This window comes from Thermoclostridium stercorarium subsp. stercorarium DSM 8532 (assembly GCF_000331995.1).
Classification (GTDB): domain Bacteria; phylum Bacillota; class Clostridia; order DSM-8532; family DSM-8532; genus Thermoclostridium; species Thermoclostridium stercorarium.
Genome location: NC_020134.1, coordinates 57,672 through 115,342, shown reverse-complemented (window position 1 = coordinate 115,342; position 57,671 = coordinate 57,672). Strand labels below are relative to the sequence as shown.

General features: G+C 44.0%; 49 protein-coding genes, 2 tRNA genes and 1 riboswitch (2 of these 52 cut by a window edge). Of the genes, 10 read left to right on the top strand and 41 right to left on the bottom strand.

Translation table 11 applies throughout. The annotated features are described in order from the left end of the window. From CST_RS00510 to CST_RS00495, 4 genes are all read right to left on the bottom strand, one after another. Positions 1–254: the 5' portion of a pro-sigmaK processing inhibitor BofA family protein gene (locus CST_RS00510; protein WP_015357837.1), read on the bottom strand. Its footprint begins 10 nt before the window's first position; the window shows 254 of its 264 coding nt (coding positions 1–254); it begins with the start codon at positions 252–254; its stop codon lies off the left edge, out of view. 59 nt (positions 255–313) lie between these two features. Beyond that, positions 314–616 (bottom strand): DUF2508 family protein, encoded by a 303-nt coding sequence (locus tag CST_RS00505; RefSeq protein ID WP_015357836.1) that lies wholly within the window; start codon positions 614–616, stop codon positions 314–316. Between the two features lie 68 nt (positions 617–684). Then, entirely contained in the window at positions 685–1,542 is an 858-nt protein-coding gene (gene prmC / locus CST_RS00500; protein ID WP_015357835.1) for a peptide chain release factor N(5)-glutamine methyltransferase, read from the bottom strand. A gap of 23 nt (positions 1,543–1,565) precedes the next feature. Continuing rightward, positions 1,566–2,501: a DUF1385 domain-containing protein gene (locus tag CST_RS00495; protein ID WP_015357834.1), complete on the bottom strand. Its 936-nt coding sequence runs from the start codon at positions 2,499–2,501 to the stop codon at positions 1,566–1,568. A gap of 518 nt (positions 2,502–3,019) precedes the next feature. Here CST_RS00495 and CST_RS00490 point away from each other — a divergent pair. Next, the gene (locus CST_RS00490; protein WP_015357832.1) at positions 3,020–5,887 is read left to right on the top strand and encodes a fibronectin type III domain-containing protein; all 2,868 of its coding nucleotides are present in this window, start codon (positions 3,020–3,022) and stop codon (positions 5,885–5,887) included. A gap of 70 nt (positions 5,888–5,957) precedes the next feature. Beyond that, a complete protein-coding gene (gene glgB / locus CST_RS00485; protein ID WP_015357831.1) occupies positions 5,958–8,183 on the top strand; it encodes a 1,4-alpha-glucan branching protein GlgB in 2,226 nt (741 codons plus the stop codon). A 130-nt stretch (positions 8,184–8,313) separates the two neighbouring features. Here glgB and CST_RS00480 read toward each other — a convergent pair. From CST_RS00480 to CST_RS00465, 4 genes are all read right to left on the bottom strand, one after another. Next, positions 8,314–8,389, bottom strand: a tRNA-Pro gene (locus tag CST_RS00480). Positions 8,390–8,846: 457 nt separating this feature from the next. Next, positions 8,847–9,284, bottom strand: coding sequence for an RbsD/FucU family protein (locus CST_RS00475; RefSeq protein WP_015357829.1), 438 nt, complete (start codon positions 9,282–9,284; stop codon positions 8,847–8,849). Between the two features lie 18 nt (positions 9,285–9,302). Then, entirely contained in the window at positions 9,303–10,319 is a 1,017-nt protein-coding gene (locus tag CST_RS00470; protein ID WP_015357828.1) for an aldo/keto reductase, read from the bottom strand. Between the two features lie 19 nt (positions 10,320–10,338). Further along, on the bottom strand, positions 10,339–11,400 hold the full coding sequence (locus tag CST_RS00465; protein ID WP_015357827.1) for a zinc-dependent alcohol dehydrogenase family protein: 1,062 nt from the start codon (positions 11,398–11,400) through the stop codon (positions 10,339–10,341). Between the two features lie 211 nt (positions 11,401–11,611). On the opposite strand from CST_RS00465, the gene CST_RS00460 reads away from it, so the two are divergent. Beyond that, entirely contained in the window at positions 11,612–12,478 is an 867-nt protein-coding gene (locus CST_RS00460) for a helix-turn-helix transcriptional regulator (protein ID WP_015357826.1), read from the top strand. A 10-nt stretch (positions 12,479–12,488) separates the two neighbouring features. Here CST_RS00460 and CST_RS00455 read toward each other — a convergent pair whose 3' ends face one another. From CST_RS00455 to spoIID, 15 genes are all read right to left on the bottom strand, one after another. Then, entirely contained in the window at positions 12,489–13,961 is a 1,473-nt protein-coding gene (locus CST_RS00455) for an alpha-L-fucosidase (protein ID WP_015357825.1), read from the bottom strand. A gap of 46 nt (positions 13,962–14,007) precedes the next feature. Next, positions 14,008–16,293, bottom strand: coding sequence for a glycoside hydrolase family 95 protein (locus CST_RS00450; protein ID WP_015357824.1), 2,286 nt, complete (start codon positions 16,291–16,293; stop codon positions 14,008–14,010). Between the two features lie 175 nt (positions 16,294–16,468). Further along, a complete protein-coding gene (locus CST_RS00445; RefSeq protein WP_242823565.1) occupies positions 16,469–17,908 on the bottom strand; it encodes a sensor histidine kinase in 1,440 nt (479 codons plus the stop codon). Positions 17,909–17,939: 31 nt separating this feature from the next. Then, a complete protein-coding gene (locus tag CST_RS00440; protein ID WP_015484814.1) occupies positions 17,940–18,635 on the bottom strand; it encodes a response regulator transcription factor in 696 nt (231 codons plus the stop codon). Between the two features lie 152 nt (positions 18,636–18,787). Then, positions 18,788–19,576 (bottom strand): lantibiotic immunity ABC transporter MutG family permease subunit, encoded by a 789-nt coding sequence (locus CST_RS00435; RefSeq protein ID WP_015357821.1) that lies wholly within the window; start codon positions 19,574–19,576, stop codon positions 18,788–18,790. Then, positions 19,576–20,325, bottom strand: coding sequence for a lantibiotic immunity ABC transporter MutE/EpiE family permease subunit (locus CST_RS00430; protein WP_015357820.1), 750 nt, complete (start codon positions 20,323–20,325; stop codon positions 19,576–19,578). Before CST_RS00430 ends, CST_RS00435 begins: the two co-directional genes overlap by 1 nt. A 410-nt stretch (positions 20,326–20,735) precedes the next feature. Beyond that, positions 20,736–22,475 carry a transglutaminase domain-containing protein gene (locus CST_RS00425; RefSeq protein WP_015357819.1) on the bottom strand — a complete coding sequence of 580 codons (1,740 nt, stop codon included), beginning with the start codon at positions 22,473–22,475 and terminating at the stop codon, positions 20,736–20,738. A 94-nt stretch (positions 22,476–22,569) separates the two neighbouring features. Further along, a complete protein-coding gene (locus CST_RS00420; protein ID WP_015484812.1) occupies positions 22,570–23,688 on the bottom strand; it encodes a phosphodiester glycosidase family protein in 1,119 nt (372 codons plus the stop codon). After that, positions 23,685–24,053, bottom strand: a complete 369-nt coding sequence (locus tag CST_RS00415; RefSeq protein ID WP_015357817.1) for a rod-binding protein — start codon at positions 24,051–24,053, stop codon at positions 23,685–23,687. The genes CST_RS00420 and CST_RS00415 overlap by 4 nt, the downstream gene beginning before the upstream one ends. A 52-nt stretch (positions 24,054–24,105) precedes the next feature. Then, a complete protein-coding gene (gene flgG, locus CST_RS00410) occupies positions 24,106–24,906 on the bottom strand; it encodes a flagellar basal-body rod protein FlgG (RefSeq protein ID WP_015357816.1) in 801 nt (266 codons plus the stop codon). A gap of 41 nt (positions 24,907–24,947) precedes the next feature. After that, entirely contained in the window at positions 24,948–25,712 is a 765-nt protein-coding gene (flgF, locus tag CST_RS00405; protein WP_015357815.1) for a flagellar basal-body rod protein FlgF, read from the bottom strand. Between the two features lie 148 nt (positions 25,713–25,860). Then, a complete protein-coding gene (gene mreB, locus CST_RS00400; RefSeq protein ID WP_015357814.1) occupies positions 25,861–26,889 on the bottom strand; it encodes a rod shape-determining protein in 1,029 nt (342 codons plus the stop codon). Positions 26,890–27,384: 495 nt separating this feature from the next. After that, positions 27,385–27,648, bottom strand: coding sequence for a sporulation transcriptional regulator SpoIIID (spoIIID, locus tag CST_RS00395; protein WP_015357813.1), 264 nt, complete (start codon positions 27,646–27,648; stop codon positions 27,385–27,387). A gap of 101 nt (positions 27,649–27,749) precedes the next feature. Next, complete coding sequence (locus CST_RS00390; RefSeq protein ID WP_015357812.1) at positions 27,750–28,724, bottom strand: M23 family metallopeptidase; 975 nt, start codon at positions 28,722–28,724, stop codon at positions 27,750–27,752. 67 nt (positions 28,725–28,791) lie between these two features. Further along, entirely contained in the window at positions 28,792–29,829 is a 1,038-nt protein-coding gene (spoIID, locus tag CST_RS00385) for a stage II sporulation protein D (RefSeq protein WP_015357811.1), read from the bottom strand. 266 nt (positions 29,830–30,095) lie between these two features. Between spoIID and tadA the strand changes: the two genes are divergently transcribed. Beyond that, positions 30,096–30,539, top strand: a complete 444-nt coding sequence (gene tadA / locus CST_RS00380; protein ID WP_015357810.1) for a tRNA adenosine(34) deaminase TadA — start codon at positions 30,096–30,098, stop codon at positions 30,537–30,539. Between the two features lie 11 nt (positions 30,540–30,550). On the opposite strand, the gene CST_RS00375 is transcribed toward tadA, so the two are convergent. Then, complete coding sequence (locus tag CST_RS00375) at positions 30,551–31,366, bottom strand: phosphatidate cytidylyltransferase (protein ID WP_015357809.1); 816 nt, start codon at positions 31,364–31,366, stop codon at positions 30,551–30,553. A gap of 388 nt (positions 31,367–31,754) precedes the next feature. Here CST_RS00375 and CST_RS00370 point away from each other — a divergent pair, with 388 nt between their 5' ends. Next, positions 31,755–32,192, top strand: coding sequence for a methylglyoxal synthase (locus CST_RS00370; protein ID WP_015484811.1), 438 nt, complete (start codon positions 31,755–31,757; stop codon positions 32,190–32,192). An 81-nt stretch (positions 32,193–32,273) separates the two neighbouring features. Continuing rightward, positions 32,274–32,362: transfer RNA gene (locus tag CST_RS00365), tRNA-Ser, on the top strand. An 88-nt stretch (positions 32,363–32,450) separates the two neighbouring features. On the opposite strand, the gene CST_RS00360 is transcribed toward CST_RS00365, so the two are convergent. From CST_RS00360 to CST_RS00335, 6 genes are all read right to left on the bottom strand, one after another. Then, positions 32,451–34,196, bottom strand: coding sequence for an O-antigen ligase family protein (locus CST_RS00360; RefSeq protein WP_015357806.1), 1,746 nt, complete (start codon positions 34,194–34,196; stop codon positions 32,451–32,453). A 97-nt stretch (positions 34,197–34,293) separates the two neighbouring features. After that, positions 34,294–35,409 carry a DUF2974 domain-containing protein gene (locus tag CST_RS00355; protein WP_015357805.1) on the bottom strand — a complete coding sequence of 372 codons (1,116 nt, stop codon included), beginning with the start codon at positions 35,407–35,409 and terminating at the stop codon, positions 34,294–34,296. Between the two features lie 356 nt (positions 35,410–35,765). Continuing rightward, positions 35,766–36,203, bottom strand: coding sequence for a GNAT family N-acetyltransferase (locus tag CST_RS00350; RefSeq protein ID WP_015357803.1), 438 nt, complete (start codon positions 36,201–36,203; stop codon positions 35,766–35,768). A 14-nt stretch (positions 36,204–36,217) separates the two neighbouring features. Beyond that, positions 36,218–36,742 (bottom strand): dCTP deaminase, encoded by a 525-nt coding sequence (gene dcd, locus CST_RS00345; RefSeq protein ID WP_015484810.1) that lies wholly within the window; start codon positions 36,740–36,742, stop codon positions 36,218–36,220. Positions 36,743–37,157: 415 nt separating this feature from the next. Continuing rightward, complete coding sequence (gene nrdG / locus CST_RS00340; RefSeq protein ID WP_015357801.1) at positions 37,158–37,667, bottom strand: anaerobic ribonucleoside-triphosphate reductase activating protein; 510 nt, start codon at positions 37,665–37,667, stop codon at positions 37,158–37,160. A 14-nt stretch (positions 37,668–37,681) separates the two neighbouring features. Beyond that, on the bottom strand, positions 37,682–40,006 hold the full coding sequence (locus CST_RS00335) for an anaerobic ribonucleoside triphosphate reductase (protein ID WP_015484809.1): 2,325 nt from the start codon (positions 40,004–40,006) through the stop codon (positions 37,682–37,684). Between the two features lie 175 nt (positions 40,007–40,181). Then, positions 40,182–40,362, bottom strand: a riboswitch (cobalamin riboswitch). Between the two features lie 361 nt (positions 40,363–40,723). Here CST_RS00335 and CST_RS00330 point away from each other — a divergent pair. Genes CST_RS00330 through CST_RS00315 form a run of 4 tightly spaced genes read left to right on the top strand, consistent with a single transcriptional unit; the run spans position 40,724 to position 44,717 of the window. After that, positions 40,724–41,767, top strand: coding sequence for a nucleotidyltransferase family protein (locus CST_RS00330; RefSeq protein ID WP_015357798.1), 1,044 nt, complete (start codon positions 40,724–40,726; stop codon positions 41,765–41,767). A 50-nt stretch (positions 41,768–41,817) separates the two neighbouring features. After that, positions 41,818–42,993 carry a glycosyltransferase family 4 protein gene (locus CST_RS00325; protein WP_015357797.1) on the top strand — a complete coding sequence of 392 codons (1,176 nt, stop codon included), beginning with the start codon at positions 41,818–41,820 and terminating at the stop codon, positions 42,991–42,993. Continuing rightward, entirely contained in the window at positions 42,993–44,060 is a 1,068-nt protein-coding gene (locus CST_RS00320) for a glycoside hydrolase family protein (protein WP_015357796.1), read from the top strand. The genes CST_RS00325 and CST_RS00320 overlap by 1 nt, the downstream gene beginning before the upstream one ends. A 39-nt stretch (positions 44,061–44,099) precedes the next feature. Next, on the top strand, positions 44,100–44,717 hold the full coding sequence (locus CST_RS00315; protein WP_015357795.1) for a 50S ribosomal protein L25: 618 nt from the start codon (positions 44,100–44,102) through the stop codon (positions 44,715–44,717). 91 nt (positions 44,718–44,808) lie between these two features. On the opposite strand, the gene CST_RS00310 is transcribed toward CST_RS00315, so the two are convergent. The 11 genes from CST_RS00310 to CST_RS00260 all read right to left on the bottom strand — a co-directional run. Continuing rightward, positions 44,809–46,590, bottom strand: a complete 1,782-nt coding sequence (locus CST_RS00310) for a type 2 periplasmic-binding domain-containing protein (protein ID WP_015357794.1) — start codon at positions 46,588–46,590, stop codon at positions 44,809–44,811. A gap of 85 nt (positions 46,591–46,675) precedes the next feature. Beyond that, positions 46,676–47,575 (bottom strand): carbohydrate ABC transporter permease, encoded by a 900-nt coding sequence (locus tag CST_RS00305; protein WP_015357793.1) that lies wholly within the window; start codon positions 47,573–47,575, stop codon positions 46,676–46,678. A gap of 24 nt (positions 47,576–47,599) precedes the next feature. Then, entirely contained in the window at positions 47,600–48,529 is a 930-nt protein-coding gene (locus tag CST_RS00300; protein WP_015357792.1) for an ABC transporter permease, read from the bottom strand. 150 nt (positions 48,530–48,679) lie between these two features. Continuing rightward, positions 48,680–50,251 (bottom strand): response regulator, encoded by a 1,572-nt coding sequence (locus tag CST_RS00295; RefSeq protein WP_015357791.1) that lies wholly within the window; start codon positions 50,249–50,251, stop codon positions 48,680–48,682. A 17-nt stretch (positions 50,252–50,268) separates the two neighbouring features. Next, a complete protein-coding gene (locus tag CST_RS00290; RefSeq protein ID WP_015357790.1) occupies positions 50,269–52,053 on the bottom strand; it encodes a cache domain-containing sensor histidine kinase in 1,785 nt (594 codons plus the stop codon). A 230-nt stretch (positions 52,054–52,283) separates the two neighbouring features. After that, the gene (locus CST_RS00285; protein ID WP_015357788.1) at positions 52,284–53,498 is read right to left on the bottom strand and encodes a metal-dependent hydrolase family protein; all 1,215 of its coding nucleotides are present in this window, start codon (positions 53,496–53,498) and stop codon (positions 52,284–52,286) included. 20 nt (positions 53,499–53,518) lie between these two features. Further along, the gene (locus tag CST_RS00280; RefSeq protein ID WP_015357787.1) at positions 53,519–53,980 is read right to left on the bottom strand and encodes a RidA family protein; all 462 of its coding nucleotides are present in this window, start codon (positions 53,978–53,980) and stop codon (positions 53,519–53,521) included. 3 nt (positions 53,981–53,983) lie between these two features. Continuing rightward, positions 53,984–54,949: an ABC transporter ATP-binding protein gene (locus tag CST_RS00275; RefSeq protein WP_015357786.1), complete on the bottom strand. Its 966-nt coding sequence runs from the start codon at positions 54,947–54,949 to the stop codon at positions 53,984–53,986. Continuing rightward, positions 54,950–55,990, bottom strand: a complete 1,041-nt coding sequence (locus CST_RS00270) for an ABC transporter ATP-binding protein (RefSeq protein WP_015357785.1) — start codon at positions 55,988–55,990, stop codon at positions 54,950–54,952. An 18-nt stretch (positions 55,991–56,008) separates the two neighbouring features. Further along, positions 56,009–56,941, bottom strand: coding sequence for an ABC transporter permease (locus CST_RS00265; RefSeq protein WP_015357784.1), 933 nt, complete (start codon positions 56,939–56,941; stop codon positions 56,009–56,011). Positions 56,942–56,953: 12 nt separating this feature from the next. Next, positions 56,954–57,671: the 3' portion of an ABC transporter permease gene (locus tag CST_RS00260; RefSeq protein WP_015357783.1), read on the bottom strand. Its footprint extends 203 nt past the window's final position; the window shows 718 of its 921 coding nt (coding positions 204–921); its start codon lies off the right edge, out of view — the gene reads right to left on this strand; the stop codon is at positions 56,954–56,956.

Here is a 57,671-nt window from a genome sequence, read left to right as displayed (position 1 = left end):
AATTTCAGGATAATAAGCAGAATAACTCCGGGAAGCCCCAGAGTTCCCACGATAAGAGCTGAAAAAAAGTTTAACGATATATGAAAATTAATAAATTGGCCGAAAAAATTAATAACAATAATCACCATTCCGCCCAGGAGGCTGTTGAACAGCAGTTTTAAAGCCAGTTTAAAGGGCACTTTCAATGCTTTCCCACAAAACAGAACAAGGATAATACCCACAACCCAGGCAAGCAGAATGTACAGGCTTTCCATTTTAACCCCCCAGGATGTCTGTCCGGTAATATTTTATTCGCCCGAGGAGGGAAATATGATTATTTTGCTTCGTACAGTTCTCCGCGCAGCCCCATTTCCTTCGCCACTTTCAGAAGATAATTGTAGCGTATCTGGCAGGCTTTCATTCTGTAAATAAAGTAGTCTATTAGCTCATTATTGTCGGCCTGGTCGAAATTCTGCACCGCCTCAATCCATTCCTGCCTTGCCTGCTGAATACTTTTCAGAAGAAGCAGATTCTCGGGAATTGGCGTCTGGAACTCCTCGTCGCCGCCGTGCAAAAGCTTTCTGAAAAATTTCGGGGCTTTTTCCTCCCAACGGTTCAGGTTCAGATTTTCCTTCATACATAATCTCCTTTTTAAGATTATCACTTATTGAAGTATAATCATAAAAAGGAGATTTTATACAATTTTTAAGGAAAAATTTTTCCAAAACATCCGACAACGACCCTGTTTATCCCTGCGAGATCCTTCAGTACCTCAACATTCATTCCCTTTTCTTCAAACAGTTCCATAACAAAAGAATCCTGACCAATTCCGACTTCGGTAAGGACGGTTCCGTCCGAAGTTAAAAGGCTTTCAAGCTTTGACGCAATGACACGGTAAAAATCCATTCCGTCTTCCCCGCCGTCCAGGGCAATTAATGGCTCGAAATGCGCCACCTCGGGCATAAGGTTTTCAATTTCACCGCTTGGAATATACGGCGGATTGGATACCACAACCGCATACGGCTTTTTCGCAGTAAAATGCCTTATATCGGCATTAATAAAATTAATCCTGCCCTCCACGCCGTGCTTTGCGGCATTTGCCGCGGCAATTTCTAACGCGTTTTCAGATATGTCAATGGCATTAATTACGGTATTTTTGTCATAATATGCGATACTTACCGCAATTGCCCCTGAACCGGTACCTATGTCAAGTATCCTTACCGGGCTTTGATATTTTTTTATAACCTTAAGGGCCGCCTCAACAAGAATTTCTGTGTCGGGCCGGGGAATAAGGCAGTTTTGATCCACATAGAAATCCAGCGACATAAATTCCTGACGGTTTGAAATATACTGGAACGGCATCCCTGAACCTCTTTTACCGACCACATCAAAAAATTCCCGTACAAGCTCATCTGAAAGCTTTTCTTCAGAATGGGCATATATATACGACAAATCCTTTTTTATAACATGGGCTAACAAAACCCCGGCTTCGCGGACCGGGGTTTGTATATTCCGGCTTTTTAAAATTTTTCCTGCAGTTTCCAGCGCCTCTTTTATATTCAATGTCCGTTTACCTCCGAAGCCGGTTAATCATCAACCACAGCCTTAAGCGCCGCAAGGGCAACCTCCACCTGGCTTTCGTCAGGGGGCTGGGTTGTTATTTTCTGCAGCATAAGCCCGGGATAGCTTATTGCACGTAAAGGTTTGAAACCCGTTTTTGCTGCTAATTTAAAGATTTCATACGCGACTCCCGCCACCAAAGGCAGAAGCAACAGCCGCAGCGCCATATTCACGAGCGGACTTCTCCATTTCACAAACGAAAACAGGATTATGCTTGTAATGATTACGACGAAAAGATATGTCGTACCGCATCTTGGATGCAGTGTGGTATGTTTTATGGCATTTTCCACCGTAAGCTCCTCCATGCTCTCATATGCATAAATCGCATTGTGCTCCGCCCCGTGATACTCAAAAACCCTTTTAATCTCCTTGTTTTTGGACACCAGCCAGACATACATCAAGAATATGATTACACGGATCAGTCCTTCTATCAGGTTGGCCAGTATTGAACCACCGGTGGTGGACTTGTCAAAACCGAACCAACCGGCAATCCAGTTCGGAAGCAAAAAGAACAGGCAGATTCCGAAAATCAAAGCCACAACAACCGACGAATACAGCATTACCTGAAACAATTTATCGCCGAATATTTTCTTAAGGAATTTTTCAAACCCTGACTCTTCCTCTTCCTCAATATCCACCTTCTCGGCAGAATCCATAAGGGCTTTCATACCAATGACCATGGACTCTATCATATTCACCGCTCCGCGGATGACAGGAAGCCTGAACAGGAAAAATCTTTTCGCAAGCGGTTCGTGTTCGGTAATCTCCACCACAATTTCACCGTTGGATTTCCGGACTGCGGTTGCTATTTTATTGCCGTTTCTCATCATGACTCCTTCTATCAGGGCCTCACCGCCGACACTGCACTGGCGCAGCGGTTTTTTCCAGATCTCTTTTTCCATAAGCAACCCTTTCTAATTTATTTTATCACTTTATACGGTAGTTAACCTTTACCCTGTTTTTTTCAAAATAAACTTGCCGCCCGATTTCTTCATAAACCATGGTTATATTATATAATAACTGCGTTTTAATTTGTTATTAAAAAATTATAAAAATTTTTAAAAAACATGTATAAAAAACCATATTCAGGTTAAACTTTTTAATGACCTCACAATACATTTTGACCCCCTTTAAATTTGGCTGACGCACTTCTTCACACCACGTCAGCCTCTTTTTTTTGCTTTTTTTGTGGTCTACTACAAATTCCTAACCTTTTTGCCGTATATTTTAATTAAAATTCCCCTTTCAAAATACTTATTCTTTATTCCGATAATAAATTCGTCAGAACAATTAAACCCGGTTTTTGATCTGAAGCAATTAAACCGATAATAAACCTGTAGGGAAAAAAGCAACTGGGAATTGCATACATACTTATGGTACAATTATTTTATCAACAAAGGAATTCTTGGGAGATGATGGTATGAAGAAGGTGATTTTCGCTATAATCCCAATAGTTGCCGTTGCAGTATTAATGTTTTCGGGTGTTTCAAATGCAGATACCATTGGAACTCCGTCATATGTAAATGCTTTTGTATATAACAACAGCAGTATAAAGGTAACCTGGGACAATAACGTCGCAGGTGCTACCAGGTTTACAATACAGAGAAAGACCGATTCGGGCAATTTTGTAACAATTGCCACTGTCTCGGCCAATGTTTCATCCTATACCGATACCAGTATATCCAACGGTCATACATACGTTTACAGAGTATTCGCTACCAAAGGCAGCGAATTAGGCGCCCCCCGTGAATCATATCCGGTGGAATTTCTTTACCCTACAGGGCTGACCGTTAAAGCCATTTCGGATTCCGAAGTGGAATTAAAATGGACGTATCCCGCTTCAAACAAAATTCCTGAGTCCAGTTTCCAGACGGTTATCGAAAGAAGAACCGCCGGCAGCAATACCTGGCAGACGATTGCAAGCGTTCCCGGAAGCGAGGATTCATATACCGATAAAGGGCTTTCCGAGGCCACGAGGTACTATTACCGCATCCGCGCGGTAACGCTGGCTTCTTCGGTATACCTGTATTCTCCCTATTCAAGCTCGGGCCAGTATGTTACAACCTTTTTGAAAGCTCCCAGGAACGTCAAGGCTGAAATAACATCCACGTCATCGGTCAAAATATCGTGGGAAGACGTTTCCTCAAATGAATCAGGATACAGAATTGAAAGGAAAACGGGCAACGGGAGTTTTGTGCGCATCGGCTCAACCAAGGCAAATGAAACAACCTTTACAGATCGAAGCGTACAGAACGGACAGCTGTACACATACCGTGTTGTGCCCTTCAATGCTTCCCTCAGCGGCGTTGAAAGTGAAGAAGTAATAGTCCCGTTCCTGTTCCCTGTATCGTTCCAGATCAAGGAAACTTACAGCACCCAGCTTGTGCTGTCGTGGAAATATCCCGGTGACAGCTACATTTCGCCCACCAATTCGGTTGTGATTATAGAGCGCAGGGAAGCAGGAAGCAGCAAATGGGAAGAAATCCACACCACCAGGCCGGGCGAAACCGAATACACCGATAATGACCTTACCCCCGGTACCAGGTATTATTACAGAATAAAGGCCCGCTACGACGGAGGCTTTACCACCGAGTACCTGCCTTCGGCGACAGGGGTATCGGCGTATACAAAGCTGTCGTTTGAAACCCATTTCTACGGCCGCGCAATATCGAGCACCGAAATTCTCCTTGAATGGAGCAAGGAGGCTGCAGACAAAAATACAATCGTGATTGAAAAACTTGACGAGGGAGGAAATTTCACAACCTTAACCACCCTTACAAATGCCGGGTCATACATCGATAAAGTATCCTCCGGTTCATTAAACGTATATCGGATGAAACTGCGTTCCGGCTCGGTGGAATCCGAATATACGCCGGAGATTTACGTTACGGCCGAACAGCTTCCAAAAGTTCAGAATCTTGAAATTAAAAGCATTGTGCCCAACAGGGTATACCTTGCATGGGAATACGACCGGGCGGTGGAGAGCGGCTTTGAAATCTGGCGCATGGCCAAATCCGAAGGAATATGGAAGCATATCGGCAACGTAGGAAGCGGCATGTATGTGTATTCCGACGAGAACATAACTGACGGCGAAACTTATACATATCAGGTCCGTGCGGTTAAAAACAATACTATCTTCTCGGAATTTGCTGCTACCGGCCCAATCAGGATTTCCTTTGAAAAAGGCGCAGGAAATCTTGAAGTTTCACTTATTGACGGACTGCTGTACCTCGGCTGGGACGATTTTTCCGACATGGAGGATAATTACGTGGTTGAATACAAAACAAGCATGAATGACGCATGGATTATCCTTGAAAAGCTTCCCAAAAACGTAACAATGTATAAGTTTGTTCCCGCCAGGGACGTGGACTATATCATACGTGTGCGTGCCGAAACCAAAGAGCCGGCGACCGAAACATACACCAATGAAGTTTTCTATACAACAAAAATTCCCGCTGCGCCGAACCTGTTAAATCCCACTATCGTAGGCTCTGAGCGGGTGGTTCTTACCTGGTCCGACTTGTCGGACAACGAAGATGAGTTCAGGATATACCGCAAAGGCAATGCCGGAGACGGTTTTGAGCTTGTAGGAAGGGTGGACCGGAACGTTATCGTATTTTCAGACAATACAGTCGAACCGAATCGTTCATATACATACATAGTCAAGTCGAAAAACGCGGCAGGGGAATCCTTCCCAAGCAATGAGATTACGGTTAGGACGCAGCCTGTAACGGTTTATAATGATATCTCATCCGGCTTTGCATGGGCTGCCGACGCGATAAACACCCTTACTTCAATGGGAGTTATACACGGCGACGGAAAGGGGAATTTCAACCCATCAGGGAAAATTACCCGTGCCGAATTTATAAAAATGCTTGTCACAACCCTTGCCCTGCCCGAAACATCGGTGGGAAGCTTCAGGGACGTGACTCCGAACGACTGGTTCCACCGTTATGTCATGACCGCCTACCGGTACAAGATTATCGAGCCCGATGAAAACGGCATGTTCCATCCCTACGACCCGATTACCAGGGAGGACATTGTCTATTATTCATCCAGGGCGCTGAAAACGGCGGGACTAAATCTTATTCAGCCTCCGTTATATATCCTTTATCAGTTTAAAGACTACGACGAAATTGCTTCATATGCGCAGTCGGCATTCGCGCAGCTTTATTCGGCCGGGATTGTCGGCGGAATAGGCGGAAACAAACTTGGCCCGAAAAACACCGCTAACAGGGCCGAGGCCGCTACCATTGTTTACCGGATTACAAAAGCTCTTGAGAGATAGTTTAATTAATAAGTTTCGGGGCATAATTCATATTCGGATTAATCTTCTTGGATAACAGGAGTAATTCGGTATGGGTTATGTCTTCGACGAAAATGGAATAGAAGCGGTTATATGTGGGTTTCACAAAAATCCGCACGAAATATTGGGTATGCACACACAGGGTGATGAGACCGCAATATGCGCATACATACCCAATGCAAAGCATATTGAAGTTGTCTTCTACAAAAGCGGATTATCCTATGAAATGGACAAGAAGGACGATCGGGGGTTCTTTACAGTAATAATTCCCGGTCGTCCTGAAAATTCAATGTATAAGTTCAAAGTCACCGATCATACAGGTCATCGTTTTGAAACTTACGATCCTTATTCCTTTTTGCCTACGATATCCGATTATGATTTATATCTCTTCAACGAAGGCACCCATCACAGGATCTATGAAAAATTAGGTGCCCATATACGAAATATTAACGGTGTTTCGGGGGTGTCTTTCTGCGTCTGGGCTCCTGAAGCGAAAAGAGTCAGTGTTGTCGGCGACTTCAACCAATGGGACGGAAGAAGGCACCAGATGAGAATGCTGGGAAGTTCAGGGGTTTGGGAAATATTTATTCCCGGGCTGGTGAAAAATGATATCTATAAATATGAAATCAAAACACCGTTTGACGAAATTTATCTTAAGGCCGACCCCTATGCGTTTTACGCGGAAAAGCCGCCGAAAACCGCATCCAAGGTATATGATCTGCACAATTACGAATGGCATGACGAACAATGGATGAAACAACGTGAAAAAGAAAGCACTTTTGACAAGCCTTTAAATATTTATGAGGTGCATTTGGGTTCGTGGATGCAGCAGCCCGATCCCGATCCTGAGTCCGAAACAGGCTTTAAGCCTTTAAGTTACAGACAGTTGGCCGAAAAACTGGTTCCATACGTTAAGGAAATGGGTTATACGCACATAGAGCTGTTACCTGTTATGGAGCATCCTTATGACGGCTCATGGGGATATCAGATCACGGGATACTACGCCGTAACGGCGCGCTACGGCATACCTGAGGATTTTAAATACTTTATTGACACCTGTCACCAGAACGGCATAGGCGTAATTCTGGACTGGGTTCCCGTCCATTTCCCGAAAGACGGACACGGACTTGCCAGGTTTGACGGCACCGCGTGCTATGAGCATGAACATCCTCTCCTTGGGGAACACCATCAGTGGGGAACGCATATTTTCAATTTTTCCCGGAATGAAGTCCGAAGCTTTTTAATATCGAACGCGATTTACTGGTTTGATATTTTCCACGTCGACGGGTTAAGGGTGGATGCCGTTGCGTTCATGCTGTACCTGGATTATTGCCGGAACGACGGCGAATGGATTCCGAACAGGTACGGAGGCAGGGAAAACCTTGACGCAATAGAATTTTTAAAACAGCTAAACTGCGCCGTATACAAATATTTCCCAAATGTATTAATGATTGCGGAGGATTCCACGGCCTGGCCGATGGTGACAAGGCCTGTGCATGTCGGAGGCCTTGGCTTTTCACACAAATGGAATATGGGCTGGATGAACGATTTTCTAAGATATATGAGCATGGATCCGATATACCGCAAATACCACCATAACCTTATAACCTTTTCGTTTATGTATGCGTGGAGCGAAAATTTCATACTTGTGCTGTCCCATGACGAAGTGGTGCATGGTAAGTGTTCACTGTTAAACAAAATGCCGGGGGACTACTGGCAGAAATTTGCGGGTCTCAGGGCGGCGCTGGGCTATTTCATCGGCCACCCTGGAAAAAAACTTCTGTTTATGGGAGGGGAGTTCGGCCAGTTTATTGAATGGAAGTACAAAGAAAGCCTTGACTGGCACCTCTTAAGTTACCCGATGCATGAAAAACTGCACAGGTATGTGAGGGAACTTAATAATTTATATCTTAATGAACCCGCATTATATGAAGTGGATTTCCATTATGACGGTTTCGAATGGATAGACTGCAATGATACCGAGAACAGCATTGTATCCTTTATCCGTAAAGGTAAGGACTGGCGGGATATGCTGATCTTCGTATGCAACTTCACGCCCGTAACCCATGAAAACTATCGCATCGGCGCGCCTTTTTACACATACTACGAGGAAGTTTTCAACAGCGACCGGGAAAAATACGGCGGAAGCAATGTCATAAATGCCGGTAAAATTCATTCCGAAAACATTCCCTATCACCACAGGCCATATTCACTCGTTCTGAGAATCCCGCCTCTGGCGACAATAATTTTAAGGCCTGATTTAAAAAATTTCAGATAAAATACTTTCGTGTCTCATATCTGGCATTACCCGAAAAGCGCTGATATTTTATTTTTAATTTATCAAAAAACAAACAGGAGCCAGTCACTTTCTGACTGGCTCCCGCTTATCCATCCGCCATATTTAAATCTGGTCGGGGTGAGAGGACTCGAACCCCCGGCCCCATGGTCCCAAACCACGTGCGCTACCAGCTGCGCTACACCCCGACGAAAACTGCGGATTTTATTTTACAATATATTTTTATTTTTTGCAATGGTTTTTATTATAAATTCACATTTGGTTAATTATTACAATAATGTGGTTACATTATCCCTGAAATATGCATAAACCTGCCAACGGGGGCCGGTTTCATTGCAATACCCATTACTATGAACCTTTATTTATACAGTTTCAGCAATCTTTTCGCGTTCCCGGAAAAAATAGCCCCATAGTCTTTGTCTTTCAATTTTTCGTAAAGCACCGCATGCACATAAATTTAACATTTGCACGGCCAATCAAACTATGATACAAAATACCGTTTTTATTTTAAGTCAATATACGAACAGTTAACAACCCTGATTCTTCGGGTCATTTCACCGTATTTGGCCATAAAAAAACCGGCCTTTGAAAAGTCGGGCCTTACGCCTCTGACTTTTTTCGGGCCGGCTGACATAATTTCTTTTTTTATACCACAACACCTTTTTGCAGCATTATATTCGCATACAGCGCGCTCTCTCCGGTGGCAACAATGGCATAAGCCTTACTTGCCTCACCGTAGAATTTAAAGCGTTCAAGATGCGATATTGCGTTTCCGCCACGTCCGTCAAACTTTTCAATTATCTTTATATACTCATCCCATATCGGAGTTTCCACGTTGTCACCCGGAACCACCTGCATAAGCTGTACCGGATGGTCTACATAAGTATCCAGCGGGAAAAGCTGCAATATGGCTTCCAGCACTTCGCAGGTCCCATGCCCGTCCATACGAATGACTTTAGCATTTTTTCCAACCGATTCGGAAGGAAAATTTCCGTCCGCAATCACAATGCGATCGCCATGCCCCATTTCACACAGCACTTTAAGCAGTTCGGGTGAGAGGATCTTCGGAATCCCTTTCAGCATATTTCCACTCCTTTTGCCTCAATCCCAACCGGTTATTTTCCCGTCCACATCCCACAAATCTTCCCAGCCTTTGGCTCCATTCCAGAGGAAAACCTGCCCCTTTATCAGGCGGCAGTTTCTGTCCTCAAGGCGGATGGCTTCCATTTCCTCTTCGGTCAGCGGGTCTTCGGTTATACATGTCAGATTGGATTTATACTGGTGCTCTTTCACCGAAAAAGGTATTGGCACTTGTCCTCTCTGAACCGCCCATTTAAGGCAGATCGCCGCAGGATGCACTCCATGCGCCCTTGCCGCATTAACAACGGCAGGCAGTTCCATATCCACCACATCGTCTTTCGTACGATCCCGTTCGGGCCGGGACGGGGATCCCAGCGGACAATATCCGATTGGAAGCATATTATGGGAAACCGCATAATCAAACAGTTCAGGCTGCTGGAAAGAAGGATGCAGCTCCATTTCAAGCACCGCAGGCTTTATCCTGCACAGCGGCAGAACCGCCTCCAGTTTCGGGATGGTCATATTACTCATACCGATATAGCGCACAAGTCCTTTTTCAACCAGCTCTTCACACTGCCTCCACGTTTCCATGTATTCGTCCACTGAAAACGGCTTTGCGTCAGGATTTCGGTAATTTACGTCACATCCCGGGGCATGGTAATTCCTGAACGGCCAATGAACAAGGTACAGATCCAAATAATCAAGCCTTAAATCTTTAAGACTCTGTCTGCAGGCGATATGAACCTTATCGTGCATATCGTTCCATACCTTCGAAATAATAAACAGTTCTTCACGCTTTACAACTTTCTCCCGCATTAACTGTTCAAGAACTTCCCCAATCTGTGCCTCATTCTGGTATACCTGGGCGCAGTCTATAAGGCGGTACCCAAACTTTACAGCCCCGTATACCGCTTTTGCGACCTCGGCCGCTCCGTATTTGTCTGAGCCAAATGTTCCAAGTCCTATTGAAGGGATTTTTTCTCCGCTGCTTAGTGTTTTTTTGGGGATTTTATCCTGATCTATCCGCTCTGTATTCATTCGCTTGCCCCCTTAAAAATTAATCATTGAAAACTACCGCAACCTTGCCGCAGTTTCCTTCAGCCATAAGCCTGTAGGCCTCCGAAGCATTTTCAAGCGAAAACTCGTGGGTAATAAGCCTTTCTGGATGAACACCCCAGCGTACGAGCCGTTCTACCAGTTCTTCCATCTTCCAAAGAGAAGTTACCCACGAACCGTAAATGGCTTTCTGGCCGTGGATAATATCGGGGCTTGGTTCAAAGGTGCAGGTTCCGCCTTCGCCAACAAAAGCAATCTTTCCCCATTCTCTTGTTGCGCGAATTGCCAGTCTCCTGCCTGCATCACTGGCACTGGCATCAAGGGCCTTTTCCACACCTTTCCCTCCGGTTATTTCAAGAATCTGTTCCAGTGTATTCTCTCCGGGTTTAAATACATAATCCGCAAGCCCGAGCTGTTTAACCAGGCTGATTCTGTAGTCATTTGTTTCAACTCCGATAAGTTTGTTTGCGCCCATTGCCCTTGCAAGCATAAGCGCAGCCATGCCCACCGGCCCGAGTCCCGTTACGAGAACGGCGTCGTTACCGCTGACATTTATTTTTTCCAGTGCCTCATAGACCGTCCCAAATCCGCAGGCCACCTGCGCCCCGTCTTTATAAGTAAGTTCGTCGGGCAATGCTATTAAATCCTTTTCGTCTGCCAGGATATAAGGGGCCATGCCTCCGTGACGCTGCCAGCCGTACGCCTGGCGGTATTTGCTCTTGCACGAAATATAATAGCCCCTTCTGCAGTCATAACATACGCCGCACCCGGAGATGTGGTAAACAATAACCCTGTCGCCTTTTTTGAACCGTTTAAGCCCGGGTCCTTCTTCGACAATAATCCCGCAGGGTTCATGCCCCGCTATGGTTCCGGGTATATACCCTTCAGGGCCTTTACCCGTATGTGCCCTGTAGATACAGCGGATATCACTTCCGCAAATGGTTGATGCTTTGGTCTGAATCAGTACCTGGCCATATCCGGGCCTGGGAATATCAAATTCCCGTATTTCCACCGTGCTGTTTCCCGGTAAAATCGCACCTTTCATTTTTCCGCAGACACCCATATTAATACTTCCTTTCTCGGGAAATTAAATTACAGAATTTAAAGCCTGACAAAACGATGAAGTCAAAAAAATTCACGGTATAATTATACCTGTGCCCGGTTTAAATAATTATAAAATTATGACATTTATTCCGGTTTGATGTCGTGTTTTTATATCAATAATGATATAATTAAATAAAAATTCAATAATAAATTTATAGGAATTGGCAATTATGAAAATAGCGTATTCTGATCTGGATATAAGTTTTGCGATAGACGGTGTTGAGTTCAGCGTTCCGCATATCGTTTTTGAGCGTTTTACCAGAACCATTCCGTCGCACAGCCACGGCGAAGGCTGTTTTGAAATACATTACATCCCGTTTGGTTACGGAAGGCTGATAACCAGCGGGCAGTATTACGACATTGCGCCGAATACGCTTTACGTTACCGGGCCACATGTCGAACATGCCCAATTTCCGCTGCTTTACGATCCAATGCAGGAATATTGCGTTTATTTAAAAACAAAAAAGTTCAACGAAAAAACAACTTCCCCGCTGATGAAGGCTTTTTTCTCCACTCCCTTCTGGTTTGGGAAGGACAATCACGGGGTACATGTTATTATGAAACAGATTTTTAAGGAACTGGAAAGCAGATTCACAGGCTATCAGAAACAGGTTGAATTGCTGCTGGCCCAGCTTCTGATATGTCTTATCCGCAATTACGACACTGAAAAATGTGCCCGGGACGAATTGGCCCCGGGCAATCTGATAGACAGTAATTCAATAATAATAGAAGAATACTTTCTTTATGAATATGATAATCTCTCTCTCTGCGCTCTGGCCGACAGGCTGAAACTCAGCCCGCGCCAGACACAGCGTTTAATATGGAAATATTACGGCAAATCCTTTCAGCAGAAAAAAACTGACGCAAGAATGTCTGTTGCCTCTATTATGTTAAGGGATCAGAACCGCAGTATTGCGTACATCGCCGATACTCTCGGATATTCTTCCCCGGAGCATTTTTCCGCAGCATTCCGAAAATACTACAACATGACTCCCACTGAATACAGAAAATTATTCAGGCAGAACAAAACACGCTGAAAACGGCGCTTCAGTCCACCTGAATCTTAAACACCACCGGCTTGTCGCTTTTAACGGCTTTTGTTGTAATGGTCAGGGCTTCAGGAGTTCTTTCCCATACAGGTTTTTCATCAAAGCCAAGAACTGATATGTCCTTTATAATGCCATGAAAATGCGGAAGCCTTGAAGCATCTCTGTCAGCCAGAGATTTTATTTTAACCACGCCGTTCTCGGGCCATGACAGCACAGTGGCATAAATGCATGAACCGTTTACGGTAAAACGGATGTCTTCGTGGGTAAATGTTTTCGCGTTTTTATCGGTAAACTGTCCTTCCTGAACCTGGGTCGGCCCTTCTCCGTACGTTCGCCATACCTTGCTTCGGTATATCGCTTCGCCATTGGTTCTTAACCAGTCACCGATTTCAAGCAATATTTTTCTGTCCTCATCAGGAATTGTTCCATCGGCTTTCGGACCGATATTTAAAAGCAAACACCCGTTTTTGCTTACGATATCCACAAGGTCGCATATAATCTCGTTCGCCGTCTTATAAACATTGTTTTTTGTATAACACCATGAATTCCTTGCAACCGATGTATCGGTCTGCCAGTAATAGGGTTTCTGTTCGGAGAACTGCCCCCTCTCCACGTCAACTATTGCGCTGCCGAACATAAAGGCTTCATGCTTGTATGTAATGGCTACGTCAATGCCCCACTCGTGAGCCCGGTTGTAATAATAAGCCGCGAATTTCTTCAAATACGGTTTAACAGCACTGTGCTGAATCCACCAGTCGAAATAAACCAGTCTCGGGCGGTACCTGTCGACAATCTCGCATGTGCGCAGCAGCCAGTCTTCAAGGAATTCCTGAGATGGGGCAGGTTCGCTGAAAAGGTCATGATGATCGGGTTCGGGCATTGCAGGCCAGTAAAAATCCCCGCATTTCAAAGGCTCTTTTATGTCGCTGTCAAACTCCTTTCCATGGCTCATAAAAAACCAGTGTTCCACTCTGTGTGAAGAAGCGCCGAATATCAGCCCCTGCTTTTCGAAAGCTTCTTTCAGTTCTCCCAGAACGTCACGTTTGGGACCCATTTCAAATGCATTGAAATGGGAAAGTTCGCTTTTATACATTTGAAATCCGTCGTGGTGTTCGGCGACGGGAACAACATATCGGGCACCGGCTTTCTTGAAAAGTTCGGCCCATTCATCGGCGTTAAACTTTTCGGCCCTGAACATCGGGATAAAATCCTTGTAGCCGAATTTCCTGTGCTCTCCGTAGGTTTCCACATGATGTTTAAACTCTTCCGAGCCCTGAATATACATATTTCGCGGATACCATTCGTTTCCGAATGCCGGGACAGAATATACCCCCCAGTGAATAAATATTCCGAATTTCGCATTATTGAACCATTTGGGCGGAGTAAAATCAAACAACGAATCCCAGGAATCTTTGAAAGGACCTTTTTGAATTACATTCTCGATTTCCTCAAGATATTTTTTCCGGTCCATAAAAATCCTCCTTAATCTTATATTTCAACGAATCCCCGCATTACTTTCACGCATTAAAACCGGGATTCATCAAATCATAAACATGCCCTTTTTCGGTCTCAAACTCAATTATTTCCCCGTCAGGTTTCCTGACCCTGCACAAGCCGCCTTTGTCTGACACTATACAAGCCTTTACAAGCCTTCCCTGCTTCCATTCCATTTCCACCTCAAACCCGCCGCGTGCCCGTAGCCCTTTAACATAGCCGTCCGACCACGCTTCAGGCAGGGCAGGCAGCAGCGTTATCATCCCTTCATGGGACTGAATCAGCATTTCGGCAATACCGGCAGTTCCACCAAAATTACCGTCGATTTGAAATGGCGGATGGTTGTCAAGCAAATTCGGAAGGGTTGATTTCCTTAAAAGGGCCATTACGTTTTCATAAGCCTTTTCGGCGTCTTCCAGCCTTGCCCAAAGATTTATAATCCATGCCCTGCTCCAGCCGGTGTGTCCCCCGCCATGGGCAAGCCTCCTTTCAAGGGTAACTCTGGCGGCTTTCACAAGCTCCGGCGTTTTATGTACAGAAATCTGTTTTCCGGGATACAGCGCGAACAAATGGGAAATATGCCTGTGTCCGGGTTCGGCTTCCTCATATTCCTCCGCCCATTCTTTAATTTGTCCGTATTTCCCGATTTCAGGTTTCGGTACCCTTTCAAGCACTTTGCCGAGTTCTGCGGCAAATTCACCGTCAATATTCAGTATTGACGTGGCTTTTATGCATACGCCAAACAATTCGTGAATGATTTGACTGTCCATCGACGGGCCCTGGCATAATCTCCCGCTTTCCCCGTTGGGCAGAATATACGTGTTTTCAGGTGAAACAGAAGGGCTTGTTACCAGCCTTCCTTTATCGTCTTCAGTCAGAAAGTCCAGAAGGAATTCCACCGCTTCTTTCATTGTCAGATACGCCTGTGCCAGAAATTCCTTATCGCGTGTAAATTCATAATGCTCCCACAAATGCAGGCAAAGCCACGCAGCTCCCATCGGCCAGTAGGTCGCCCCGAAATAAATATCCTGCGGAGCGGTATCCGCCCATATGTCGGTATTATGATGAGCACAAAATCCTCGGCAGCCGTACATTACCCTTGCAGTCTTCCTTCCCGGCTCCCGCATCCTTTCAATGAGGTCAAAAAGCGGCAAATGACATTCCGACAAATTGCAGACTTCCGCCGGCCAGTAATTCATCTGGGTGTTTATATTAATTGTGTATTTGCTGTCCCACGGCGGAAGGTAATCCTTGTTCCATATTCCCTGAAGATTTGCCGGGAGAGTGCCGGGACGGCTCGAAGATATCAAAAGATACCGTCCGAATTGGAAATACAGGCTGACAAGCCCGGGGTCATCATTGCCGGCTTTCACTCTCTCAAGCCTTTCATCTGTCGGCAGGCTGTCAACGTTTTTGTCCGCCGAATGATTTGTTATGTAAAGATCCACGCGGTCAAACAGCGACCTGTAATCTTCAATGTGATTTTGAAGCAGTTCATCATAACGCAACTTTTCTGCTTCTTCAAGAATTCTCAGGCTTTCCTTTTCGGGCTCTTCATGCCTGAAGGTTGTGGCAACCGACAGAAATATTACAACGCTTTTGGAGTTTTTGACCACCAAATGCTCGCCTATGGCCTCAACACTTCCGTTCTCAGGAATTATGCGCAAAAGCGCGCAGTAATTTATCGCGCCTTCCCCGCCGCAGCTTCCTGCCATTTTCAGCGTGTTGTGGTTTAAAGCGTCCACTTTTTCAAAATACCTGGATCTTCTCAGCTTGGTTCTGAAGGATATGCTTTTGCTGCCCTCAGCCTTTATTTTTATCGCCAAAACCTGTTGGGGCGCGCTGACAAACATTTCTCGCGTATATAAAGTATCAACGATTTTGTATTCCACCCTGGCCACGGCGTTATCTATATCAAGTTCCCGCCTGTAATATGACGGGTTCTTATGGTTTTCGAAATTAAGATACAGTTCTCCAAGAGGCTGGTAATGTCTCTGGCTTTCTGGTATACCCGACAGTGCTATGGCTGCAAGATTTTCAGCTTCCCTTATCCTACCTTCCGAAATCAGTTTCCGGATGGTCGGCAAATAACGGACTGCTTCGGGATTATTCCTGTCTCTCGGGCCGCCGTACCATATACTGTCTTCATTTAACTGTATCAGCTCATTTTCCACCCCGCCGTAGATCATTGCGCCGATTCTTCCGTTACCAAGCGGTAGCGCATACTCCCAGCCGTCTTTGATATTTGCAGGTTCTTTGTACCACAGTATATTTTTGATTTTTTTTGATTTCCCTTCAGCGTCCGCCATAAAAAAACCCCCCGATGGGCAGTTGCAGCCGCAATTGTAAATGTTTTGTCAATTTGATTATACTTTTGCCTTAGCCATTTTAATATAATTACACGACATTTTCTTTACAATAATGTCGTATTTTTATAGAATATTTTTTCAACGTGTACTCCGTACAAAAAATATCCCGTGTTTGTCATTGAATATCTCTGAATATTTTATGGTGAAATGTTACACAAGCTCCGCCTGACTCCGCATTTCCCAACCTTATTGAGCCCCCAAGTTGTTCAATCAAATGTCTGACAATAAACAACCCCAGACCGGAATGTCCTGTTTTGCTTCTTCGCGCTTCATCTCCCCGGTAAAATTTATCAAAAGCCCTTTCCATATCCTTCTGACTGAAACCACGTCCAGTGTCGCATATTTCATAAAACACATTATTGTCTTCAATTTTTACGGAAATATTAATTTTACCTCCCGCCGGAGTGTACTCAAGACTGTTGGATACAATATTGTCAAGAACACGTTCCAGTCTGTCCTTATCAACTAAAACCGGCGTTTTGGTTCCACCCTGTATATTTAAAGTAATTGCAATCTTTTTTTGTTTAGCCTGTAATTCATACTGATGTACCTTTTGTTCAAGAAATTCAGCCATTTCAACAGGCACAGGCTGCAAATGCACATTGGTTCTTTCCAAATCCAAAGCATACAGCATTTGCTGCACAAGACCAGAGCATTTTTCAGCGTTGTTTTCAATAATTGACAGGTATTTGAGTAATTTCTCACTGCCTCCGGTATTGGCGTCAATCAATGCTTCAGAGTATCCTCTTATGATTGATAAAGGCGTTTTTAGATCATGAGCCAAAGCTTCAATTATTTCCACACGTTCCTGTTCCATTTTCCATTGCGCAGACAATGATTTCTTCAGCTCATCCTTCATCTCCGAAAAAGCAGCGCAAAGCCTGCCAAGTTCATTGTCCGCTCGGTAATCTATTGTAAAATCCAAATCCCTTTCTTTAATTTTTTGCGAAGCATCCATCAAAAGATTTAATGGTTTATTTATGCTATTTACAAAAATCCTTGAAAACAACATTGTAAAACCAAGTATGTAGAAAAACGGGGATATCAGCGCTATAACAAATATGATAATCAGCCACCGGCCCCGGGCCCCGACATACGACATTTTCAACCGGTACAAAAGGGCTATTGCGCCCAGCACTTTTCCGTCATCATCAATTACAGGAACGGTATATATATAATAATTTTGCCTTTTAAAAGTTGTATTAAATCGTTTATAAAGTTCCGCCTTATCGTCAAAAATTCGCTCAAGATTCGTCCCGTATAATATGTTGCCTTCCGCGTCCACAGCCTGATAATATATTCCGTTTCCACTGAGCATATTCTGAAGTTCCTCTTTCCCCGACTGCGAAAACAAAGCAACATTTTTATTTCGAATAAAAGCATCAATGTAAGGTATTTGCATTTCATAATAATTTGCCGGATAAATACACTTATACTGGGCATAAACGTACAAAACGGCAGCTGCGGCATACGTAACAGCCGTAGCTGCTATACTGGCGGCAATAATACAGACAAATACAATTCTTAACTGGCTTACAAGTGATCGATTTTCCATTATCCGGTACATATTTACTCCTTTTTACTCCTTAAAGTTTATTCCATTTATATCCAATACCCCAAACCGTTGAAATATACTCAACGGATGGTGCAGCAGCGGCAAATTTCGCCCTTATTTTTTTTATATGCTCCACCACCGTTGCAGAATCTCCTTCTGAATCGTATCCCCATACTCTTTCGTAGATATGTTCCCGTGAAAACACCTGTCCCGGGTGAAGTGCCAGCAGTTCGACAATATCGTATTCACGCTTTGTCAGCGCAATAGGCACATTTTTGATTTTTACGGTGCGTTCCCTTATATCAAGGCTAAGGTCCCCAAAAAACAGCCTGGTGCGTTTTTTTTCCGCATTTAAATACTGCGCCCGTCTTTCTCTGCGTAAATTCGCTTCAATTCTTGCCATTAGTTCCTTTAGCCCGAAGGGTTTTACCACATAATCATCGCCACCGAGATTTAGCGCTTTGATTTTATCGGCCTCGGTCTGTTTTGCGCTTAAAAAAATAATGGGGCATAGTACTTCATCCCTTATTGCCCGGCAAACCTCAAACCCATTTTCTTCAGGCATCATGATGTCCAATATGATCAAATCAGGCTGACACCGGGACAATTTTATGCCTTCCCGACCGTCATATGCCACGATTACTTCATGTCCCCTTGCTTTCAGTTCGTCTTCGAGAAGCATGACCAGATCCTTTTCATCATCAATTATCAGTATCTTACTCAACATATCACCTCGATTCCATTTTTTATTCGCAGGCACAAGTGCGGTTATGTGATAGTATCGGTAACGGCATCAATTACAGTTGTAATATGTATATCCCTGGCTTAGAAGATAAACAGCCGTATTTATTTTATTTCTAAGCTTTTCCTGTAATCGGTTTACTCGTAAGACTTTCGTCCTTCCCACCTATTAAACCATATCGTCCCGCCGGTTCCTGCAACGGCAAAGCAGAACAATACCGACATAAGGCCCGTTGTTAGCTGTTTCGAAATAAAACCCAAATTTATAATGTCAAGTGAAGCCTGCATATTTTCAATGAACTGTAAATAAATCCCACAAAGCATTGATAACCTCACAGGCCACGTCCATGGTACAAACTGCCAGACTTTGTCCCCAAGAACCGTCACCCCCATCAAAGCAGCCACCAGCAAACCGGCGGCGCCAATGCCAATTGACGTACCCATTCCCCATTTAAAACCTGCCCATAAGTGTAAAGCCAGCAGCGGAATTGTTCCTATAACGGTAAATACGGCCGCGGAGATAAAAATGATCCAGTTCATCGAAACACCAAGTATTATTTTAAAACCAACACCAACCGTTAAAACTGCAGTTGTAGTGCTTATACCGGTGCTTAAAAGCAGCATAAGCAATTTAGCCCAGTATAACCTATGACGGGAAACGCTGTTGAGCAGAAGGCCGCTGAAATTGCCGGCGAGTTCTTCCTGGTGCACTGTAATCCCCGTCAGTACTCCCACATACACCGGGATTATACATGCCGCCCATGCTTCAAAAAAAATTTCAAAAACCCGTGTTTGTATATGTTCGTCGATACCCTCTAATGAAACATATCCAATAACGAGTAACGCAAAAGCCACGGGTGTGCAGAATATAAGCAACCTTGCGGATGTCCGCCTCGTTTTAAGCCATTCTGCCGAAAATATTCTCATCACCCCACCTCTCTCCTGTCAAACCATATCGCCGTCAGGCACGTAAAAATCAACAATGTTATAAGTGACACTATTATTCCAACTGGTATAACCGAAGCATCAAGCAACGGGCTATCGGGTTCCAGAAGGGTTCCGTTGGGATGGACTCCTATTATGGGACTCATCAGTCTTGTTGGCCAGCTCCACGGCACATAAATCCAATACGGCTCTGATGCAGCAAGAACACCTGTAATCATACCAGTAAATCCCATCACCATGCTTCCGAGCGTTCCTTTCCATGTAGCCATCCACAACTGCAGCGGTATAATGGCGAGCGATACAACCCATACGGTAAAGGCAGCGGCAAAAATCTGGGACCACGGAATCTTTCCACCCCCGGCAATAATACCTGATAAAACGGTTGAAACAATCAGCACCAATGTGGAAATCAGCGTATGAACGCCCATAACGGCAATTTTTGCGATCCATAAATGAACCGTCAGATTTCCGTAAAATGCCGGTGATTCTATAAGTGCGCCAATACGTTTTAAATGCCTGCGACTCCATGGCTCTCCAAAAACAATTATTTCGCCCTCATCGGGCCGAATCAGCCCGGTCACCATTTTCAGTATCGTCGACTTACCGGCTCCATTAGGTCCAAGAAGCCCATATATGGAATTTCTCGGCACACGGAGCGAAACATTGTTTACCACAGGCTGCTTTCTGTAATACTTTTTCAGCCCTCTGGTTTCAAGTATTAAACCCGCCATTTTGCACCATCCTTTCAGCCAGATTTTTTTCGTTTTAACTTTAACCGCCAATTATAAAGATTTTATAAAGCAGCCGAAAGTTTTTTAGTTCATCCCCCTTTTACTACCTTTAATTTTTTCCGGTTGATAAATGATACGACTTTTTTTCGTAACGGGCGAACGATGAGGATTTCATAAAATGTCTTTATTTTAATAAATGCGGAGGAATAAATAATTTTCTTAGGGCTTGGCGTGCAGACAAAAACTTAACAGAATTTGTATATTTAAAATAGGCACAAACCAAATTAAATATAAAAAAGGAAGCCGGACATAAGAACGGCTTCCTGAACACATTCATATGATTTTGAAAACAGACTCCGAAATGCAGAAATCAGTATATTCCTATGCCTCCGAACAGGCTCAAGTTCTGATTAATCCACATAACCCACCGGTTCATAATCTATTGAAAAAATACAATACGTAAGGTAGGTATCGTTTCTTGTATAAACATAATGGGATATCCTGTAACCCAACTCTAAAGCCAACCGGGAATTTACGTCGTTTATAATTTTGTGGATCATAAGTTTATCAGCATCATTGCCGGCGTATTTTAATGTCACGCTGTTCTGACGGTTTTCAACAGCTTGGGCGATTATGGCTATTACATCTTCGGAGTTCTTAGCAAGCAGATTGTTTTTGACAAAATAATTGTGCTCTGTTGAAGTACACGCAGGATAATCATTTTTTTCCCACCTGTGCTCTTTTTCCATTTCCGCGTCCGGCAAGTTTAAATAATCATATCTGATTAACTGTTCACCGCCGTATGTTCCCAGATCGTCCCATGTTGCATCTACATGATACAACTTCCCGTCGATGGACACCATATTCCATGCATGGCTCACATCCGCATAACCTCTTACAATACGGCACGGAACTCCGGCGCTGTTCAGAATAAGCGCCATAAGCTCCGAATAGGCGCTGCAGACACCATATCCGCTTTCCAATGCATCCAATGCACTGTTGTTTCTGTATCTTGAATCATACTCAATCATGTTGATAACGTAATCATGCGCGGCTTTAACCTTTTCATAGTCGGTCATATATGGGGACATAATCTCCGAAACAATTCTGTCAATCATAAGGCGAAGTTTTTCATCCCTTGAGGCGGTATTTTGATACCGGGGGTAAACCACCAGCGAATAATTATTCCCCTGCTGCCAGAGTTTGGTAAAAAATCCGCGTGTATACACGCCTGTGCTTAGCTGAACCCTCTCCAGGGTATATTCAAGATATTTAAGATAGTCGTTCTCCACCTGTGTATGACTCAGCGACAGTTCTATTTTTTCGTCATGGCGGAGAAAGGCTTCTTCCAGCTTCGACAGGTTTGCATACCACAAGTCGATTAATCTGTTTTTGTTCTTTGCAAATAACATGCTGAGATTATCACGCCGTACTTTCCCCTGTTCATACAAACAGACCAGTAGCGGTTTGCCATAAAATTTGTGGTTCAGGAACATAGCCCGCCACGTAAGCTGGGACATGCGTTCGCGTTTAATAAATCTATCGATGTATGTCTCTTCACCCGATTCCAGGAGACCCACCTTAATAGCTGTTTTGCCAACGGTATCCCACGAGAAATCACCGTCTTCCTCACTGTAACCCAAAACCCGGAGCAAGAAAGCCAAATACGATTTTTCATCCATATATTGACGGGAACCAAACTGGTTATTCCCTATTCCCTTTGCAAAACCATTCTGATACAAATATCCGATATACGGAGCCGCCCATTCAGGCACATCGGTAAATGGGTGGGACGGTTTTCCGGACACGGCATATGCTTCCACGCCGAGGAGTCTGACAAGCATTGTGGCTCCTTCAATCCGTTCCGCAAACCTGTCAAGCATCAAATTCCCCTTACTGTCACCCCTGAGTACGTTTAAAGAGCGTAACGCCTCGGAGTGCGGGATGCTTTTAAGGTAAACGATATTTTCATCCGTAAGCCTGCCGTCATAAAAAAGATCATAGCGCAAGTGTGCAGGATACAGGCAGTCAAGCCGGTCACGAGTCAGAACTTCGGCAGTTCCTGCTATGTTGATGTTGAAGATTAAGAAAAATACTAATGAAAACAAAACCGAAAGTGCAATTTTAATGCCACTTCGCAAAACAGACACCTCACAGTCCCACCAATGAAGTAAAAAATAAACCTTAGATATTATAGCATGATATTGTCGGTTTATATCAGTATTTGCATAAAATTTTCCATTTTTAATTAGGATTATATTTTATAACAAATGCAGATGCAAGAAGTCTTTCTTTCCCCGTCGAAGGTCTGTTGACAACTTCCCCCTTGTATATCATTTCGCTTGAAGCACCGCCGTCCAGAAGAGCCGCTTCCTTAACGCCAAGGGATATTAAGATGTCTGCAAGCTGTTTTCCGGTAACACCTTCGCTGTATCCCGGCTGTCGTCCGTCCACGACGAGAAATACAAGCGTATTTTCGTCTTTTATTCCAACAGCCGTTCGCGGGGTTGGTACATTCAGATTACCCGCCCATTCGTCCATGTCCTTTGCAACGTTTTTTCCGTCCTCCACAAGGGCCCCTGAACACTGATATCCCTGTTCCGCCTGTTCCTGAAGTGAAAGCTCAGCTTTCTGACCGCGGAATAAATTCAGAAGCGCGGAGTTTTCTGTTCTCAGGTCAACCACCAGGAAACCGTCATCAGGAATTTCCATCTCGCCGGAAACAATGCCGGTGGACTGAACGGTATTGTTTCTTACGACACATACGGTGTATTCCGTATCAACGCGGTTCGTAGGGCCATACTCGGGAGTATATACTACTATTCCCTTTTCATAAGGATAAGGATTTACACTGTCAACGGGAATTTTTTCGTCGCCGGTGTCAATCCAGACCTTAAACGGCGGCGAAACAAACCGGGCTTTACGGTTATTTATAAGAAGTATCCTTCCATAACCCCGGCTTGAGCTTAAAAGCCTTCCGTCCTGAACAACCAGCCCCGAAGGCTGGCCGTAGGCAAAATTGAAGCCTGCATTTACGGTGGCTGTTGCCTCATACCTTTCATCTATATCGCTTAAGAATTCAAAACCGAATATCCCGTTTCTTGACAGTACAGGAAAAACCTTGAGACTGGGATTTGAAAGATCCAGCTCCAGAATGTGCAGAACCTGGCGCAGACCTTTATATTTAATTTCCTTTCTTGTATAAATAACGGGTTCCTTTTCAGGAACCCGCGTGGGTGTGGGTGTAATTTCTTCATACAAATAAGACCCATCATAATGAAGATTTTGTCTTTCATCTGACGGGCCTGTAATAATCACCAGAAATATTGCAAGGAATAGTACAAGCTTTAAAAAATTTCTCATTTCTGTTCATTATCGCTTACTTTATATATTCTGTCAAGATTGGCGCTTAATTGTTTATACAGCATATCCGCAATGCCAAGCCTTCCGCTGGCATTGTTTATAAGTTCCTCGTCCAGCATTTCCTCAAATATTTCCCGGGCATAACTTTTTTGCACAAAGGAACTTTCGGGTATTGTCTTTTTCATCTGTTTAAACAAAATCCCCATTAAAATACCTTCGAACTCCCTGCATGCTTCCCTCAGTTTCTCCTTGTCACCATCGGTATATGCCTTTTTCAGCACTTCTTCAAAAGATTTTTCATCACTTACCTGTTTATAGGTTATGGTATTTTCTACGTTTAACGCGCCAATACCGTCTATTTTCATATTTATCCCCTTTTTATGATGCGGAATTGCCCACACTTTAAGTTACAGCAAACTATCTTTTCAGGTTGTTGGCTATGCTCATCATTTCATCCGCTGTAGTAATGGCCTTTGAATTCAGTTCGTACGCCCTCTGGGCGGTGATTAAATTTACCATTTCCTCCACTACCTGAACATTGGAAGCCTCCAAATACCCCTGTCTTATCGTACTCGGCTCGCCCATTTCGTCGTCAGGTACCGCAAATCCCGACGCGGTATTCTCGGCATACAGGTTCCCTCCGACGGCTTCAAGCCCCTGAGGATTGTTGAATTTGAAAATTCCTATCCTCTGTCCTGTAGGCACAATCAAACCGTCTTCATCCTTGTAGCTGATTTCACCGCGCTCATTAATTATAATCTGGTCAATGGGATAATCGAAATATATCGGTTCACCGATCTCGTCAAGCACCGGATAACCTCTGGCGGTTGTAAGCATCGTACCTTCATCCGTTACCGACAGTTTAAAGCTTCCGTCCCGGGTGTAGTATATATTCTGGCTGGGATGGAGAACACTGAAAAATCCGTCTCCGATAATGGCAAAATCCAGATTGTTTTCAGTCTGAATCAGACTTCCCGCCGTAAAGTCTCTTGCAACCGATCTTATAACCGTACCGTGACCTACCTGCAGGTTAACAGGACGCCCCTGATTTTCCAGTATATACGCCCTTTCCATCGTGACATACAGGAGGTCTTCAAATTCCGCCCTTTCCTTTTTATAGGCATATGTATTCACATTCGCAAGATTGTTCGAGATTGTATCCACATTGAACTGCATCGCCTTCATGCCCGAACTTGCCGTATAAAGTGCCCTGATCATAAAACTACCACCCTTTTAACAATTTTCATTGATTTGATTGTTTATACTCTGCCTACCTCATTTACCGCCTTGTCCAGCGTTCCGTCAATTACGTTTATCACCCGCTGGTTTGCCTCATAACTCCGCAAAAGAGCTATCATATCAACCATTTCTCTTATTGCTTCGGCGTTTGACTGTTCAAGATAATTTTGCATAACCGTTCCGGTGAAATTTTCCACGACAGAATTATCAGACGCGGTGAAAAGATTTTCACCGTTTTTTCTAAGGCTGTCAGGATTCTGGAACTGGGTAATCAATAACCTGTCCACCACTGCGCCGTTCTGTATTATCGTCCCGTCTTCTGTGACGGTGAAATCGCTTCCGTTCAACTGTATAATGCCATTTTCACCAAGCACGTAATAACCCTGTCCGGTAACAAGCTGGCCGTCGGCATTCAGTTTAAAACTTCCGTCCCTTGTATAAAACTGTCCTCTTCCAGGTACAAGGACTGTAAAGAATGCCCTGCCTTCATCTTTAATACTCATATCAAGGCTGTTATCGGTCTTTAAAAGAGTTCCCTGGGTAAAGTAAGTGTAAACCTCACCCACGTCGTTACTGAATGACAGCTCGCCAACCGGCACTCCCCTTGCAGTGCCGCCGGTATTGTCATGAAGCCTTTCTGCCAAAAGTTTTGGAAAACCTTCAAGGACAACGGTGTCTTTTTTATAACCCGTTGTCGAAACATTGGCCAGGTTGTTCGCCAATACGTCCATTTTCTTATTCAGTGCCAACATGCTCCAGCCGGAAGTATACAACCCTCTAACCATATATATCTTTCCTTCTCAGTTTACATAGTCATAAATCAAACATATCTGCCGTTATGATACTGCTCTATCTTATTATCGGTAATTTTCATAATATTTTTTATATAAAAAAAGACTGCTTCGAAAACTTATGAAAGCAGTCTTTTTTTTATTACCTCCTGTAATTTACTTTTTCCATGCCTGATTCTTCAAGAATTTCCAGATTATCAAGAACTTTTCCGGTTCCGAGGGCCACGCACGAAACAGCGTCTTCTGCTATAAACACGTCTATTCCGGTCCTCTTCTGAAGCAGCTTGTCAAATCCGTACACCAGGGAGCCTCCACCGGTCATTACAATTCCCCTGTCGCTGATGTCCGCGGAGAGTTCAGGAGGTGTTCTCTCCAGCACCGAATGCACGGCGTCAACTATAGCTGAAACCGGTTCTTCCAGCGCTTCCATTATCTCTGATGACGATACCTGTATGGTTTTCGGAAGCCCCGACACGAGGTTCCTTCCCCTTACGTCCATATATACTTCTTCTTCCCTTGGATAAACCGTTCCTATTTTAATCTTTATTTCCTCGGCGGTACGTTCACCTATCATGATGTTGTGTTTTTTGCGCATATACCTGATTATAGCTTCGTCAAACTTATCCCCGGCCACCTTTATGGTAGTGCTTACAACCGCGCCTCCCAGCGAGATGACGGCAATATCTGTGGTACCGCCGCCGATGTCCACCACCATGCTCCCGCAGGCCTTGGTAATGTCTATACCTGCACCGATGGCCGCCGCGATAGGCTCTTCGATGAGGTATGTTCTGCGGGCACCTGCCTGGATGGCTGCATCTTCAACGGCACGTTTCTCAACTTCGGTGACTCCGCTTGGAACACATATCATTACCCTCGGCTTAAAAAGTTTCAACAAACTTCTACTGCATACCTTATTGAGAAAATATTTAAGCATACGCTCTGTTACCTGGTAATCCGAAATAACGCCGTCGCGCAACGGTCTGATTGCCACAATATTCCCCGGAGTCCTGCCCAGCATTCTCCTTGCTTCTTCTCCAACGGCCAGCAATCTGTTTGTGTTTTTGTCAATTGCAACAACGGAAGGTTCCCGGAGAACAATACCTTTTCCCTTTACATAGACCAGAACGGTCGCAGTTCCCAAATCAATACCTATATCAAGTCCCAGGCCCATTAAGACAACCCCTTACCTTATGTATTTTAATTTGTGAAAAATCATAAGTAAAAATCAGGCATAACTATTATACCCATCTATATTCAATTACAGACATATTCCCCGTTTCAGAAAAAGAAAAAACAGCAAAAACTTTTGTGTCAGCTTTTGTCTGTTTTTATATTATCATATTTGTTAAAGAATGCAAATAAATTTTAATGTTATGTATTATCCAATTTGCCGCAAAAATGCCATTGGTTCAAATTAACATTTCTCAATCCTTTTAAGTAATTTCCTGGAAGTTACAATTTATTAAAAACATCCCGCCGTTTTAATGTTACCGCCGGATTTTGAAATTTGTCCGGCGGCCAAGAAGCCGCAAATTACAAGAAATCACCCCGGCTGCCTTGACTTTGTATAAGCATTGCTGCAAGAAATGCTGAAAAACGTTGCCGTATATAATTTCACTTTCACGAAATAAACCCACTAACGGCTGCACATGAAAAAGACCGGGAATTACCCGGCCTTTTTTTCTTTCTTTTTGTATTTTATCCGTGTGGCTTCTCCACCTCGTATGTGCCTTTCAGCCTTATTCTCCTCTAAAATCTTCCTGACCTGTTTTGCCATTGCCGGATTTAATTTTCTAAGCCTTTCGGTAACATCTTTGTGTACTGTGCTTTTGCTGATTCCAAATGTTTGGGCTGCGGCCCTTACTGTTGTTTTGTTTTCAATGATAAAAGCTCCCAATTCGAGGGCCCTTTCCACAATATACTGCTTCAAAACATTTCCCTCCTACAGCGTCAGAACCAGCCTGGCTCGGGGTGTTTCTGTTAATATTTATATGCACATCGAAACGCGGTTATGTTTTAAGATAAGCCCGTTTAATTGCCGGAAAAAGGCAATACGGTTTTAGGATCAATCAGTTTGTCATCCTTATACATTTCGAAATGCAGATGCGGTGGATCGGCAATTTCGAATATTGCTGTGTTTCCTACGCTGGAAATCACATCACCGGCTTTGACTTTCTGGTTTACGCTTACCATGTTTGCGCTCGCCAGGTTTGAATATATGGATTTATAACCGTTTTCGTGATCTATTACAATGGTAATGCCATAGCAGGGATCTTCCTTTATCTCCTTTATATAACCGTCGGCCACGGCTTTCACTGCTTCGCCCCTGGGAGCTTCAATGTCTATTCCGCTGTGTGTTCTCCATTCGTCAAGGGTTTTGGAGTAAAGCAGTCTGTCCATTGCATAATCGGTAATGATTTTGCCTTCAACAGGCAATATAAAAGTGGGTTTTTTTCCGAACAGGTTTATAACTTCCTGGGAATCTCCGCTTTGCTCAGACCTGTTTTCATTTTCTGGCTCCTGCGGCTTTAAGGGGGCATGTGTGGGTGCTACGGTTGGCGTTATCGTGGGTTTGGCGATTGTTTCAACCTCATTCAGGGCCGTTTGTTGTCTGTCTTCCGTATTATCATTGCTTCCGGTTACCAGATTTCCATCGGTTTCACTGTCTGTTTCAGGTGTGGTATTCAAACCGGTTTCATAATGAAATCTTTTTTCGGGATTTTGCAGCTGTTCAATCGCGGATTTATCCACATCTTTTGTTTCATCATCAGCCAAAGCGTAATTCTCGTCTTCATTTTCATTATCCAGCGATGTTTCGTTGGGGACCAAATCGTCATCGTATTGTTCCGGTGAAGTGATGAGATGATTTGTAGTAAAATAGACCGCGCCCACTGCCAGAACGCATAAGCCTATCACAACCAGGAGATAAAAACCGCTCTCCTTAAAAAACTCCTTAATCTTCCGGGTCCACTCTTTATCGTCATTGTAAAAACCTCTCTGACTCACATTGTCCACCTCCAGCAAATATTATTGCCACTGGAAGCGGATTTATACATCAGAGGAATTTTTTCGGTCATCCGCTGTTTAATGCCGCCACTATCTCTTCAGAAATGGGCTCAACCTCAACTCCTGTATAGTAGTATTTAAGTATGTACTCATAGTCCTTTCCTTTCTGCGCCAGTTCATTTGCACCGCACTGGCTCATTCCGACGCCGTGGCCGAAACCGTACGTCGTTACCTCCATTACATCCTCTTCGATAAAATTTATCTCCATTATCGTGGATGCCAGCGAAAACAGTTCCCTGAACTTCGTTCCGGGTATTGTAATGCTGCCCACCCTTATTTCCTTTGCCCTCTGGCTGTTGGTATACTGGACCACTTCGACGTCTTCGGATACAGGCCCCAAAAACACAATATCGGGATAGGCCTTCATAAGCTTCTCCCGGATTTCTTCGCCGGTCAAAACCACTTTCTTTTCATAACTGGAATAGTCGGACTCCCCTTCGCTGTATACGCTTCTAAGATACGGAACCGCCCCTACCGAACTCCAGACCTCCTGTATGTCTTCCGTCATCCCCCCGCTGTTAGCATGATAAAGAGGGTTGATTATTTCTCCTTCATAAGTAAGTATTAAACCGCTTGTTTCATACACCGCCCTTTCGACCTTCGCCCAGTTCTCATCCACATTGGAATTGGGATACCAGGACTGGTACATGTCTTTTGTAATATAAGCCTGGCAATGGGACGGATCGGTGCATACATGCGCTCCGTTGTGTCTTTCGGCTCCGCTTCCGTATTTGCCCAGCGCCCTTCCGAGGGCATATGTTCTTGCCGCTATTGCCTGCGCCTTCAACGCTTCCATTTCAAAACTTGCCGGCATTTCCGCCGCCACAACCCCGACTATATATTCATCCAGATCCATTCGTTCAATAACTTTATTTCGCGTGTCATAAACTATAATCTCAGTTTTGTACACAGGCTGTTTCCGTTTTTCCTCTTCTCCTTCGGGTCTGTTCTGCTCTTCTTCCTTCCTTATATTCCTTGAAACTGATAAAAAAATAAGCAGGCATACAACCAAAAGCAGCACCAGTGCCTTTCTGTTATTTCTCATTTACCGGATGCCTCCCTTTGTCTGCGTTATTTCTCCAATGAGTTAATTTTCCGGTAATTTTACAAATAAATGAGCTTACGATTAAGCGAAAACAGTATATTTGACATTCAAAATATATGCTGTAAGCTTCAGCTTAATAACTTGTTCTGGTATAATGAAACCGGCCGGTATATCTTTTCAATTGCCGCAATCTGCGCGTCCGGCCTGCTGAAGAAGTGCAGAGCGGTGCGGAAAAGTTTTTTAAAAATTAATCACGGAGTTGTAAAATGTTTAACAAGTTCATGGCAGAAGCGATAGAAGAAGCGAAAAAAGCCCTTGCTGAAGATGAAGTTCCCGTTGGGGCGGTGATTACGCATCGGGGCAAAATTATAGCCGCGGCCCATAACCTACGGGAAACCCTTAACAGGGCCACCGCCCATGCTGAAATTCTCGCAATTGAAAAAGCATGCAGCATTCTGAACAGCTGGTACCTTACCGACTGCGACTTGTATGTTACCCTTGAACCGTGCATTATGTGCGCGGGAGCAATTGTCAATGCAAGAATAAGAAGCCTTTATTTCGGCGCCTTTGACCCAAAAGCCGGAGCCTGCGGTTCGGTGATTGACGTTTTCAGGCTGAAGGAACTCAATCACCGCGTCACCGTTTACGCAGGAATAATGGAGGATGAATGCGCTTCGCTGCTGACGAAATTCTTCAGGTCAAAACGGTAAAAAGGCACGAATTAATTCAGAAACGGCCCTATAAACATACAGAACAAATATGTATACGGCAGTACAAACAAGAGGCTGTCAAAGCGATCAAGGATTCCGCCGTGTCCCGGAAGCAAATTTCCGTAATCCTTTATCCCGGCAATTCTTTTAACCGATGACATTGCAAGATCCCCGAACTGTCCGATCAGCGAAGCCGTAAGCAGGTATAACAAAAGTATACCGAAATTCGCCGAAATTACGGCATTATTTTCCAGTATTACGGCAATCAGCAGAAGCGTCAAAACCGCCGTAACCGTTCCTCCGACGCTGCCCTCGACCGTTTTCTTCGGGCTTAAAACCGGCGCAAGCCTGTGTCTGCCAAAACCCTTCCCTATGAAATAAGCCATAATGTCGGTCATGGCGGACACAACGAAGACAGTTCCAAGCAGGAACAGCCCGTTTTCCATCATCCGGATTACAGACATTGTTTTAAAGAAGAAAACAATCAAAACGGCAATAATACCACATACTAATTTCCCGACACATTTTATGTTTCTTACGTTTGCCATAAGATACGCAAAAAGCATAACGGCCGTGACAAAAAGTGCCGCAATGATGTACCGGTATTGCGGAACGGTAATTAAAGACACAAATAAAGCCAATATTGAGGTAAGAAAATAAAACGGCTTATTCCGGATCATGCCTGTAGCCCGAAAGAGCTCATAAACAGCCTGTACCGAAAGGCATATAATTGTTATATCCAAAACCCACGGAATATGGGACAAAAGCAAAACCACCGCTATAACCACTGCTATAACTGCACCCGTAATAACCCTTGTTTTCAGCATTTCTCCGCACCTGTCTTTTATTTATAATTTATGACAAATCTTTATGAATTGCTACAAATTTGGCAATTACGCTATTTTGAGTCTGTATCCCCTTTTTGCTTTTAAAAACGATACTGCCTTATATGATCGTGACATCAAAAACGGGGTCTCCGTCAATCTGTGACGGTGCCACGGAAATATCATTTTCTGAAAAAGAATTATTAACATGTCTTTCCCTGCTTTCTTTTTACCCCTTAATTAATGTTTTATTTTCAAAGTTATATTGGGCACTTATGTTAACATTTTAAACAGATTTTTAAACTGAATATTAATAAAAAAACAGTAAGGGTTGCAAATCAAAAACAATCATAGTATGCTTTTTTTAAAAATAACTGAAGCAGGAGGTATTATGAAAATAGGAAAACAAAAAACCATAGCCCTGATTGCCCATGACAACAGAAAGAAAGATTTGGTTGAATGGGTGAAGCGCAGAAAAGAAGTATTGAGCAGACACTTTTTATGCGGCACGGGCACAACTGCGGCATTAATTACAAAGGAAACCGATCTTCCGGTAAGGGCTTATAAAAGCGGCCCGCTGGGCGGTGATCAGCAGATCGGGGCACTTATAGCCGAAGGAAAAGTGGATTTTATGATCTTTTTCTGGGACCCGCTTACCGCTCAGCCCCACGATCCTGACGTTAAAGCCCTTCTGAGAATAGCGGTTTTGTACGACATACCCGTTGCAATGAACCAGTGTACCGCCGATTTTCTTATAACCTCTCCGCTGATGGAAGAAGAATACGAAAATAATGTACTTACCTACAAAAGCCGGATTGAAAAGTGGTAATATTTGTGCTATGACTATTATTGACTTTAATTGCATTCTACGATAAAATTATATAGCGGATAGAACGGTTCAGTTAAACACGGAAGAGTATCGAAGTGGTCATAACGAGCCTGACTCGAAATCAGGTGTACGGCAACGTACCGTGGGTTCGAATCCCACCTCTTCCGCCAACCATGTAAATATTCCAGGCAAAAATAAACCGGATAAAACTCTCATCCTCATAGTTCTGAGGATGAGAGTTTTTTTGTCCGTCAAATTTCATTTTTCCGGGTGAGCATCTTTTCCCCTCTGAGTAAGGGAAATTCCGAAACCAAGCAGCATCCAAAACAGCGGGGATACTGCAACCATACTGTCATTAAACAACCCGCTTATAAGATAGGCCATTACCGATACAAGAATTCCCGTGGTCAAAATCAGTTCCCGCTTTATTTCCCATGTCATTAAATCACCGTTCGCACTTTTTTCTCCCTTTTTTAGGGCTTTTACAATATTGCCGAGAGTCTTTATGATATACCATGCGAAAATTGAAATCAGGCATAGCAGCGAGACAATCCCTGATCCCAAAGCTACTTGCAAATACCAGTTATGGGGTTTTCCAATGATTGCCCAGATTGCCCCGTAATTAAGCTTCCCGACTATATCGTTCTGCGGGAAAATAAATGTAAACGTATCGGGGCCGTAGCCAATAACGGCTGCCTTTTTCAAGAGGGGTATCGCCCTTGACCATATATAGCCTCTCCCCGAAGCAAAGGATTCCTTACCTTTAAACCCAAAGGATTCAACGGGAAAAATATCGGTAATTTGTCCGTTGTAACCCACGACTTTCATTTTGCCGTCAATCAGTACAAACTCAATGTCCTTGCCTTCAATTTCAAGCATCAGCCACGATAGTTCCGTTGTTTCATCCACATATCCCGTTATATCTGTATAGGGCTCATCCAGGAATTTAAGCGTATTTTCATCCTTCTGTACCGGAATTTCCCCGCCACTTTCATTATACATTTTAAATCCGTCGCCGGTATTTTCAATCCGGAGAAACCAGCGGTTGGTTTCTATCGCGGCGGACGCCCCCTGCAGTTTAATATCCTTAAAAATCAGCCTGTCCTGTCCCTGTTCGGATTTGAACGGGTTCATGCTTTTTATTTCTTCCCATAGCAACCCGTTTTTGTATAAATTCATTGACAAAAATATGCAAAGCCCATACAGAACAAATGCAAGCATCCATTTGGCCCGGATCTCTGCCGCCCTACGCAAAACAGCGAAAACGAACGGAATGGTTGCAAAAACGGCAAGATACCCGGCCCTGGACGCGGAACCCGAGAGTAAAAAAAAGGCCGAACCGAAAAAGAATAAAAAATATGTAACTTGCTTCACAGAATTTGCCTCAATAAGCACCACTGCAACGGCAACAGGCAACAATACGGCTCCATATGTGCCAACGTAGTTTGAATTGCCTATTGTCGAAGATAGCGTGTTCGGCTGTTCAAGCGGCAAAACGCCGGAAAACTCCAGTACACCGGGAACCGTAACCGCAACTGAGGCTGCCAGCGCCATTTTAATTATCGCAATCATGTCTTCGGGATCCGAAATCAGATAATAGGAAAAAAGCAGAATACAACAGTAGCAAAGCTGGGTAAGCCCTCCTTCATACATATCCACAATACCGAACAAAGCCGTAATCTTATAATCCGAAAAACACACCGACAGCAGCAGACAGATATTATAGGGAATGAGAAAATACAGTATTGCAGGGAATTTTTTGTCCTCATTTTTTCTGAAAGTATACGCAACAAGCATCAGGAAAACCGCAAGGTAAAGTAAAAGCACTTTAATCAGGCAATAATAATCGTCATACCACTGTGTGCGCAATAATACTTTTTTTATTTCTTCATTGTGATAAACCCGTATACGGTATTTTGCCAAAGGTATAAGGACTGTTATTATTATAAAAGGTATATAACGGTATTTCTTCAGTTTGTCCTTCTTTCCGGTCAATTCACTCATACAAACTTTTAACTCCCTTAATTTCAAAAAACAAACATGCTGATAACAGTTCAAAAACCAGCGGGGTATTGCAGTTTCAGGTACTTTTATTCGCCGCTTAGCCTGTCCTGTCTCCGTTAACCCCTGAACGGCTGTCCCATAAATTTCTCGCCGCAAGAACAAAAATGGAACCAATGGTTTTCAGGACGAATATTTTTGTCTCCTCATCAATTCCCTTGATTGCCTTAAGGGCGGCAGCGGCTTTTTTCTGCCAGTCATCCGTCAGATCGTAAAAAGTGGTCGCGCCTGTGGCTTGTATCACCTGATAAAGGGTATCAACGAACAATTCACGCTTGCTGTCGTCCAAGGAACTTATCCATTTGTTCAATGTCGTATTCATGAACATCGCGCTGCTGTTCACCGTGCCGACATAGCAGAAATCACTGCTTTCAACCAGCCATGAAAAAGGATCGTGCTGCATAATCCAGAATCGGTTGCTCTTTACCACCGAATACTTCTCCTGATTGTGCAAAAGCATTCCGATCAGCGAAGACTGCGGCAAGGTCTTATGTATACGTTCCCTCATGTTCAAATATTCACCGCATTGGTAGAATTCTTCCCTAAATCCCGGGCCGTCATGGTTAAATACGTGGGTAATTCTGTCCTGAATATACCGGGGACACTTTATGGCTGAATATACCGCTATGTTTCCACCTTTTGAATGTCCCCCTATTTTTAGATCGCCGGGAATCATCCCCGCCACGGCGTTAAGATACTTTACGCCTTCTTCCTGTGACGGAACCGGGCTTATAAATCCCATGTTAAAATCTTCCTTCCATCCTACGAAGGTAGCGTCGGTTCCGCGGTAAGCTATATACACCGTTCCGTCGTCCAGCAAAAACGTAATGGCTGAAAACTGCTGTTCGGCCTGAAAATCTATTTTATTTACATAAAAAGTCAATTGGGTATCACGAAACCTTGGACTGCTTGCAACGGCTTTGAAAAGCCTTCGGTTGCTGTCTCCGTCCCGCACATTGCGGAATAAGGAATCAATGTTTTCTCTCTGCGCTATTTCCGCGATTCTTACCGGTTTTTCGTTTACAGGCATTCCTGGCACAAAACCGTCAAAATTGAGGTATGAAAGCTGTGCCAGAATAAGGCTGTCAACCGCGTTAAACCGCCTGTTTTGAAATTTGTCAGCCTGCTCTGCAGCATAGTCAATGATATTCCTCATATTGATTCTCCCAAATCATACTTTCTGAAAATTTTTTCAAATGAACAGACGCCAATTGCATTCAGTAAGCCCGTCCTTATTTCAATAAAAATTCCACTGTTCAAAACTGAGTATTTTTCTTTTACGTATTCAGCACATAACAAATTTCCCTATATATAGTTTTGTTTATTTAATTATATCTATAAATTTTATTATTATCACCTGCTTTATTTCCATAAGATTGATCTTCATCCTGTCCGTATCCGCGCAGGGAAACACATTTCCTTAAAAACAAACCGCTCCGACAGAATTTCTCTCTTCCGTCGGAGCGGCCAATGATAACCATACCGCAATCTGTTTAAAATCTTATAATGCCATCAAATCCATTTTATAAACGCTGTTTTGTCTTTGCTGTTAAACCCGCATTTTTCATAAAACCTCAACGTATTTTCATCTTTGGCCCCTGTTAGTAACATGACTTTATAACAGCCGCTGTCTCTGGCGATATCCACTGCTTTATCCATTAAAGCCGTCGCATATCCTCTTCGCCTGTAATCCTTATGCGTTACTACGTTTTCAATCAGCGCATAAGGTCTCATACCCCGTGTAAGGTTTTTTATAACCACCAGCGTTACACTGGATACAATTCTGCCTTCAACCTCGGCGACCAAAATATGATAGTTTTCATCGGCAAGAATTTCATTCCATAGCGAAATAAGCTCCGGCGTTTCAGGCAGTTTTCCGGTTTCGTGCAGATGCAGGTAGAGCTCCTGCAACCCGTCAAGATCGCCTTTCCTCGCTTCCCGAATTTGCACCGTCACCACTCCACTTATTTCTTTTCAAAATCCAGGTAAAGCAAACTTGGCTGTATGCCTTTGTTGTTCTGATATTTCCCGTTGTAATACTTTACATAATCTCCCTCAATGGAGTGGTAATATATCTGGCATATTTCCACTCCGGGATAAATTCTTATTGGCTGGACACAGTGTATTTCAAGAGTCCAGTAGCCGCTGAAACCAACATCGCCGAACCCTGCCGTTACATGAATGAAAAGCCCGAGTCTGCCTATCGAGGAACGTCCTTCAAGCATCGGAACATATCCTTCAGTTTTCGTGTATTCCAGTGTCCTTCCCAAATAAAGCCTTCCGGGTTCCAGTACAAGTCCATCTTCAGGGATAATGATTTTTCTGGTTCTATTCGGCTTTTTCATGTCAAGTATTTCTTCTTCATAAACAAGAAGCTCGTTGTGCAGCCTGAGGTTATAACTGTTGGGATTTAAACATTTTTCATCAAAAGGATCTATTATAATTTCCTTACCTAAGTGTTTTTTAATTTCAAGGCCCGAAAGTATCAACAAAACCCCTCCAAATAACGGCAAATGCGTAAACTGAACATTTGCGTGCAAAATAAATATATAATATATTACTATATTACAGATATCTTAGCCAGATCTTTAAGACTGAAATTTTTACCTTAAAAATCCGGCATAAAAAGCCGCAGTACCTTTTATCGCGTTTTTCAGGCCTTCCTGCTTTTCATGACTTTATATGTTCTGGAGAGGTTCTCCGTATATATGGCACTCATTGCGGTGTTGCTGCCTGAAACATCGCGTAAACCTAAGAATTGGCTGGCATTGGATTACCTCTCTTCGAAAAGTATTTTTTAACAATTATAGTGGGTATGCAAAAACCTTGCAATTATCCTGGTTAAATTATAGCCCATTTTCTTAAAAAGCCGTTTTTAATTTATCCCTTATCTTTCTGAATATATTATAAATCAATAACAACAACGGCGTTTTCGGCTTTTGACCTTTTTACGTCGATTATTCTCTGATTTTCCGAACCGCGAAAATTTAAAAGCAAATTTCTTTTTTCCAGTTCAAATCTTCCGTCCACAAGTATATCGGTTTCATCGAGCAATTCACCCCATCCCCTGTACCGGGATGCATTCGCAAGAATATACTCGTAGGTGTAACCCGTATAGGTCATTATATTAAGGTTAAGCTTTTTGGCCTCCCGGGCAAGGGCGGCAAACGCTTCAGCCTGTTCAAAGGGCTCTCCTCCGCTGAACGTAATCCCGTCCAGCAGAGGATTTTTTTTCGCAAGTTCTATCACCGAATTAATGGTTACCAACGTACCACCGTCAAAAGAGTGGGTTTCGGGGTTATGACAGCCGGGGCATTTATGTTTACACCCTTGGGCAAACACCACCATCCGTATTCCCGGCCCGTCAACTATTGACTCCCTTATAATTCCTGCAATTCTCAGACATGTATTCATCTGAACCACCTGACTCAGACTTTGAAGGACATATGTTTTACCCTGTCCCGTTCCTCTGCCCTTTTCGCGTCGTTAAACCTGTCCAGGGTACCTACAAGGTAACCTGTAATTCGGCGAATCCTTTCAAACTTAATGTCTCTTTCTTCCCTTCCGCAGTTGGGGCATGTATTCCCGATAATTCCGGTATATCCGCACACAGGATCCCTGTCCACCGGATGATTTATCGAGCCGTAGCCTATTCCTGCTTCCTTCATTGCCCTGATGATTTTCTCAAAGGCCTCAAGGTTCTGCGTGGGATCGCCGTCAACCTCCACGTACGTGATATGCCCGGCATTGGTAAGCTCGTGATAAGGCGCTTCAATCCGTATTTTATCAAAGGCGTTTATTTCATAATACACCGGAACATGAAAGCTGTTTGTATAATATTCCCTGTCGGTTACACCTTCTATTACGCCGAAAATCTGCCTGTCCAGTTTTACAAACCTTCCCGCCAGACCCTCTGCCGGAGTTGCAATAAGAGTAAAATTCATATTGTATTTTTTGCTCGCCTCGTCCATTCGTTTCCGCATATGCCCCACGATTTTCAGGCCAAGCCGCTGGGCTTCGTCGGATTCGCCGTGATGTTTGCCCGTTAAGGCTTTCAGGCATTCCGCCAGGCCTATAAAACCTGTCGTAAGGGTTCCATGTTTCAGAACCTCCCTTATTTCATCCTCCCAGCCAAGCTTTTCAGAATCAATCCATACACCCTGGCCCATCAGAAACGGGAAATTTTTAACCTTCTTACGCGCCTGTATTTCAAATCTTTCCAGAAGCTGGTCTATTACCAGGTCTATTTTGCTATCCAGTTCGCTGAAAAACAGCTCAATGTCCTTATTGCTTTTTAATGCTATTCTCGGCAGGTTTATTGTTGTAAAGCTCAAATTCCCTCTTCCGTAAACTATTTCCCTGGAAGGATCATACACATTTCCTATCACCCTTGTCCTGCAGCCCATGTACGCTATCTCGGTTTCAGGATGGCCGGGCTTGTAATATTTCAGATTAAACGGCGCGTCGATGAACGAAAAATTCGGGAACAGCCTTTTCGCACTTACCCTGCAGGCAAGCTTGAACATGTCATAGTTCGGATCGCCGGGGTTATAGTTTACGCCTTCCTTAACCTTGAAAATCTGCACCGGGAAAATGGGCGTTTCTCCGTTGCCGAGCCCCGCTTCGGTGGCAAGAAGAAGATTTCTGATGACCATCCTTCCCTCAGGTGAAATATCGGTGCCGTAATTTATCGAACTGAACGGTACCTGCGCTCCCGCACGGCTGTGCATTGTATTCAGGTTGTGAATAAAGGCCTCCATTGCCTGGTATGTACTCCTGTCGGTTTCGGCATATGCTTTTTGGTTCGCAAATTCCTGCGCCTTTGTGATTATACCTAAGTCCTTTATATATCCCGCCAGATGTTCCTTTTCAAGCGTTAAATATTCTTCATCCGCGTTTAACTTAGGGCGTAAATTGTATTCCTTTTCAATTTTCCCTGAAATTTCGCTTACAAGTGTCGCAGCATCATCAACTCCTGCCAGCAGTTCCAGGGCTTTAGCCAGGTTCTGTCTGTACAGCCTTGCGTATGTTTTGGCAACCCCCGGAGCCATACCGTAATCAAAGTTGGGTATGCTCTGCCCTCCATGCTGGTCATTCTGGTTTGACTGAATGGCTATGCACGCGAGGGCCGAATAGCTGTGAATGTCGTTTGGTTCTCTGAGATGCCCGTGCCCTGTGCTGAATCCGTTTTTGAAAAGCTTGATAATATCAATCTGGCAGCAGGTTGTTGTAAGCGTAAGAAAATCCAGATCGTGTATGTGAATGTCGCCTTCCTTATGGGCCTTTGCATGCTCGGGTTTTAATATGAACATTTCGCAGAACTGTTTCGCGCCTTCGGAACCGTACTTCAGCATGGTTCCCATCGCCGTGTCACCGTCGATGTTCGCATTTTCCCTCTTCAGGTCATTGTCCTTTGATTCTTTAAAAGTTAACTCTTCGTATATTTTCATCAGTCTTGTATTCATTTCTCTGACACGTGTACGTTCTGCGCGGTATAATATGTACTCCTTGGCGGTTTTCGCAAGTCCATCTTCAATAAGAACCCTTTCAACAACGTCCTGGATTTCTTCCACACCGGGAATCTTTTTGTCAGGATCTTTATTGAGCCGTTCGGTCACCTTTTCTGCCAGCTCCACAGCCTTTTCATAGTTTTCCTCTCCTGCGGCCCGGGTTGCTTTGTATATCGCATTTATTATTTTTTCAATGTTGAAAGGTACTTCTCTTCCGTCCCTTTTCCTGATTTTCGTAATCATTTGTTTTCCACCTCTTCCATGCCTGTTTTTTTCAAATATTGAAGAAAATGACTGCGAATTTTGTGATAAATAAAACCTCTCGACAAACGCGTCAAGAGGTAATCGGAGAATACTCACACGCGCACTCACCCGAGTACTTTTAAACACCCGACACCCCTCTATCGCTCGTAGAGTATACGGTGCGGCATTACAGGCAGGTCTTCTGACTCTGGTTCATCAACACCCCATTCCTTCCCGGGATTCCCCAGTGGCACGTTATGGGATGCCTCCCCATCACAGCGGCGGGACCGTGCAGGATTTTCACCTGCTTCCCTTTTAAACTGCCGCAAGGCAGTACCTGTAATAACAATATGTAGTTATTTTAAATAATAACATATACAACATATTGCGTCAATAGTAATATTTATTTACTGTAAATCAAGGCTTTTTGGGTACCTGGCTTTATAAATTGGGAATTACGTGTCTACTGCGGTGGCCGATGCCACAGACTGGAGGAATGCTTCAACGGTTTATAATGTAACTAATACATTTTTTACCATGCGGCTTGACAACAGGGGGGAAATTATGTATTATATATTATTAGCACTCATTAATGATGAGTGCTAATAAAGAATATTGTTACTTTTTTTGGGAAATATATATAATATAAAAAACACACAGAAAGGAAGGGTGACCATAGAAAAGAAAAATTAAATCATAAAGAAAGGAGTTTTACATATGAAGGCATTGTTTTTAGCAGGCGGATTTGGTACGAGACTGAGACCTATAACCAACGACCTGCCAAAACCAATGGTGCCGATTATGGGCAAGCCTCTGCTTGAAAGAAATATTGAAAACTTAAAAAAATTCGGTATCAGTGAAATAGTATTGAGCACATGCTATAAACCAAACAAAATAAAAAAATATTTTGGTGACGGAAGCCGGTTTGGCGTTAAAATAAGCTATATATGCGAGGATGAACCTTTAGGTACCGCCGGTGCAATTAAAAACGCAGAGAAATTTTTCGATGATACATTTCTGGTATTCAATGCCGACATTTTAAGCGATTTTGACATATCCGACATGATTAGCTTCCATAAACAGAAAGGTGCACTGGCAACAATTGCTGTTACCCATGTTGACAACCCGTCGGCGTACGGGGTTATAGAACATGACGAAAATGGCTTTATTACCGCTTTCAAGGAAAAACCAAAACCTGATGAAACCAGTTCTAACCTGATAAATGCAGGAGTGTATATTTTTGAACCGGAATTATTGAAGGAAATTCCTGCAGGGCGGGCGGTTTCCATTGAACGGGAAACTTATCCGCTGCTGCTCAGCAAAGGTTACAAAATGGCAATTTACGACCGCTGTTCTTACTGGCTGGATTTGGGCACGCCTCAAAAATACCTTAAAGCTCACAAAGATATACTGAAAGGACTAATAAAAATAAAAGAGCATGATTTTAATAAAAATGCGCAATATATAAGTAAAACTGCTAAAATAAGCCGTTTTGCAAAAATAAAGGAACCGGTGTATATCGGAGACAATGTGGAAATTTCATCATTTGCAAATATAGGCCCGAATACCGTTATATTCGGCAACTCAACCATCGGCACCGACGCAAAGGTTGTGGAAAGCATCGTCTGGGATAACGCCCATGTTGAAGGAGGAGCTTCGGTTGTAAATTCGGTGGTTATGTCCAACTGCGTAGTCGACAGAAACAGCGACCAGTACAATTCCATTCTTGCAGACAATCTCAGCTATACAATGGCGGTATGAAAAGGGGAATGATTTATTCCCCTGTTACATACAAAGAAGGAGGTTGAAAAATGGTTTCGAACAGAATAAGGAATATAGCGTTTTTAAGTACATATCCTCCGCGGGAATGTGGGCTTGCAACCTTCACTCAGGATCTGGTGAGAGAACTTGACAAAATAAGCCTTTTAAACAAACCTGCCGTTATTGCGGTAAGCAATGACAGATATAATTACAGCAAACGTGTTATAATGGAGATATCCCAGTTCGACAGGGAAAGCTATACAAATGCGGCCAGGGCCGTTAATGATTCCGACATAGAACTTCTTGTTATAGAGCATGAATACGGTATATTCGGCGGTGAAGCAGGCGAATATATTATCGACTTTATTAACAGCCTGAAAATTCCGTTTATCACAACACTCCATACCGTGTTGCCCAGCCCTTCGGAAAAACAGAAAGAAGTACTTGAAATCATCGGTAAAAAAAGCGCGAAAATCGTTACAATGGCAAAAAATACAGTCCCCATTCTTGAAAGCGTGTATGACATACCTTCTTCAAAAATAGAAGTTATACCGCACGGTGTCCCGTACAGAATCGTTGAATCGAGGGAAAAATTAAAGGAAAAACACGGGTTTTCGGGCCGGACGGTTATAAGCACTTTCGGGCTGATAAGCCCGGGTAAGGGGCTGGAATACGGAATTGAAGCCATTGCAAAAGTGGCGGAAAAGCATAAGGATGTTATTTACCTTATCCTCGGGCAGACTCATCCGGTTGTAAAAAAAGAACACGGCGAAAGCTACAGAGAGAAATTAATAGAACTGGTTGAGCGTCTGGGCATAAAAGAACATGTAATGTTTGTCGACAAATACCTTACAAAGGATGAAATTATAACTTACCTGCAAATGTCGGACATATACATGACACCGTACCTTGGCAAGGATCAGGCGGTAAGCGGAACCCTCGCCTATGCGGTAGGATACGGAAGGGTGATTGTATCCACTCCGTACAGTTACGCAAAGGAGATGCTCGCGGACGGAAAGGGCCTGTTGGCAGAATTCAGAGACGCCGGCTCGCTTGCCGAGAAAATTATGTATGTGCTGGACAATCCTAAGGCCAAGAAAGAAATGGAAAAGCGTACCCTGAGTGTTGGCATGACAATGATGTGGGGGAATATTGCAAATCAGTATACAAAGCTTTTCATTGATACTCTGGAAAAATCCAAATTCCAGAGCAGTATGGTGGTCTGATGGGAAAGGTTGCTTTCAATACCGTATTGAAAGATGACCACATCTTCCGGTTAACCGATGATACCGGCATGCTGCAACACTCAAGGTTCGCAGTTCCCGATCCCACTTTCGGTTATACAACCGATGACAATGCCAGGGCTTTGATAATGGCATTGATGTTGTATGAAAAATACAGAAGCAGGAAATATCTTGGCCTTGTTTACAAATATACGTCCTTTTTGCTGAACGCCCAGAATGAGAACGGCAAATTCAGAAATTTCATGAGCTATGAAAGAAAATGGCTTGAAGAGGAAGGCTCCGAAGACTGTTTTGGAAGATGCATCTGGGCAATCTGTTACGCCCTTTCAAACGAGCACACTCCAAAGGGGGTAAAATACGGCCTTTTACACCTTCTGAACAAAGCAATGTCAAATATACCGTCTCTTAAATCGCCACGCTCCAAGGCATATACGATAATAGGCCTTGCCCGTCTCGAAGACAAACAGGCGAAAAACATTGTCTATGGTTTGGCCCGGTCCCTCTGTGAGCAGTATGAAGCCCACAGAGACGGTGAATGGAAATGGTTTGAGAATATTGTGGCATATTGCAACAGTATTATGCCATGGTCACTGATGCTGGCCTACAAAGTTACAGGAGAAAGAAAATTTTTTGACGTGGCAAGGGAAAGTCTTGAATTTCTCGAAGGCGTTACTTTCAGGTATGGCTACTTTAAGCCTGTGGGGTGCAACGGCTGGTATTTAAAGGGCGGGGTGCCCGCGGAATATGACGAGCAGACCGTCGAAGCCTGTGAAACGGCTTTAACCTATCTTGACGCATATGAAATAACCGGAAACAGGGATTACCTGCAAAAAGCAAAAATGTGCCACGCCTGGTATGAAGGTGTGAACTCGAAAGGCCTTCCGCTAATTGACAAAGAAAGCGGAGCATGTTTTGACGGGCTCACAGAACAGGGCGTTAACCTGAATATGGGAGCAGAAAGCCTGGTGTCGTATGTCATTTCGTCATTACGGATATCCGATGTTTACGCATCGGCAGCGGACTATGGCAAATTAAACATGGCAACATAAAACTTTTAAATATAAATCAGACTGAAAGGGGATGTTTTTATGGGCAGCTTGATAGTTGCCGAAGAACGAAAATTAAGCGGAAGGAAGGTCAGAAAAATGGGATATGTCCCGGGCGTGATTTACGGACCCGGAGTAAAAAACAGCATGAATGTTCAGTTCAGCCAGAAGGATATGAACAGGTTTCTCAACGAACATACAACAGGCTCAAAAGCAACTGTTATGGTCAACGGCAATAAACACTTGTGCGTGATAAAGGAGATACAGTACGGATTAATAAACAGGGAACCGATACATATTGATTTCTATGCCTCTTCTGAAAACAGCGTTGTCAAAGTAACAGTTCCTTTTAAGTTTGTTGGAAGGGAAAAGCTTGGTTCGAACAGGCTTGTGCTGAACATTCTCGAGGATGAAATTGAAATCCAGGGCGTATTAAAGGATTTGCCCGAATTTATTGATATTGACGTATCAGAAATGACTGACGGCAGTGAAATAACAATGGGTGATATAAAACTGCCTGCCGGTGTCAAGCTTCTGTCAAAAGAAGACGAAATTGTGGCGAAGGTGGTCAAGGCAGAGGCCGGGCCTGAAGCTGAAGCCGAGTCAGAGGCTGCTGCCGCAGGTACGCAGGAAACGGCGGAAGCAAAAGAAACTGCGTGAATTAATCCCGAAAAAACGGGGGATGCCTGAATACCGACGGCATCCCCCGTTTTAATTTCTTACTTCTCAGAAAATCAGCGGAACATTTTAATCAGTTATTTTTTTTAAGAAATTCATAAACTTCTTTTGCGTGCTCAATATTCCATTTTAATACTTCGTCATAGCCAAGGCCTTTTGCCTTTGCGGTCATTTCGCTGAGCAACTGTTCAAATTCCGCTTCGTCCTTTGCATACATCATACGCCATGAATACTGCTTGATAACCGTAGCCACCTGCCCCTGTTTCTGCATTAAGTCATCGGGCATCACATCAGGAGCTTTCCCCATATATACCGGCTTTTTTATCGAAACCATATTATTTTTCATCAAATAATCCTTGGTTGTCAGAGCCCCCATTGCCTCACGCCATTTATCCAGCAGCGGATTTGAATTCTCTTCAAGGTATGATGACCAGAGTCTGAAATCATAAGGTTCATTGGTTTCAGGATTTATCGCATTGCGATGCACCGTCTCAAAATTCATCTGGTTCTGCCCGTCCTGGAAGGTTCCTCCGCCGAATTCCTCCGGCACATCAACCGGATTGTTCGGAAGTGCCTGCTTTCCAAACTCGGTAAGTACCGGTTTTCCGTTCTTCATCTCCCACGTAAGCCCTTCGGGGCCGTTGTATATCGTCATAACCCCCTCGGGCGTGTACATCCAGTTAATCAACTCCATAAGGCGTTCGGGATGTTCGGCCTTCGCGCCTATGCTTATTACCCTGTTTCCGCCGCGTTCGTCAAAGCCATAGGATATTATTTTCTGACCCTTAATTGGTACATACCTGAAACCTTTGCCCTGACTCAAACGCTCAGGAGTATTGTACACATTGCACGCCCACGGGAATAATGAGAATAATATCGCGCCGTCCTGATACTTTCTTATAACGTCATCATATTTCTGGGAAATGGAATCGGGATCGAGAAGCCCCATCTGATTTGCCTTAAAGAACAGCCTGAGTACTCTTATATACCAACCGTCAGGATCAAGGGCTCCCTGGCAGTCTCCGTCGTCAGGAGAATACAGCAGGAATCCCGCATTGTTAAAGCCGTCTCCTTCGTCATATCCGAACAGCGCTGCAAAAGACTTAACATACATAACCATGTTTCCGTCCCAATCAGACCATATGCTGAAACCGTATGTTGGCATCCCTGATTCGGAAGTGGGTTCTATTTCCTGCATCCTTTTCAGCACATGGAGCAGATCCTCTGGGGATTCAATTTCGGGCATTCCAATTTTTTCATACAAATCCCAGCGCAGTTCCGACTGGTAAACCATATCCTCGCCTTCGGACGGACCTTCGGGCATGTTTGCCACTGAATGCCCCAAACCGTATACGCTTTTGCCGTTGCCGAAACTAATTTTATTCTTTTCTATAGCCTTGGAATAGTTTTCAACAATATATTTGCCGTATGTATCCAGTATTCCGTCCGTCGTCCAGTCAAACAGAGCATTGGCTTTCAAGGCGTCCAGCCATTTGTTGTCCGAATCGCTTCCGAATATGACTATATCTCCCAGGTCGCCGGATGCCATCATTGTGGCAAACTTTGTGTCCCCGCCTTCAACGTTTGAGGCAATCATGTTCATTTCAATATTGAACTTATCCTTTACAATCTTTGCAAACCAGCCGGTCTGTTCGCCTGCCTTGTTACCGAGCATTGTAAATACGTCTATTCTGTACAGTTCCTTTTCAGAAGCCCCGGCAGTCTGACTGCCAGCCTGTGTCGTAGCCGGTACGCCTGTATCTTTCTGTTTGTCCGTCTGTGTAACGTTGCAGGCCGTCATGCTCAGAAGCATTGCAAATGACATCAACGCTGCAAAAATGCGTTTTAACCTCATTTTTTTACCTCCCTTTCACCTATTTGCCTTTTTTATAAAACGGTGAGTCAAATCCTCCCACCATTGCTGACACGTTACCGTACCATCAGCCCTTTACCGCCCCAATCATAATTCCCTTTACAAAGTACCGCTGGAAATACGGATATACGAGAAGTATCGGCGTTACAACAATCATTGAAACCGTCATCCTCACCGAGGTAGGTGTTTGCATATTCTGAAGGTTCATATTTACTGGTCCCTGGGAGCTTTTTATAATTGACGCAAGCGCAGTGGCCTCATTTAAATACCTGTAAAGCACAAACTGCAGGGTATAGTATTTTGAATCGGTCATCAGGAACAAAGTATCGGTGAACGAATTCCACTGGTTCACTGCGGAAAATACCGCTACCGTAGCCAGTATCGGAGTAATCAGCGGGAATACAATTCTGAAAAATATGGTGAAGTATCCCGCTCCGTCAAGCTGTGCCGATTCCTGCAGGGATTGGGGTATGGATTCTACGTAGGTCTTTATTAATATGATATAAAATGGTTGCACAATATACGGCAATATATAGGCAAGAAAATTATTCGTCAACCCCAAATTCATCATGGTGATAAACCATGGAAGAATTCCGGCGTTGAAATACATTGTGATAACTACAAACCTGTACCAAAACTTTCTTCCCCACATTTCCTTCTTCGTAAAAAGGTATCCAAGAAAGGCAGAAGCAAAAACAGTCGCCGCCGTGCCTATAACCGTCCTTGCAAGTGAGACCAGCGCAGCACGTGGAAGTCCTTTCAGCTTCAATACCTGGATGTAGTTACTGAGATGAATGCCTTTGGGGTAAAAAGTGATAAGGCCCAGGCCGGTAAGCTCGTTACTGCTTATGGTGTTTATAAACAGGTAATAGAACGGGAAGACGCAAATCAGCGTATAAAGGATAAAAACGGTATAGTTGATTGCGTTAAAAACCACTTCACCGGTGCCGTGTTGTTTTCTTTCCATATTTTCCCTCCATGCATACGAAATTTAAATTATGGTTTCACCACGGACTAATTTGGACAAGCCGTTGGCAAACATCAGCAGAAATACGCTGACCAGCGATTTCAGCGCACTCACCGCAGTTGCAAATGAGAAGCTTGTACCTATCATTCCTATGTTGTAAACATACAAATCCAGAACCTCTATGTAATCCTTGTTGATCGCGTTCTGGAACACATAGTATTGTTCCATCCCGTTGTTGATGAAATTGGCGATCTGCAAAAGAAGCAGAACAAAATAGGTTGGCATAATCCCCGGAACGGTAATATGCCATATCATGCTGAATCTTCCCGCTCCGTCAACTCTTGCCGCTTCATACAGCTCAGGATCAATACTTGTAATTGCGGCAAGATACATTATTGCGTTCCACCCCAGACTTTTCCATGTGCTCCATAAAATCATCGTCAGCCATACATGTTTGTTTGAAGCAAGGAAGTTAATTCCACGGTCTATAACGCCGAGCTGGATTAATATACGGTTTACAAAGCCCGTATTGGTTGAAAACAAAGCAAAGGCAAAAGAATAAACCAGTACCCAGCTGATGAAATTGGGCAATGTTGTAAGCACCTGGACGCTTTTTCTTAGCCAGTCAACCCTTATTTCCGAAAGGAAAACTGCGAAAATTACGGGAAGGACCGAAGTTAATAATCCCAGAGTGCTCATTGCAAAGGTGTTTCTCAGGACTCTCAACACCTCTGCGGTTTGTGTGGGATTGGACACAATTGACTTAAACCAGTAGAACCCGACGAATTCGTTCTGCCGCAACGGTATTCCAGGCCTGTAATTATAAAAGGCGTAAACCCATCCGTGCAGCGGAAGGTAAGAAAACAGGAATGTAAGAACCAAAAACGGCAGCGCCATAAGAAAAAGGCGGTATTTGTCCTTAATTACAATCCTTTTTCTGCGGTCATAATACATTGGTATTTCCCCCGGAATTAATAATTGAACAATTAAAACAGAAAAGATGCCAAAGTTTCATTTAAACTTTATTGCCTACCATTATTTTATTATCTGCGCCGGGAAATTTATATAACAATAATCAACGATTGTTATAAAAATCAACAAACTTTATATTGAATTCAAATTTTTCTGATATTCCCCGGGAGCTATGCCGAAAGTGCTTTTAAACACCGAACAGAAATACGAAGTGTTCTGAAAACCCACTAACGCCGCAACTGTCGCCACCTTGTTTTTGGGAGACTTCAGCAGTTCTTTTGCCTTCTCCATTCTGTATTCATTCAAATACTCGTTGAAGCGTTTCCCGGTATGGTTTTTAAAAATGCTTCCCAGATAATTCGGCGACAGGAACACTTCATTTGCAATGGTTTTTATCGACAGCGGTTCCATATATCGTTCCTCAATAATCTTTATTACTTTCTTTACGGTCTGCTCATCATGGCTCAGCCTGTTTTTCTGCATGCCGACTACATTTTTCAGGAACAACTCCATTTTGTCCTTTAACCCTTCGGCAGTACACCCGCTCCATGCCTTTTCATAAAGATAGGACGCTGTAAAATCCGGGTGGAGTGTATATATGAAAATATAAATGTCATTTACAATATTTTTGACGAAATTTATTATAAAATTGGTACCGGCACCACGGGCTTCGTTAATATATACAAACAGTTCACCGAGAAGTTCGGAAACCCTCTTTTCGTTTGCCGAGCTCAGTGCAAGTATGAACTGTTTCGAAAAATAATCACCGTGAACAAGGAATTCATTGGCTCTTTCCATGAATTTTTCCTGAAGCTTATATATCTCACTGTACCGAAACACGCGGTAATCATTCCAGAATAACTGATGTTTCACCACCTCCCTTGCCTGGCTGTATGAAACATGAAGATTTAAGGGATTTGCCTTTTCGCCCGCGCCGGTAACAACGCTAACTCCATAATTTTCCTTTATATGGGAATTTATACTTTCAAGCATCGGGTATACAGTTTCATCCCATTCGTAACAGATGACCGTTTCTTTTTCCCTGGGGTCTTCGGTCAAAAACAGATAATTTTTATCCCGGGCCTTTTCGGTAAACCACCTGACCGCCTCATCAAGTGTGCCGGATTGATCGCCGGCACACTTAATAAGCACCACAACGTACGTTGAATCAGGATTAATGCTCATGTCAAATTCCCTGAGTTTTTCCATCAGGCTTTCCTTTGCTATCGGGCCCGACAGCCATTCGTTCAAAAAATTCATTTTTACCCTTTTTATGCTTTCATTCAGCCTGTTTACAACTTCCCGCTCCCAGCCTGCCTTTTCCCTCTCCTTATTACACATGTCAGCCACTTTACGGATAACGGGTATAAGATCATTTTCCTCAAAAGGCTTTAAAACATATGCACTGGCATTGAAACTTATTGCTTCCTGCGCAAACCTGAAATCATCATACCCGCTCAGGATAATTATTTTTATGTCAGGCAGCACCTCCTTTATTTTCTTTGACATTTCAATACCGTCCATACCGGGCATTTTGATATCGGTCAGAATTATATCGGGTTTAAGCCTTAAGGCTTTTTCATATCCCTCCTGACCGTCACGGGCGGTCCCCGCTATCTCAATTCCGAAAACCTTCCAGTCGAGAAAATCAACAAGGCCTTCCCTTTCCCATTTTTCGTCTTCAACAATCAAAAGGCGAAGCAATGGTTTCAACCTCCCGGTTAAGATTTAATGTCTTTGCTCACTTCTATTGCAACGGTGGTACCAATGCCGGGTTTACTGAATATATTGACCGAAAAATCATCACCGTAATATGCCTTAAGCCGCTGCAGCACATTTTTAACCGCATATCCGCTGCCTTTTGAGCGTTCCACCTTGCCCTGCATCACCTTTTTCACAGTCTCGGCATTCATCCCGACACCGTCGTCAATAACTTTAAGACAAATTTTGTCCCCGGTCAGACCTACATATATTATTATCGTACCGTGGTACCTTTTGGGCTCTATGCCGTGGGTCAGAGAATTTTCGGCAAGAGGCTGGAGAATGTTTTTAACAATATTGTATTTATATGCTCTTTCATCGATCCTGTATACCACGTCAAACAAATCGTCGAACCTGATTTTCTGGATTTCAAGATAAGACTTCACCATTTCCAGTTCTTCTTCCACCGTGATTACAGTTCCGCCCTTGCTTAATACAAGGCGGTAAAATTTTGCAAGGGAATTTGCCATCCTTACCACTTCCGGAGCCTTTTCCCTTCTTGCCACCCAGGATATCGTAGCCAGAGTGTTGTATAAGAAATGAGGATTGATTTGCGCCTCCAGGGCTTTCAGCTCCGCTTCCCTTTCCATAAGCTGAATTTTATAAACCGTCTCCACCAGCTCATATATTCGCTGTGTCATGCGGTTAAAGTTCAAAGCCAGAACTCCGAACTCATCCATTGATTTTACAGGTACAGATACGTTAAGATTGCCGTCCCTTACTTTGTTCATTGCGCTGACAAGCCTTTTTACTCTCCTCAGCAGCATGTTTGTTGTAAAATATATGATTACCCCCAGCACAACCGATGACGCGGTAAGAACCACGATTATATCCTTCAGGGATTTCCTGATTTCCCCGTTGAAATTTTTAACGGGGAAAATGCCGACAATGGTACAGTCTATCTGCTCCACCGGGATGGTTATGACAATCGCTTCGGTACCGTTCACTTTTTCCACCGTTCTTTTCCGGGAGCCGGCCTGAAAATTTTTTAATCCGGTTTCTGAAATGTCTGCAAGGTAATATTCGGGAATATTGCCCGACACTATTTTGTTTTCAGCGTCCACTATGAAAACATTCCCCATCTCGTTAATCACCGGATCCCTGAGCATACTGAACAGGACTTCCTCCCTGACCTCTATTTCCAGCATGCCCAGATATTTCTGCCGCTGTGAAAAAAGCTCCCTGTTATATGAAAACACCTGTGTATTGTCTGCAATATTTCTGAAAACATGGGTTTTAGCCGAATGTGAGCTTACCCATCCTTTTTTCTGCGGCTTATCCCTTGCCATCTCCAGAAAGCGTTCGCTTGACTTCGTAACGGTGATGCTGTAATAGCTGTTCAGCATTTCGCTTATGATGATATTTTCAAGATATATGCGAATTGAATGGATGCTGTTGTTCTGGATTAGAATGTTTTCAATCAGAGGGGAGTAACTGAACTGGTATTCTTCAATCTTCTTATTCAAATCGGGGTATTCATATTCGAGGAAATTCATAAAATCGGAATTTAGCGCCAAAATGCCCGAAATGTTTTCTATTACCTTTTCATTCTGAAGAATACTTGCTTTGGTCTGGAGCAGGTTTTGTTCCATGACCAGTGAGGCCTGGGCAATTGTTGACTCAGAAACCTGATAATACAGGTAAAATCCCGCAAGTATCACAGGAATGATAAGGATTGAGAAATACGCCAGGACAAACTTCCAGCTTACGCTAATATCCGAAAAATACCGTATCAGCCTTTTCACGGCCCATTCTCCTTAAGCCGCTTATTAAAAACCGTCTTTAGGACAAGCAGGTTTTCCGATAATATTTTCTTATAATGCATTTTACATGTCAACTTCCCTGTTGCCTTCACAAAAAGGAACGATCAGGTCTGTATACGGCCCGAAAACAAAACTCCGGCCTTAAAAAAAATGCCGGGATTTGTATCCGGCATTTCAGATAAAATAAAAAACCGCAAAAAATTATTTGATCTTTAGAGAGTAAATTTCTCTATTACGCCGTTTTTCATTACGAGCTTTATATGTTCCTTATCGGCAAGGCAGCTTATGTTTTCAAGAGGGTTGCCGTCGGTTATTACTATATCTGCAAGTTTGCCTGACTCAAGACTTCCCAGTTTGTCCTCGCTTTTCATCAGATACGCCCCGTTAATGGTTCCTGCTTTAATGGCCTCCATCGGGGTCATTCCCGCCTGAACCATCGCTACAAACTCCATGCCGTTTTTTGCGTATGGAGTGTTTGCGGAATTGCTGAAATCTGTTCCGAGGGCAATGCGTATGCCCGCCTTTCTTGCCATTTCAATGGTTTTTATGTTTGCTTCCGCGCAAAGTTTCGCCTTCTCTCTGACTACAGGATGCAAACCCGGAAAACCGGCGACGTTTAAGGATATATACAGCGTTGTAACGAGGGCGACACCGTTTTCCGCCATCAGATCAATGGTTTCCTGCTCCAGCATTACCCCATGCTCAATGGATTTGACTCCTGCCTTTACTGCCTGAAATGCCCCGGCGTTCCCGGTGCAGTGGGCTGCCACATACGTTCCGTGCCTTTTCGTCTCATCCACAATTGCTTTTAATTCCTCGAAGGAGAACTGAACATCATTGACATTATCAGCAATTGACGAAACGCCTCCTGTTGCGCTTACCTTTATAAACTTTGCTCCCTGTCTGAAATTCTCGCGTACCGCCAGTATACATTCATCAACGCCGTCGCACAACCTTCCGGTCAGATTTGTCGCATTTACTTCTTCCTTTGTCAAATCCCCGGCAATGTCACAATGCCCGCTTGTTATGCTTAAAATTCTCCCGCCTGGCATAATTCTGGGTCCTCTAAGATAACCGGCATCAACCGCGCGCTGCAGCGCAAACCCGAAAGCACTCATGTCCCTGAGGCCTGTGAATCCCGCGTCAAGCAGGATTCCGATCTCATACGCCGCCCCCAGAAGCTTTTCGTACCTTGTACTCTTTTCACCAGCGGTAGCCTCGCCGCAAAGATGGACATGACAGTCAATAAACCCCGGCAGAATAGTTCCTTTTCCGGCGTCTATAATTTCAGCGTTCCCGGGTATTTCCTTTTCATTATAAATACCTGCGTATTTAATCTTGTCACCTTCAACAACGACAAGCCCGTTTTCTATCGCCGCGTCGGATACAGCGTCTATTACCCTTCCTTTTAAAGCATAACAGGCCATTTGCTTACCTCCTGCAAAAATTATTCTTCCACTTCAACAATCCCTTCTATTTCAACAGGGACATTCAAAGGCAGCTGGTTTACGCCTATTGCGGTCCTCGCGGCACATCCTTCCTGCCCGAATATGTTCACCAGTAACTGGGACGCAGCATTGGCAACTATATGCTGTTTGTCAAAACCCGGTTCACTGCTGACCATAACGGTAAGTTTCACTATCTGCCTGATTTTATCCAAGTCGCCTACTGCATTTCTAATCGCAGCCAGCATATTTAATATACACAGCCGTGCTGCCTCCTGGGCATATTCGATATTCCGTTCCGTCCCCACTTTACCGGTGTATTTAACCTCTCCGTTCAGCCAGGGTATTTGCCCTGAAACATAGAGCACGTTTCCTACTCTTCTCACCGGTGTATATATTCCTCCGGCAGGCGAGGATTCGGGAAGGTTATATCCAAGTTCCCGGATTTTGTTTTCAATTCTCAAATTTCATCCCTCCTGTGCCTTGAAACATGCTACATAGTGTTTATTACCGATATCCGTAAGTTTCGGGGTTTTTTCAGCGCATTTGGGCATGGCATACGGGCAGCGGGATACAAACCTGCATCCGGGCGGAGGATTTATCGGACTTGGAACCTCACCGGACATAAGCATGTGCGGACGGCTTTTTTCATAGTCCGGATCGGGCTCCGGCGCCGCCGCAAGCAGGCCTACGGTGTAAGGATGCATCGGGTTGTTAAAAAGTTCACCGGTTGCGGCCATTTCAACTATCTGCCCCAGATACATAACCGCGGTATCGTCACAAATATGCCTTACCACGTTCAGATCATGGGCGATAAATAAATACGTCAGCCCGAATTTTTCCTGAAGTTCTATAAGCAAATTTATTATCTGCGCCTGTATTGAAACATCCAGCGCCGAAATCGCCTCATCGCAAATAACGAATTTCGGATTCACGGCCAATGCACGGGCAATACCCACCCGCTGGCGCTGACCTCCCGAAAACTCATGAGGAAAACGGCTGGCATGCTCTCTCGACAGTCCGACAGTTTCCAGCAGTTCATAAACGCGCTCGGTATATTCCTGTCTTGTTCTGCACAGTTTGTGTATTTTCAGGCCCTCTCCCACTATCGCACCAACGGTTTTCCTCGGATCCAGGCTTGCGTACGGGTCCTGGAAAATCATCTGGATTTTTCTTGTAAACTGTTTGTATTCCTTTCCCTTTAATTTATGGACATCGACACCTTCAAACAAAACCTGCCCCGCATCTGCTTCATAAAGCCTGATAATGGTTCTCCCGACGGTGGTTTTGCCACAGCCTGATTCTCCCACCAGACCAAAGGTCCTTCCCTCATCCACGTAAAAACTCACGTCATCAACGGCATGCAGCCACTGATTTCGCCCCACGCGGAAATATTTTTTTAATCCCTTTACTTCAAGCAAATGCCCCGACACTTACAAATCCTCCTTTAAGTCCGGCGTATCAAGTTTTCTCTTTCTTCCGGGCAGTTTATATTTCGGCGCCTTAGGATGCATAAGCCAGCATGAAACACTTCGGCCGTTGCCCAGATCGGTGATTTCGGGCTGCATCTCGGTACAGATTTTCATGCAGTACCTGCACCGTGGGGCAAAGGCGCATCCTTCGGGCGGTGCAAACAGATCGGGCGGGGAACCGGGGATTGATGTCAAGGTTTTTCCGTTTCCGTTGCCCGACGGCATGCTTTCCAGTAATCCCGATGTATACGGATGCATCGGATTATAAAAAATATCCCGCGCAAAACCCGTTTCAACCACCTTTCCCGCGTACATTACGGCAATGCGTTCGGCAGTGCGGGCAACAACACCCAGGTCATGGGTTATTATAACCACTGATGTCCCAAGTTCTTTTTTTAACCCGTTAATCAACTCCAGAATTTGTGCCTGTGTTGTAACATCAAGGGCGGTTGTCGGTTCGTCGGCGAACAGAATCTTCGGATTGCACACCAGCGCCATTGCAATCATAACACGCTGGCGCATTCCTCCCGAGAACTCATGGGGATATCTCCTGCAGCTCTTTTCGGGATCGGGAATGCCCACTTTCCTAAGCATTTGAACTGCCCTTTGTTTCGCTTCGGTTCTGGATATTTTCTCGTGTTTGAGAATTCCTTCCTCTATTTGTCTTCCTATGCGCATCGTCGGATTAAGGCTTGTCATGGGATCCTGAAAAATCATCGACATTTCGCGGCCCCTGAGCTTTTGCATCTGCTTTTCGGAGTAGTTGGTTATATTTTCACCGCAATAATAAATATCCCCGCTTTTATACCTGCCCGGGGGTGTGGGAATCAGCTTCATAACGCTCTGACATGTAACGCTCTTGCCACAGCCCGACTCTCCGACAATGGCCAGGGTTTCACCCCTGTTCACATACAGCGAAACACCCCTTACCGCCTGGACCTCTCCTGCATATGTATCAAAGGAAAAATACAAATCCTTTATTTCCAAGATTCTTTCCTTCATAACTGCAAATACTCCTTTCTACATACGCAGCTTCGGATCCAGGGCGTCTCTCAACCCGTCGCCGAAAAGATTGAAAGACAGCATCGTAACTGATATTAAAGCCGCAGGTATCAAAAGCTGGTAAGGATATATGCGGAACACAGAAATCCCTAAATTGGCAAGCTGTCCCCAGCTTGGAATGGGCGGCGATATTCCAAGGCCGATAAAACTTAAAAAGGCTTCCTGGAATATAGCAGAAGGTACGCCCATAGTCATGCTTACCACAACAATTCCAAGGGTGTTAGGTATCAGATGCTGAAAAATAAGCCTTGCCGGCGATGCGCCGAGAGCACGGGATGCCAGGACAAACTCCTGTTCCTTCAGCTGAAGTATCATGCCGCGAACATTCCTTGCGATACCCATCCAGCCCGTTAATGCAAATGCTATAACCATTGCAACCGGCCCTGTGCCTATATATATGGTTATAAGGATAATGTAAATCATATTAGGCACGCACATTACTATATCTATAAACCGCATTATAATCATGTCGACTTTTCCGCCGAAGTACCCGGAAATTCCGCCGATTATGACACCTATAATCCCCGGTATTATTGAACCGAAAATTCCGACCGCCAGTGATACCCTTGCACCCACCCATACACGAACCCACAGGTCACGCCCGTGAGAATCAGTACCAAAGGGGTGCTTCAGCGACGGCGGTGCGTTGGTATTGGAAAGATCCTGCTTGTCATATGTATATTCCGAAAAAATGGGAACAAATATGGCCAGCAATGTTATAATAACAATAACCGCAAGGCCGGTCATCGCAACCCTGTTTCTGAATAACCTGCGGCGTGCGTCGGCCCAAAACGTAATACCCGGCCGCGTAATGATTTCGCTTTGCCTTTGAGTTGTATCTATATGTATAAAGGCATCTTCCGGCAGATTAACCGATATGTTGTTACTCATATTTGCCTCCTTCTATTTGGTAATCCTAATCCGGGGATCTACAATTCCATAGACAAGATCAACAATGAAGTTTGCAAACACAAGAAAAGTTCCGTAAAATACCGTCAAACCCATTGTCATAGTATAATCCAGCCCTGTAATTGAGTTGACAAAATGCTGGCCAAGCCCCGGAATGGCAAATATTTTTTCTATAACAAACGTTCCCATCAGCACGCTCGCAACCATTGGGCCAAGCATTGTTAAAACAGGGATCATCGCATTCCTAATCTGGTGGCTCCAGACAATCTTTCCTTCACTCAGTCCTTTAGCCTTTGCTGTTTTTATATAGTCCTGCATTACCACTTCAAGCATGCTGGCGCGCATAACACGGGTCAGTGTCGCCATAAGCGACAGCGCCAGCGCCGCCGTCGGCAGAATTGTATGCGCTGTTGATTCCCATTGTGAAACCGGCAGGATTTTAAGCCTTATTGCGAAAATATACTGTAGAAAAGATCCCATAATGAAGCTGGGTATCGAAACCCCGATTACGGCTACGACCACGCATGCGTAATCCACGGCCTTTCCGCGTTTCCGCGCCGACGCCACTCCCAACGCAAGCCCCAAGGGCAATGCCACGGCAAGAGCCCTAAGTCCGAGTTCGGCGGAAACGGGGAAAGTGGACGCGATTATGCTGTTTACCGTGCGGTTTGTATATTTCAGCGAATAACCCATATTTCCGCGAAGCAAGTTT

Excerpts from the sequence above, each read along its gene's own strand:
- CST_RS00505 (WP_015357836.1), bottom strand. The coding sequence starts at position 616 with ATGAAGGAAAATCTGAACCTGAACCGTTGGGAGGAAAAAGCCCCGAAA.
- CST_RS00495 (WP_015357834.1), bottom strand. The coding sequence starts at position 2,501 with ATGGAAAAAGAGATCTGGAAAAAACCGCTGCGCCAGTGCAGTGTCGGC.
- CST_RS00490 (WP_015357832.1), top strand. The coding sequence starts at position 3,020 with ATGAAGAAGGTGATTTTCGCTATAATCCCAATAGTTGCCGTTGCAGTA.
- glgB (WP_015357831.1), top strand. The coding sequence starts at position 5,958 with ATGGGTTATGTCTTCGACGAAAATGGAATAGAAGCGGTTATATGTGGG.
- CST_RS00475 (WP_015357829.1), bottom strand. The coding sequence starts at position 9,284 with ATGCTGAAAGGGATTCCGAAGATCCTCTCACCCGAACTGCTTAAAGTG.
- CST_RS00470 (WP_015357828.1), bottom strand. The coding sequence starts at position 10,319 with ATGAATACAGAGCGGATAGATCAGGATAAAATCCCCAAAAAAACACTA.
- CST_RS00465 (WP_015357827.1), bottom strand. The coding sequence starts at position 11,400 with ATGGGTGTCTGCGGAAAAATGAAAGGTGCGATTTTACCGGGAAACAGC.
- CST_RS00460 (WP_015357826.1), top strand. The coding sequence starts at position 11,612 with ATGAAAATAGCGTATTCTGATCTGGATATAAGTTTTGCGATAGACGGT.
- CST_RS00455 (WP_015357825.1), bottom strand. The coding sequence starts at position 13,961 with ATGGACCGGAAAAAATATCTTGAGGAAATCGAGAATGTAATTCAAAAA.
- CST_RS00450 (WP_015357824.1), bottom strand. The coding sequence starts at position 16,293 with ATGGCGGACGCTGAAGGGAAATCAAAAAAAATCAAAAATATACTGTGG.
- CST_RS00445 (WP_242823565.1), bottom strand. The coding sequence starts at position 17,908 with ATGGAAAATCGATCACTTGTAAGCCAGTTAAGAATTGTATTTGTCTGT.
- CST_RS00440 (WP_015484814.1), bottom strand. The coding sequence starts at position 18,635 with ATGTTGAGTAAGATACTGATAATTGATGATGAAAAGGATCTGGTCATG.
- CST_RS00435 (WP_015357821.1), bottom strand. The coding sequence starts at position 19,576 with ATGAGAATATTTTCGGCAGAATGGCTTAAAACGAGGCGGACATCCGCA.
- CST_RS00430 (WP_015357820.1), bottom strand. The coding sequence starts at position 20,325 with ATGGCGGGTTTAATACTTGAAACCAGAGGGCTGAAAAAGTATTACAGA.
- CST_RS00420 (WP_015484812.1), bottom strand. The coding sequence starts at position 23,688 with ATGAGAAATTTTTTAAAGCTTGTACTATTCCTTGCAATATTTCTGGTG.
- CST_RS00415 (WP_015357817.1), bottom strand. The coding sequence starts at position 24,053 with ATGAAAATAGACGGTATTGGCGCGTTAAACGTAGAAAATACCATAACC.
- flgG (WP_015357816.1), bottom strand. The coding sequence starts at position 24,906 with ATGATCAGGGCACTTTATACGGCAAGTTCGGGCATGAAGGCGATGCAG.
- flgF (WP_015357815.1), bottom strand. The coding sequence starts at position 25,712 with ATGGTTAGAGGGTTGTATACTTCCGGCTGGAGCATGTTGGCACTGAAT.
- mreB (WP_015357814.1), bottom strand. The coding sequence starts at position 26,889 with ATGGGCCTGGGACTTGATATAGGTATTGATTTGGGAACTGCGACCGTT.
- spoIID (WP_015357811.1), bottom strand. The coding sequence starts at position 29,829 with ATGAGAAATAACAGAAAGGCACTGGTGCTGCTTTTGGTTGTATGCCTG.
- tadA (WP_015357810.1), top strand. The coding sequence starts at position 30,096 with ATGTTTAACAAGTTCATGGCAGAAGCGATAGAAGAAGCGAAAAAAGCC.
- CST_RS00375 (WP_015357809.1), bottom strand. The coding sequence starts at position 31,366 with ATGCTGAAAACAAGGGTTATTACGGGTGCAGTTATAGCAGTGGTTATA.
- CST_RS00370 (WP_015484811.1), top strand. The coding sequence starts at position 31,755 with ATGAAAATAGGAAAACAAAAAACCATAGCCCTGATTGCCCATGACAAC.
- CST_RS00360 (WP_015357806.1), bottom strand. The coding sequence starts at position 34,196 with ATGAGTGAATTGACCGGAAAGAAGGACAAACTGAAGAAATACCGTTAT.
- CST_RS00355 (WP_015357805.1), bottom strand. The coding sequence starts at position 35,409 with ATGAGGAATATCATTGACTATGCTGCAGAGCAGGCTGACAAATTTCAA.
- nrdG (WP_015357801.1), bottom strand. The coding sequence starts at position 37,667 with ATGAATACATGTCTGAGAATTGCAGGAATTATAAGGGAGTCAATAGTT.
- CST_RS00335 (WP_015484809.1), bottom strand. The coding sequence starts at position 40,006 with ATGATTACGAAAATCAGGAAAAGGGACGGAAGAGAAGTACCTTTCAAC.
- CST_RS00330 (WP_015357798.1), top strand. The coding sequence starts at position 40,724 with ATGAAGGCATTGTTTTTAGCAGGCGGATTTGGTACGAGACTGAGACCT.
- CST_RS00325 (WP_015357797.1), top strand. The coding sequence starts at position 41,818 with ATGGTTTCGAACAGAATAAGGAATATAGCGTTTTTAAGTACATATCCT.
- CST_RS00320 (WP_015357796.1), top strand. The coding sequence starts at position 42,993 with ATGGGAAAGGTTGCTTTCAATACCGTATTGAAAGATGACCACATCTTC.
- CST_RS00315 (WP_015357795.1), top strand. The coding sequence starts at position 44,100 with ATGGGCAGCTTGATAGTTGCCGAAGAACGAAAATTAAGCGGAAGGAAG.
- CST_RS00310 (WP_015357794.1), bottom strand. The coding sequence starts at position 46,590 with ATGAGGTTAAAACGCATTTTTGCAGCGTTGATGTCATTTGCAATGCTT.
- CST_RS00305 (WP_015357793.1), bottom strand. The coding sequence starts at position 47,575 with ATGGAAAGAAAACAACACGGCACCGGTGAAGTGGTTTTTAACGCAATC.
- CST_RS00300 (WP_015357792.1), bottom strand. The coding sequence starts at position 48,529 with ATGTATTATGACCGCAGAAAAAGGATTGTAATTAAGGACAAATACCGC.
- CST_RS00285 (WP_015357788.1), bottom strand. The coding sequence starts at position 53,498 with ATGGCCTGTTATGCTTTAAAAGGAAGGGTAATAGACGCTGTATCCGAC.
- CST_RS00270 (WP_015357785.1), bottom strand. The coding sequence starts at position 55,990 with ATGAAGGAAAGAATCTTGGAAATAAAGGATTTGTATTTTTCCTTTGAT.
- CST_RS00265 (WP_015357784.1), bottom strand. The coding sequence starts at position 56,941 with ATGAGTAACAACATATCGGTTAATCTGCCGGAAGATGCCTTTATACAT.